The following is a 54,988-nucleotide window of genomic DNA, read 5'->3' as shown; positions in this document are numbered from 1 at the left end:
GAGCTTGTCGAGAGATCACCTGTAAATTGGCTATTATTAGCCGTCGAGCTGCAACCATAAGTTAAAAATATCACTAAAACGGTGAGTAAATTCTTCATGCTAATCCTTGTTAATTTTCTTCGTCCAACCTGAAATCAAATTGTTCTTGTTTGTCTTTCTTTACTGCTAACACTTTATCTACAAATTCAACCGGGTCTAAGCTACCTTTTATTCCTTTCAGAAGCTCCACATGCAAGCGCATTTCTTTTTGATAAATGTTATGTGACTCTATTGCAGCGATCGACGGTTCCATTCTTGAATCTTTATCTAATAGCTCTTGGATTCGAACATCAGCTATTTCTAAACAGCGATCTAGTACCAACTTTGTCAATTGTATTTCCTTCGATTCGAGCTGCTCAACCATATAATAATGAGCAATGGCAGCGACCTGCGCGAGAGTTGCTTCAACCGAACCAAAATCATCAGAATCGGGAATTTCAACTTCAAGTGATGCACTCTGCCTTTTGTAGTCCGTATTAACGCCTTTCAACCAATTGTAAACAGCCGTTCTCGCGTTTCTCAATTTACCTGGGTTTCCCCAAGTTTCTGCTCTACTAAAACGGTCATAATAGCTACCGACACGATGGCAACATATTAGAGAGAGTGCGATCGCTTGCTTTAGACTAAACTCTTTTAGCGCGCTACGAACGGCACCCTCATAAATATTAGTATCCAACCTTAAGGCCCGATTGTACTAATAACAGCCAAAATCAAGGCTTAAAAAGCGCACAAACTTTGTTTCCCGCCGGATCGCGTAAATAGGCTAGATACAGGTCGACTTTGCCATTATTACGCAAACCCGGAGCATCTTCACAGGCTGTCCCGCCGTTCTCTAAACCGGCTTGATACCAAGCGTCCACTTCATCGGTTGATTTTGCCGCAAATCCATATGTACTGCCATTTGCGTGAGTCGCAGGCTGGCCATCAATGGGTTTTGTTACTGAGAAAACACCGGTTTTTTCGTACCAAAAACAACGGCCTTTATCATCAATGACACCTGGCTTGCAGCCAAGCACAGCGAAGATTGCGTCGTAAAATTTCTTTGATTCTTGAATGTCGTTTGCACCCAACATGATATGACTAAACATGAGCTTCCTTTGCGTATTCGTTTAAAGAAATGTTAGTAAAGCATACATTTGTAACGATTGTGAAGCATGCATTTATAGCATCCAAATCAGTACTGTATATTTACACAGTTATTTAGTATGCTTTGCGGCATAGAAACATTTAGCTTTTTGGATAACGTGCGCGACTTACCAACCTACTATTATCACACCCACTTTCATGAATTCTTGAAATTTGTGACAGGCCCATGTGCCTCATTATTAGATGAAGAGGATCAAACGTTCATCCAGCGCTTTCAAGCGCTCAGCAAAGACCAACAATGTTTAATCATTCGGTTCGTTAATCGTAAGTCGATATTTATTAAACCGAGTACGTACGTGTATGATGAAATCGATAACATTGATGATAATTTTTATCAGCTTTTTCAGGACAAATGGTTCAGACCTATTCAACGCAAGCATGCAGCGGAGTTTGTCGAGCATTTAACAAAAGCAGACATTCTTAGCCTATTGGAAGAAATCAATGTGTTGCTGGAAGAAGCCATCGAATATAAGAAATCGGCGCCGAAGTCGACGCTTGTCGATGTCTTGTTATCGGAAGTTAGCGCCGAACAAATTTGTGACAGCAGTATTGCTAGCGATTATTGGGAGGGCAATTTTGAGAGGCCCATTCATTACTTTTTATACCTCTATTTTGGTAATTTTCACGCAAAACTAAACCAGTTTTCTATGCGAGATTTAGGCGTCATGCGTACGCGTAAAGAACAAGCTCAGGTTTTAGCGCGTTTCGACAGCATAGACAGCGCAAAGAGTGCATTTAACCTGCACTTTCAACTCAACGACGTGCGCATTGCTTTGGCGAATTTCAAACACTCACCACCAAACGATCAAGTTCAAGGTCAAAAACATCAAGACGAGCACAAGGCTTATATCTTGGAGCAGCTATCCACTATGTGCTCTCCGATGGGTGACAAGGCCACAGAATTACATCAACGACTACAATTGTTACTTGCCAATGATCTACTGTCTTTCGATGCAACACATGCACTCGATGTTTTAGAAAATATTGGTTCGAGTGCAGCCAGCGAGAAATGGATCCGCGAAGCGTATAAACAGGGTCACACAGAGGCCGTGGAAGCAAGGTTAGAAAGTATTATCCAAGCACCTTTGTGTGAAGATCTCTTAGCCTTTGCAGAAGATTTCCTTGCTCGAAAGTATCATAAAAAGCGCACCAGCGTGTTGACCGATATGTTGCGCGACAACTCCCAAACGATCGCGATTGACGAAATTCATAAAGGCGCGGTTGAGCGCGGCGTCGTGGCCTATTATGAGCAACGTGACATCCTGGCTCTTCGCACCGAAAACGAAATATGGCGGGCATTATTTGGCTTGTATTTTTGGTATGAAATATACGAACTCGATGGCTTGGGCTTAAGCAATGAGTTCGACCATGTGCCCACTTCATTAAAGTCTAATCAGTTCTATGATTTGGCCAAGGAACATATTGAAACCCGCATCAACAACACCCACACCAAAGCTAGCTTATTTCAGCAACTCAGCTTTGTGGCAACCAAGCACTATGGCGAAGGAAACATTGTTTTCCGCTGGCGTAAGAACATTTTAGAACGACTGAATTTACTGATAAAACACAGCGAACTATCACAGCTCTTGTCACTGCTGCGTTGTATGACACAGGACTGGCAAAATTTAAGCGATGGTTTTCCTGATTTAATGTTAATAGAAAACGATAAATTACGTTTTGAAGAAGTAAAATCCGAAGGCGATCAATTGCGTCGTAATCAGTTATTGAGCATTCAGAAGCTGCAAGCGCTTAACTTTGATGTGCGCATCACGAATGTCGTGTGGACCTTTGACCCTATGCAGACCTACGTAGTGGTCGATATAGAAACTACGGGCGGGCGAGCTCAACATCACAGAATTACCGAAGTTGGCATGGTGAAAGTGAGTGGTGGTGAAGTGATTGCTGAATGGCAATCGTTGATCAATCCACAGCGACGCATTCCCGCCAATATCACTTCTCTCACCGGTATTGATAACGAACTAGTTGCCAATGCACCGCTATTTGCAGAAGTCGCAGACGATATAGACGAGTTTACTAAAGACTGTGTATTCGTAGCGCACAACGTTAACTTTGACTACGGCTTCATAAAGGCCGAATTTGAAAGGTTAGAGCGTCGTTTTCGACGTCCAAAATTGTGCACTGTTAGAGAGATGCGGAAATACTATAAGGGTTTACCTTCATACTCATTGGCAAACTTAACTAAGCATTTTGAGATTGATATGCAACGCCATCACCGAGCAATGTCCGATGCCGTAGCAGCAAGCGAACTACTGAGCTTAATCAATGAGAAGCGAGTAGGCTACCAAATCGATTAAGGCTCAGCGTTTGCAGGCGCTTTACTTATTGGCCTGTATGTAAAGCAGCTAATGAATAGACCATCGGTGCATTCCAATTGATAGTCACTTCGTTAGTTGAGTAACTGCACCAATCATCCAAGTAGCTCAAAGCTGGTAAAGGCGATGGATAATTACAGTTGTCTTGCTGACCAGGCTGAGGCCCACCAGCAACAAACCCTGGTACCGGTTCAGAAACAGTGTCAGCAAATGACGGTCGATGATGAATATCCATTGGCGTTTTGCTACCAAAACCCGTCATGAAGGAATAGTCTGTTGGGTTTCTACCCAATACGTAATCCACTAGGCCAACCGCAGCATTTTTATATGCCATATTGTCGCTTAGCTCATAGGCAAACAGCAAGACCATGCTTTTGTTTAACGCAACAGCGTTACTGCCCCACACAAAGTCTTCCTCTTGCATGGCAACACCATAAGCTGAAGTTTCATATTGAGCAACAATGCTGTCTGCTAAAGCGATATAAGACGCTTGAAAGGTATTGAAATCGCTCTGCTCAATCAACATCTTACCGGCCGATAGCATTGATATATAGCCTAAGGTAGCTGTTTCAGGCCACGCTGGTGTGTTTGGTTGAGCACTTTGACGGCTGCTCATCGCTTTGAAGCTAGTCAGATATTGCTGGTCTTGCGTTAACAAAAACAGTTCCGCGGCAGCCCATAAACGCTCGTCGTCAAAGTTACCGTCACCATATTCTCCAGTCGAGACATCGCTGGGCTGATTATAGGCCACGTTCGGATTGCTTTGTGCCCAAGTCCATGCACTTTCTGCTGCACTTTGGTAGCTTTGTGCAACACTCTGATATTCTGGTATGTCCGCATATATACGACTGGCTGAAGCCATAACGGCAGCAAAATTTAAAGCAGCACTTGTTCCTTTTTGCACTACGTAACGCTGTGCAGTGGAAAGGTGTGGCATTTGCGTGCCAGAAAAGTTGAGTGTGGTGAGCTTGTGATAAACACCACCATCATTGGGGTCTTGCATGGCCATCATCCAATCCAAGTTCCACTTTATTTCTTCTAGTATGTCTGGGATCGAATTACCCGATTCAGGAATGTTTACATCGCGGTTCTGATAGAAACTCGTGAAATGCTCATAAGCAGCCATAAGTGTGTATGTTGAAATACCGCTGTTCACAATATATTTATTGTAATCCCCTGCGTCATACCATCCTTTTGGCGCACTGATCACGGTTCCTTCTGGCCGATTAGCATCAGCAGCCGAGCTGTGGACCAACACATTTGTATCAGGATGACCTGCAGGACGCGCCCAATCAGCAGCGTAAGCGCCGTCGAGGGCAAAACTGGCACGGTTGAAGTAATACGCTTTCAGCGCAGCATCGTGGGCACTAAGAAATACGTCGCTACCAATTACAACGGTAGCATCTGTCTCGACACCTGCTACGCGCAGTGCATATTCACCAGGAGTAGTCAGTGAAGAAAAGTCGGCGAGTTGCACTGTATCGTTTGCGACAGACCAAGTTTGCTCTGCTGCGAGGTCACCACTCATCACTACCGTGTTTGTGCTCATATCAACAAGCTCGAAGGTAGTGCTATTGGTAGCAGGGATCACTGCTTTTTTGACGCTATCAGGCAAGTAGCCCAACTGATTCACTTTGATCAATTCACTGGTTTCAGGGCTTGGAGCTGGTTGTGGAGGTGGTGTAGTTGGCATATCTGGTGAAGAATTTCCTGCACCGCCACCACTTCCACACGCGCCAATTAGAAGCGCACTCGCCACAACCATACTTGTCATCGTCTGTTTAAAAACTGTTTTCATTTTCCACTGCCCTATAAATCGCCAGGCGCCATTAAAACCAATAATGTAAACGATTACAATAACAAAATTTAACAAAGCCTTAACAAGAATTGTTTTTTCGTAAACTATGCAAAACAGCAAAAAGGGGGTCAGAGTTAATTTAAAAAGGGGTCAGAGTTAGTTTTTTGTGGTTTGTTCAGGTCCCGAACAATGTAAACCTTCAAACGGCATGGATGCCGTTTGGGAGCGGGCAGGATGCCGTACAGCGTGTTTACATTGTTGAGGAGCTGTTCGAACAGAAAGAAAAATTAACTCTGACCCCTTTTTAAATTAACTCTGACCCCCTTTTTGTGACCCCCTTTTTAGTTTTTTGCGTATAGGAAAGCATGAAAACAAGTGTCAGAAACAAAGTAAAATTACTCAGCGAAGATGAGACCTCGCGTATCATCGAAATGGCGTGGGAAGATCGCACGCCTTTTGAGGCGATAGAGCGCCTATTTGATGTGTCTGAGCCAGAAGTGATTGAAATCATGCGCAGCAATATAAAGCGTAAAACCTTTAATAATTGGCGGGCTAGAGTGAGCGGACGTAAAACCAAGCATATTAAGCTCCGCAGCCCCGATGTGAGCAGAGGGTATTGTTCTACTCAGTATAAGCCTGTGCGTAAACGATAGAGTGGGGTTCCCGCCTACGCGGGAATGACATCTGTGTGGGAATGACGCGTATCGGTTGGGGTTCCCGCCTGCGCGGGAATGACATATCTGTGGGAATGACATATGTGCGGGAATGACGGATACCGCCTTAGCGGGCTTCTAGATCGTCTAGGATCCCGCGCCTAAACTGCGCTGTGACATCAAAATACCATGTTGCTTCTTCACCCGTTTCAGGGTTTTCAACACTAATGGCATCCATCGGGCGTTCTTGATGGTAAACCAACGACTGGCCAGTCACGATAAAACCATGCATTTGCACAAAGGCGTATAAATCGTTACTGCTGGTGATATAAAACGCTGTGGCCGGCGAGCGCCCATCACCCGAGCGCCACACCGCATCGATGAACCCATCTAAGAGCTGATTGTGAAACTCGCCCTGCGCTTGTTGACCTTGTTCATAATGGCACACCATCGCGCCATAGTGGCCTGTTAAGCTCGTGAAGTTCTCATTCAAAATAATATCAGTGGCACGCAAACAGGCATCCCATTGTTTGCTTTCCATGTGCTCGAAAGCGACCAGCTTTTGGGTTTGTTCCGCACTTGCGTAGGGATTGTAATTTGAGGTGAGGGGATATACTCGGGTAATCGCATCATAATCTCCATTGCTCGCCTGGCCCGATCTGAATTTAGCCACGAGCGCACGATAGTCAGCATCTGCTTTTGCATAATTGAGAATTTGTTTTTTTGCAGCTTCTTGTTGCTGTTTAGCCAATGCCGCTTTCTCTGCATCTACCTTACTCTGTGCCTGATTGCCCGTTTGAGCAGTGCCTTTTGTGGAAGGCGTACTTCCGCATGCAGATACGAAAATAGAAAAACAAACGATGAAGCACAAGGAAAAAAGGTGACGGGGTGAAAATGTGCGTCTGTGCATCTTGCGGGTCCTGGATAGCCATGTCATGACTTAACTGTGCAATGAATTGACCCAAAGATCAACTGTCGCTAATAGCTCTCAGGACGATATTTCTTATGGAAAGTCTTCAAATATAAACGTTCTACTTTGTCTCTCGCCCACGGCGTACGGCGCAAGAATTTCAAACTACTTTTCACTGAGGGGTCAGACTTAAAGCAATTGATGTTGATACGATAAGCAAGCCCTTCCCAACCGTATTCAGCCTCTAGTTTTTCTACAATTGCTTGTAACTTAACGCCATGCAGTGGGTTGTTCGCTTGTTGATTTTGCTGTGCTGCTGGCTCACTCGCAGTGTCTGCTGATGAGTCATTAGGTGAGGAAGAGGGCGAAGCATTTGCTTCGCCCTTTAAGCTATCATCGTTCATAATTCTAAAATGGTAAGAAATTGAACGAGTATTCTAACTCAGTTTTGGTAACGTTTTGAACACCAAAGTTAATAAGACCAATACGTCCAATGAGTTTCTCCACCAGTTCAGGTGCATCCAGCTCACTGTTAACTAACTTCACTTCTGACAATGAACCATCCGGCTCAATTACCAAACGCACGGTTAGCTTACCCTCAATAGACGGGTCTTGACGCAAGGCACGACGATACAAGGAATACACTGCACCTTTGTTGGCGTCGAGTATCTGTCTGATACTATCGAGATCACGACTACCAATAATTTGCTGCTCTTCTTCAATACGCTTGGTCGCCAATGACGCCTCACCTATTTCAGCTGCCACAAATTCAGTATTACGACGTCCCTCAAGTTCACCCGCAGCGCCAACGTCGGAGCTCAAACTTCCCAGCGCAATACCGCCACTGGTTTTATTGGTTTCACGACCTAGAATCTTGCGTTGCGTGCTTTCTTGTTGACCACCGCCTTGAGTTTGCTGTGTATTCGCCAAATTATTTAAGTTGGCGGCATCACGCATACTGGCGAGTTGATCTTGCAAGGCGAGTACACCTTTGCTTTTCGCCGTTTCACGCGCTTCTTTCGTTTTCTCTTCTAAAGTCGGCTCTTTTGGCTTCGGCTTAGGTTTGGGCTTCGGCTCTGGCTTAGGCTCAGGTTTTGGTTCTGGCTTCGGCTCTGGCTTTGGCTCTTCCTTTGGTTTTTCAGGTTCAGGCTCTGGTTTAGGCTCTGGCTCAATCACCTTCGGTGGCGGAGGTGGTTCCTTCGCTTTAATTACCTTAGCTAATTGCGGTGGCAGTTTTTCACGCTCCGCTCGCGGTATCTCAGGTAACTCTGTTATTTGCACAAACACCGCAATTGCTAGCGTGAGCAATAGCAACACGATCGTTATTTTGGTGAATGCTGCATTTTCCCTTGAACTGCTTTCCCAAGGGAGCTCTGAATGAAAATAAACCTTACTGTAGTTCGCGCTGCTCATTATCCACCACCCTGACTTGCGTCATCAACTGGTGCAGCCACATCACTATTTGATTCAAGCTGGTTCTCTACCGCCAAGGCGATATTGGTATAACCGGCTTCAGCGCTGGTTTGCATAATTTTCTTTAAAATCTCGTAAGGGACCGATTTATCGCCCATGATAGTAATCGATAAGCCCGGATCTTCTGCATCAGGATCTTCACTATCTACTGGCGCAGCAACGGTACGCGAAGCTTGATACAACAACTCCGTTTTCAGCGCATCAATCGTATATTCGCGCTGCTCGTACAAATCATTGGTCTTCGCTAATGACTTACCTTGCAACAGAATGTCTTGCGCAGTGATCATCAACAACAGCGTTTCTTTTGCTGGTGTTTTTACTGTTGATTTTGGTAGTTCAACAGAGTTATCACGTTGCAATACTTGCACATCTGAAGCATTTAGCATTAGAAAGAAAACGAGTACCGTAAAAACATCCATCAGCGATACTAGACTCAACTTTGCTGTGCGACTTTTATTGGCGCGAGCCATGCGTTTAGCGCGTGCTGATTGCTTCATTGTGCACCTCCCGCATTTTTAAGTTCATAGCGAGCTGGTGCTTCTGCTAAAGAGACTTCTGGAAACAACTCTGCGTCGACTACCGATACTGCAACAACGGCCTTGTAGGAGCGTGTCGCGTCAATCAAGCTAATAATCGTTTGATAGTCAGTTTCGTCCGGTAGCATTAACACAATGTCTTTCTTGTCGATAGACTGTGCTAATAGCGTTTGTTTCACTAGTTTAAGTTGTGTTTGCAGCCCTTTATAATCGTGCTGCATAACAGGTTCTGTGCCAATTGGAGCAGGCGCTTCACCTTCTTCAGGCACGGCGGGTATTTTCGGCACACTTCGTACCAAATAGCCTTGCGGGAAGAAAATATTCAATGCGTCATCGGTCACAAGAATTTCTAAGCTTTGATTTTCAATTGGCTCATCGTCGGCAGCAAGTGCCTCAATGCCCGGTAATTGAAGTTCAACAACCGTAATTCTCGAAAACACCATCATCATTAATAAGACAGGCACCAGTACGATCATCAAATTCATGAACGAGGTGATGTCTAATTCAGCGTCTTCTTTCTTGGCGTTACGCCCGTGGCGTCGTCCAATCATGAGAATGCTTCCTACTGGTCAGTCGTACGTGTTTTTGGGCCAAGATTCTCTTTTGCGATAAGTGTGTTCAAGCACTTCACGCCAGCCATTTCCATACTTTCTACGATTTCAGTCGTTTTCGTTTGTAACAATGAATGAAGCAGTAATAGAGGAATTGCAGCAATCAAACCGTAAGCCGTTGTGTTCATCGCAACAGAGATACTTTGCGACAATAAGCTCGCTTTCTCTGATGGATCAGCGTTTGCGACTGCTGAGAAAGCAGCAATCAGACCGATGATAGTACCTAACAACCCCAACAAGGTTGAGATGTTGGCTAGCATGCCCAAATATTGTGTACGTTTTTCTAGGCGAGGAACGGTTTCCATCAAACCTTCTTCCATTGCGTATTCTATGTCTTCACGACGAGGGCTTACACCTAGACGTGTGATGCCGGCACCAATAACGCGTGCAATGGGTGCAGTGCTATTTTGAGTGATTTGAATAATCTTGTCGAAGTTTTGGCTAGCAAGTAAAGGCTCTAGCTCTTTAAACGCTTTTTTATTCGTGCGACGGGCAGAACCCAAGAACCAATAACGCTCTAAAGCGATTGCTAAACCAATAGCTAGAACGATAGAGATAGGGAACATAAACGAACCCCCTTCTTGGAAAAAGCGTACGATGGTATCCATGATATCCTCTCAAAATGTAGTGATCAGTTGTTTATCAAGCCTCAATCGTTCTTATGAACACTGCATTTTGAAGGCTTGGTGAAGTTATGCAATTTTGACTACTGACAGTGTATGTGAATACGCTTTGAACTTATGTATTCTGTACCATCAACAAGTTGCTGAATTTATACCCAAGAGCTACTTTTCAGCGCTAACCGAAGTGGTAGTTTGGCTGTTTTGAATCCCTTCAAGAAGATTAATCTCCTTTAAAAATTTTTTTCTTACCAGTGGCTTAAGTGATGTTTTAATAGGCGCCCACCGGTTTTCATTGCGATCGATACGCTGATGCAATGGCAACTGCCAAGGTACAATTGACAATACCTTTGGCTGTTCTTTGTTTCCACGAATCGTTTCTTCTAAGCGCAGCACATCACCGCTAGCTGAGACATTTCCGTCAGATGCGACGCGCACATCAATGGGAGACTGCTCTTCTAAAGCTTCTGTCTCTGGTTCTTGAGCGATTGCTGCTGAAAGACCAAAGTGCAATAACAAGAGTAATGAAGTGCTACGTTTGAAAACGAATTTACCCATTAGCTTGCTCCCGCGCGATGGCCTTTAATTGGCGTTTAATATCGGTGATCCACTGCCCTGCTAAGCGTTGTTCTTTCAACAGTGCTTTAGCTGGCGTATCAGTACTTTGTACTTGTATATCGAGTAAAGCTTTATACAGCCTATAATCGCTTAGGGCTGAGGCTTTATCACCAATGTATAAGTCATTTAAAATGCCACGATTACGATAAGTCGATGCATTACCAGGCCACGCTTTTAAGGCTTGGTTGTAATATTCTTTCGCCTGCTCAAAGTTGCCCATATCTCTGTGCAATTTGCCCAAGCGGTTCAGCGCTTGATAATTGTTTGCTGACAGCGCAATAGCAACTTCGTAATCTTTAATCGCCTGTTCAATGTTCGTCGCTCGCTGATGGATATCACCACGTAAGACCCAGACTGAGGTATGCGGAGCGGCAAAGAAATCGGGATCGTCTAGTACTCGCTGAACCTCGCTTAATGCGCCGTCAGTGTTTCCTGCAGCCAAGGCATTCATCGCATTTTGTATATCCTGTAATTGACTGGAATTCAGCTTTTTCTGACTTTGGTTTTCCACTTGATAAGCGTTTATGGATGCCATCAAGCCCTGAGCCTCTAACATCAAGGCTTGCTCAGCTAGTTCTTCTTCGCTCATTACTTGCGCTGCTGGTTCAGTACCATCGTTAAGTACTTCTTCCGTTTTTTGCTCTGCTTCTGTCGCGCTTTGCTCATCACTCCCAAAAGTTGGGAGAGAAGGTAAGCTAGAACAGGCACTCATCATGACGCCAAAGCTCAAGACAAGCAGCGATTGCAGGAGTCGTTTGTTATTCAAAGTCTTCAACACTCAAGTCCTCAATTTGTTCTGGCTTGCGATAGCGCACAGGAAGGAAACCTTCTAGTGTACGTAAGCTTTCTTTCACCCAATCGTCATACAAACCATCATGAGCGCGTTTGGCATTGTTTTCATGCAAGGTAATCGCCGTTTCTTCAAACGGGAAAGCCTGCTCTTCTAGCAATAATTCGTACTGACTCATTTCCAGCGCCGATAAACCGTTTGGTCTAGCAGAATCCATCAGATCAACGGCCAACACAGAATACAGATTTGCTAATGCATAGTTTGCTTCTGTGGTGTACTCAGCAATGCCGTAAGACATCACGCCGTCGTAGCGAGCAATGGCTGTTTTCAATGCTGTTTGCTTGCGCTGTAAGCTCTTATTGAGTGGCAATGTTAGCTTGATCTTTTGGTAAGCGTTGTCGGCATCCTTAGCAAAGACCATAGAGCCCATCGCAGCTAAGTACCGCGAGCGAGCGGAGCGTTGGTCACCAGCATTTCGGTCCGCCTCGATCAATTTATTTAACCAGAAACGGCGTTTCGATTCTTCGCCACTTTCTTGATAGAACTCGGTCATTTTAAAGCGCGCTTCATTCGCATCTGAAAGCGGATTTGGATAGCGATGCGCATAGGAACGGAAAGTGTCTAATGCTTTCTCACGGTCATTTGCCTTTAAGTAATATTCAGCCGCCACAAACATAGACTCTCTACCGAGCTGGCTGTCCGGATTTGCTGCATGCTGAGCCATCAATAGCTTAGCAGCGGGAGCCCATTGCTCTGACTTCTCATATGCGACCAAGAGTTTGCCTGGAATAGTGGATACTAGCTCGTTTTTCGGGAAGCGCGTTTGGAAATCTAATAATAGCGGCAAGGCCGCTGACCAGTCTTCTAAAGCAAGTAAGTAAGTTGCTGTATCGTATTGCGCAGCCGCTCTGAACGTTGAATTTGGTGTTTGACGCATAATGCGTTGCAGTAAGGCCACACTGTCAGCTAACGCTAACTTTTGTGTTTCGCTGAGTACCGCAATATCTTCACCCTCGGGAATGGGTGCAGCTAAGGCTTCTTTCACATTTGCACGGGCAAGTACTTGTTCAGACTGCTGGAAGAATGTAGCCGCGAGACGATTAGTGAGCTCTTTAATACGCTCATCATCCGCCGGTAATATGCTTAAGAGGGTTTCGTAACCAGCTTGCGCCACCACATAGTTTTCTAAGGCAAAGTTACCATGCGCTAGCACTAAGCGTGCTGAAATAAGGCTTTCTTTCTCTAGCTCGTGCACGCCAATGTGTTGTTCACTTAGGCTTGCCTCAGGCAAGTTTGCACGAGCATATGCCAAGCCGTTTAGCTTATCGCCCGACAGCAACCAATTCGCCCAGCGCATTGATTCAATATACTTCTCTTGCTCGAATAAACGCTGCATAAGAGACTGCGCAACATTGACTGTGCGAGGGTCACTGGCAAAGTTTTCAACGAATAACTGTTGGCTGACCATCTTGCGAGCTTCTAATTGATTTTTGAAGCTAACATCCCGGTCGACCGCACGTTCCGTCAAGGTTTCAAACAATATTAATGCAGCATAAGCAGCTTCACTAGCCAGCGGGTTCGGCGAGTCTTCGTATGCATAAATCTCAAAGCTTTCTATTGCGCGATTCAATTTATTTGCTGAGCTTAAGGCTTCAGCTAAGTAGAAACGCATTTGTGGCACTTCATCATCTGGCGAGAAAGTACGGATAAACTGGTCATAATAAACCGCAGCAAGTTCAAAGGCTTCTTGCTTTGTTTTCATTAAATCGTTGATTGATGCTGTGCTCCAAGAGGAACTTTGCGCCTCGCTCACTTGGCTACCCACAAACGAACTTGCTGCCGTTTCTGCGCCTGACTCTGCTGCTTTTGAAGATGATGCGTTTGCCATCATGGCTTCAACTGTTTGGGCTATGCTGTGCTCGTTTTGTGCTAATTCTTTCAGATATTGGCGCAGGTAATTACTGGTTTGGCGTCCAACAAGCGTTTGTAAACCGTCAAAGTGCGGTCCATCAACCCCATAAGCTTCAACAAAACCGCGTTTTGCTTCTAACACCAGTGCCGGGAAATCACCTAAGATATATGCATCAATGTGTTTCACGTAAAACTCAACTGCACGCTCATGAATAGGATAGGTATTCGCAAAAACAAGCAAGGTATCCGCGCTGTCTTTAAAGCGGTCATTGTTTAAATGTTGCTGAGCAAGCTCTTCATAAATAAGGTTCTCATATGCACGCTGACCATTGGTCGCAAAGAAATCTTTGATTGCTTCACCATTTCCCTGATAAGAGAATAGTAGTGCCATGATACGAAGCGTGTCTTTCACCAACTTTTGTTGCCCTAAAGGCAGCTCATCCACACTGATAAAGGTTTGCGTGTATGAGTTATCTTCTAAGGTGTCATCGAGCATTTTTGAGAAAGATACCAAAGCGTTGCCATGATCTTCTTGTTTGAAGAAGCTCCACCCCTGCATGTAAGCAGAGATACCGTAGAAATTATTTGCGGTCAGGCTAGAAGTTTGTTCAGATAGCGCCAATACTTGGCCATAGTTGTCTACGGCGGCTGGGTAATCGCCACGCGTAAAGTAGTATTCACCAATTCGGAAATACAACTCAATATGATAGTTAGTCACAGAGTGCGTTGCGGTAGGGAAAGTGCGTAAAAAGCGCTGCGCTATTTCGACGCTCTCGACTTTTTTGCCGTCTAGGTCAAGCGCACGCGACAGCTGATACATCGCATCCATATATTTGGTTTCAGTGCGTTTTGCCTCTACCAGTCTTGCTTGAATTTCTTTGTCGGTAATTGTCGAGTTGGCCGCTTCTTCGGCTAAGCGCTGTGCTTCAGCCACAATTGAAGCTTGCTGTTCAAGCACTTCGCGATAGCGTGAAATGGCCTGATTAAAGTAGCTCGCAGGTTGCAGCGTGCCTATACCTTGATCGATACCTGTATCAACATTGCGGCTGTCAGCTTGACTCTGTGCTTGCTGAGTTTCCAGAGGAATACCTTCTTCCTGTGCCAATTCTGCTAATTGCATTTCGATATCAGCTAAACGAAAAGCCACCTGCTGCTTCTGTTTTTCATCTTTCAACAGTGGAAGGAGCGCTGCATATTCATCTCGGGTCTCTTTCAATGAAAGTCGCGGTGCTATCGATGGTTCAACCTTTAAAGGTTGTAAATCTAGCTCAGCCAAGGTCGGACGATTGCTCACCCCTTCATTGATGACAGATTCTTCCTCGGAACTAAATATCCCGCAACTAGCAACGAATATACTGCATGACAAGATAAGGGCTGTTTGAATTAACTTTTGCATCTTAACGCCCCCTCTCAGGTTGCGCTAAATCTTGCAAACGGATAATGGCTAAACGTGTGGCAACTTGTTGATCAGCTAATTCCTGCATACGCATCGCCATGTTGGCCCGCAAGAATTGCGTTAGTCTAGCTGTGATTGAATCGACTAACGCTTTGGTTTTCACATAGTCAGCATTTGCGCTCACCGCCATAGCATCAACGCGACTACGCTGCTCATCTATAATTGCCGTGTTGTTCTGTAAAGAGCTGAGTTGTTGATATTGTTTGTCCGCTTGTTGGTACGCACCTTTCAAGTGATTCAGCTGCTTTTGATGCTGCCATCGGCTTTCAGGGTAAGCTTCAGAAAGTTGCCAAGCTAAAAACCCTTTCAATCTGGCGACGCGCTGTGCGTATTTCTTCGATAACTTACGTTCACGTTCGTTATTAATGCGCTCAATACGTTGCTCTGACTTTTCTAATCGAGCAATGGCTGACAGTTGTTCTTCATTAGCAAATAGCGTCATTGGGACATTGGCTGCGTTCAACGCTTCTTCATAAGTTTCTATGCGAGTTAGGGCCTCATCCAAAGTAAGCTGAGCGGTCGTAAGTGATAGATTCTCACTGCGTTCAATAAAGGCTTGCTCGCGCTCGTCTAGCAAACGATACATGCTATCAATCTGGCGCAAATTCCCGTCGAGTGTATTCAGCAGTTGCTTAGCTTGACGCCTTACATCTAGCAAATACGCAGAATCTATCTCACCATCACCACTGAGTAATAAGATCTGAAGGTCACGATGTTCAACCGGCCAATTGCCGTCCGTCACCGTGTCGAAAAAGTCTTCTTCTTGGACTGCCAAATCAAACGTTTCCAGCGTACTCATGGCAATATCAAGCTGCCTTGAAGAATCACGTAATGACTGAAAAGCTTCAGCCAAAGCACCTTGTTGTTCGTAACCAAACGCTAAACCGTGACTGGCTTGCAAGGCATAAATACCTTGGCTATTGTCACGCAAATATTGCCAAGCCGCCATCGCTAGCGGCCAGCGATTTTCTTGTGCTAAGGTCCAACCGTAGGTAAGTAACGACTGTTCCGCTTCTAAAGATTCACGACCAATTTGCTGAAGTGCGATCAAAGCATTAGTGTAGTCTTTGTTATCAAGTAGGCTGATGCCCAAACCGTAGTTCAGACGATCAAATAAAGCATTGCGCTCTTTATTGGCTTGTTCCTCTTGCGTCGCACTTAAGCCATTGCCAAACCAGTCGAACCATGACCACCAACTGTTATTGTCGGCCGGGTCCTGCACTGCATTCTCTATCGGTGTATTGTCTAATTGCTGTTTAGCTGCAATAAAATAGTTATTCGCGGTCTCATAGTCCGCTTGGCTATGCGATATCACTGCTTGGTTTGCAAGTAAGTAGGTTTGATAAATAGAATCACTCGGCAACTCATTGGCGATCGTTAGCCAGTCTTCACCCGCTTCCATTTTTTCGTGGCTTACCTGATACAACAACTCTTCAAAATGCTCTTCACTCAGCTCGTCATCCAAATCATTGTCCATAATCGCCGCATAGGCACGCTGACTAATGCGGTCACGTTTCTGGGCAAAACCAGACTTGGCTAACCAGAACCAAGTATTCGCGCGAATATAGTCATCTGTAGAGTCACTAAGCAAACGGTTGAATATGATTTCGGCCTGCTGTGTCATGCCCAACTGAAGACTCACTGCACCTTTCATCAATTCCAGACGGTCGTTGTTGTCAGTCTCGTAGGGAGTTTGTGCGATTTGTTCGTTTAAGCGAGTAAGCGCTTCTTGAAGCAAAGTTTGATCAGGCACGTCTTGAAAATAGCTATACAAGACTTGTCCAAACGCTACCTGCTGGCGCTTTTGCGCTAATATTTGCTCAGCAGAACGGGTATCTTCCGGTTCGGGATCAGGTTTTGGCGTTGAAAAGCAGGCCGACAAGGCAGCTGTTAGCACGGCAACAGAAAGCAGCTTACCGGTGTTTTTCAAACGAATGAGGATTGACGCACTAGGCTTCATAAACGATATAAACCCTATAGCAATGAAGCTTCAAAAACAGGTTGCTGCTTGCTGGTCGAATCAACAATCTTTAATTCAACAGTGGCAGCTTCATCATCTTTGTCAAACTCAAGTGTAACCGCTCGCTTGTACGGACGGTTTTCAGGGCCGGTACCAATGAATATCGCGGTAACTTCACGCGCCCCTTGATTCACATTACCCACATACAAGCGTTGCACACCGCCTTTGTATAGAGCATTCACTTGTCGGTCGGTATATAAGTAATTGGTCGCCAACTCACCATCAATTTTCAACTCGACAGAATCTAATTTGAAGTATTCACCAACATCCATCGCTAAATAAACGGCCACTTGCGTGCTAGAAGGGAAGAGTAAGTCTTCTTCTAGGATAAATAGGTCTCTATTCAAATTCACTAGCGCTTGTTTCAGGGTTTCCATCTCTGCCGCTAGTTCGCTATCAGGGATAGGTGTTGCTTGCGCGACAGGCGCTAATACTGGCGCATCATCATTGGCCGTATCTTCCGATGGTTCTTGTGCTGCCACTGGCATTGCGATATTCATAGAAAGAGCAAACAGCATCATTGCGCTAAGTTGAATAAGTTTATTCAAAGTTGTTGTCATAAATTAGTACCAAACTGAAGCAAAAATGCGTAACACGTTTGCAGAAAACCCGAACAATGGTTCTTCACCTACTGGCGCTTCGGCCGTAGCATCTCTGAAGTCATCGTACGCAAATTTCATGTAATCCCATTCAAAATGCACCGCGCTCTTTTTAAAGATAGCGGTTTGAGAGAATTGCCATTCGTAAGCAACGCTAATACCGGCAGTGATACCGTTATAGGTGCTCATTTCCTTGTCGCGGGCCATGAAGTTAAACTCATTTGGGCGACTGAATAAATCTTGATAAAAATCCGCTTTGTCCTGTTCGTAATAACGAACAAAAAATTCAAACAACCATTCGTCTTTATAGGGTTGGATGTAGCCAATACGGAAGTTTTTCGCTTGAATTCCCCAGGTATCGCTATAGGTTCGAGCATCGCCGTAAACCGCAGCACGATAGGGAAGATAGTAGTTAGCATTAACAGAATACGCGGTACTTGAACGAGTACGAGGATAAGACTCCGTTGCAAAGCTGAAACCTCTGTCGGTGCTGGAATCTAAGAAGCGAACTGCACGGTAAGGGTTATTTAAATAGCCCTCGTCGGATATATGCTCAACGTTAAAACCAACTATCAAACTTTTGGTTGCCACTTGGCTAAACCCGAAACCAAACTTCTGACGATCAGCCTCTTCTTCGAAGCTTTCGTCACCACGACGTCCTACAACATCCCACCCTTTAGAATAACTTAAAGTAATGGTACTTAGGTCGCCGAAGAAATCTTGGCTAATACCGACATACACTGAGTTTGCTTCGAAGTCATTTTCGCTACTGTTGGTGAAGCTAGTACTCAACAAGGTTTTGTTATGTAAGAAGTCCACTCCGACGGTTTTTTCTTTGCGAACTTCTTTATATGGGCTTGCGGTAGAACGCACATCAATAGATGCGCCAGATACAGTATCAACATAATAATTTGCAGATACTGACACTTTGCCGCCGATATTCTTACGCAACAGCACTGAAGGACCATCTATCGTGACACCATCACCTTCGTAAGCGTGATACAGAACATCAGCACGCTCTGTCGGTAACACGGCAGCATTAGTGACGCTCACCACAATGGAGCTCACTATCAGCGCGAGTGTTACTAAACAGGCTTTGATCAATTTCAAATTCTGACGAATGGCTTTTGCCGTGTCTGTGCTAGTTGCAACCACAACCACCACCTGCGCCACCATCTGCGCCACGTGCGCCTTCACGAGATTCAAACACGTGTTTTGCATAGGCTAATGCCACCGGATTACGATTCATACTCATAATCGGATCGGCTAAATTACTGCGCTCATAAGGCTTAACCCACGGTTCAAGATTCGCCAATGGGTTAGATATTTCGAAGGTGCTCGCACAACCACTGCCTAACATTGCTGTTAAGGCGACTACTGATAATTTGAGTGAAGATTTACTGAAAAATTTCATGGTCATTACTCTCTCATCAACATTTTAATCGCTTTTTCATATTTCTTTTCGTCACCTTTACGGTAACCAGGGTGCAATAAACGCACATTGCCGTCACGGTCAACCATCACCGTCGTTGGCATTGCGTTTACATCATATAATTGGCTGACATCACCAGACGTATCAAACAGTACTGGGAAACTCACTTCAATATCGTCAAGCAAGACATTTGCCTTCTCAGGGTCGTCGTCAACGTTGACGGCTAAAATCTCAACACCCAAATCTTGATATTCTTGATACAACTCTTCAAATGCCGGCAGTTCTTCACGACATGGGCCACACCAGCTTGCCCAGAAGTTTACCAACACGATATTGCCGCGCTGTTCAGACAAACGCATGTTACCGCCATCTTTACTCTTCAGGGTAAAATCAGGTGACTTCTCACCAGATACTGGTTTCGCAGATACGTTTGCAGCACCCAAACACAAGCTTAAAGTGGCTGCGCCTAATAGGATGAATTTGCCCAAAGTACTCTTTGAGCTGGCTTTGCGTGAGCCTGTCTTACTTAAATTCGTTTGCTTAAAAATCATTGTCTGGTCCCGTCAATTAAAAGAAGAATGTTGTGCTTAGCGTAAATGCTAAGTTGTGAACATCCTTTTCTACCCCGATGATGTCGCTATTAAAAACGTGATCACGCACGTCTATTCTTAGCGCCCAAAAATCGGTAAACAGCAGTCGGTATCCTGCTCCAACACTCACAGTAAAACGCTCATCACCACCAAATTCGGTGCTACCAGCGCCTACCGTAAAGTAAAAATCTGAGTTAAAGACTAATGTATCTGTGAAGAAACTTTCACCATTGATGTTATAACCTAGTGATAAGTTATAATACCTATAGTCACGTTCCTCATCGGTAAGAAACGGCGCGCCACCCGAGAGTTTCTCGAAGCTTGTCTGTCCTGCAGTGGTCTGCGCATAGGCAGCTTCCAAGAAGAAATTTTCGTTCACATGATACGCAATCGTAGCGCCAACTACGGCATCTGACTCAAAATCTTCAATACTAATAAAGCCACCAAACACACCGATTTCGAAATTTTCTGTATCGATATCTGACTCATCAATTTCACGACGCTCAACATTGGGATCGATTAAGGCTGGCGGACGTTCCTGGGCTTCTTGATCTTGAGCGCTAGGCGCTGAATTGGCGCTTACTTGCGTACTTAATAATAAGGCGCTTGCGATAAGCAGTTTGCCAATGCTCAGGCAGCTTAAGTTTTGAAAGCTGGTTTTCAGTTTTGTCATTCATTTCACCATGGTATTGGTCATCGTAATTTCGTGCTTGCGTCGGTGTTTTTAGACCGACTATTCTTTATCTTAAAAGAACACCGCAAACCCGAGTTTAATTTCTTCTAGTCTTTCTTGATCGTCTCTGTCGGTCAAAGCAACGATGTTTCGGTACTCTAGTTTCACCACTACGTTACGAGCAAAGTAGTAACGTAAACCGGCACCCACTTCATACATATCGCTTTTTCGCACTTCATCACCACTCTGCACTAAGTTAGAGCGCGGACGTGTTCTTATTTGGCCTGCGCCAATGGTTAAGTAAGGACTTAATTTCCATTCCGGAAAGGTATGGTGTTGCAAACGCGCTGACCATAAAATATTTTCAGAAAAGTTCCCCAGTGCCTGTGCAAATGTTGCCTCTGCAATAAGGTTATCGGTCCATTTCCAAGATGTGCCAACCGATAGAGAGGTCACACTCTCAAGTACACCACCAAAAACACTGAATTCGAAGTTCCGATTGCCGTAGTCTTCAAAGGTTCCGGTGGGCACATAAAGCACTTCACCACTCGGCTTAATGGTTTTACCCAATTGCTCAGCTGACACCCAGCCCTCTTCACCTTTCTCGGTGCGAGCCTTGTACCAGCCAGTTCGCTTTTTCAAAATGGTGATCGCTTCCCCTTGTTCAGCCACGTGAAAAATGGGGTATTCACTAGCAGGGCCAGTGCGAAAATCAATATAAGGTTCAACGATGGTCACTACCAGTTCATCGGCTTTTGCCGAGAAGCTGAAGCAGCTTGCCCACGTTAAAACAAGCAGTACAACAAAGTTAAAATGTAGTTTCATTAATTAGTTGGTGCATCAAATGGGTTATTATAATTTTGGCCACCGACATCTAGCCATTCGTTAATCATTTTCAATTCAGCTGGCGTTAGCCAAGCTTCATGACTGCCGCCTTCTTCGAACACAGCAAAAAACCGGCCACTTGCGCGCGCGCCGTTCACTCTCATAGATGAAGCAACAGGAACCTGTTGTGTGACTTGAATGAAGTTACCTTCGGGGTCGACAATAGGCTCGCCTTCTTCATCTAACTCAAAGACAGGATCGCCATTATTATCGAATACTGGAACCAAACGTGGCAATAACGCGCCGTCGACAAGCTCTTGTTCAACATCATTAAACAGTAGCTCGCGATAGCTAGTGAGTAAGTCTGCATCAGCTGGCGACGGATTACCAGTAAGTTCTAACTGACCAGCAGGTACTTGCAAGACATTATCAGCATCAAACCGGTTATGACAGGCTACACAAGTATTGTCGCTCACGACCATTCCATCAACATCGACAATGGATCTGTCTAGCTCGAATAAAGGCTGAATATGATCAGGGAAATTAATCACCGTGCGGCAAATAGAGGTCCACGTTTGTGCACAGCTTTGCGTAATGGGTAGCGCGGTTGATAAATCGGCATAAGCAAGTTCGTAAGACTCTGCTGGCGTTTGCACAGCGGGGTCAGTCCACACATCTTCAAAAATGATATCGGGTGTTAAGTTTGGCACACCGTTAATGCGTGTGACGGTTTCTGCCATCGTCTCGCCTAGGTCGGTAAACAATGCAGGATTAGTGTTCGGGAAAGGTACACCCGTGCTAGGTGCCCCTAAATTAATTGAAGGCGCTTCTGCATCTGCACGACCATGCGGCCGAAATGTAATGTCAGAGTTATTGCTGCCATTGTGGCAACCATTACATGTTTTCGTTTCACCCGGTGCCACTTGCAACCAGTTTTCATGGCGTGCTGAAATACGTTTACCCTCAGCATCAACAATGCTTAAGGCGAAGGGCAAATTAGCAGGCACTGCAACCTTCACTGAACCATCAGGTTGAATAGGTGTGTAACCCAATAGTTCGCGCATCAGTTGGTCGCGTGAACGGCCGAAGGCGCTATTATCTAAGTCGAGAGTATCGTCATCTGGGATCGACACACTTTTCACAATACGTAGGAAGCGTGCAGGACGGTCGTCCACGGCTACTTGTGTCGGATCGGCCATATTGACTAAGCCAGCAGGGCTTAAATCTTCACCGGCAAAGTCATACACACTGCGAATATGAATAATACCCATGCCAGCATCAATTAAGGCCGTTTCAGTGCTGTCTATTGTCGTCTCTGGGTCGGCTGGAAACGGGCGACTTTCAACCGCAACTACTTCTGAATAGGCAAAGTTTTCTTGTGGCACCACTAAAGGTAGTTGCGTGCCCTCTTCCGGGTCAAACATCCACAAACCATATAAAGGCGGCGCTTGTTCAAACTCAGGATCATTTAAATTTTGTTCATCACAAGGCACGATAGAGCGCACAGCATCTTCTTCAGCATCTGCAGGCAATGGTGCTAATAGGCGGCACTGAGACCATGAAAACAACTGACGACCACTACCATCAAACAGAGGATACAAAGCGGCTATATAGCCACCTGGGGAAATTTCAGCTTCAATATCGATGTTGTCAAACAAGGCTTTCTCTTGTGCCGGACCACTAAGTGAATCGGCCGAGGCAATAGGTGTGAAATTATCAATATAATTAGCAACGTCGATAGCAACAAAATCAGTACCTAACTCTTCCTTCTCAAAAGGGGTGAGAGCAACAAGAATACGATCGTCTGGTGTCACTCGTGTTTGCGTGAATTGAATGTCTGCATTATCGCCGTTTGAATCGACATGGCTGTGTCGGCCATATAATAATTCTAAATCGCTTCCATCTGGATTCATTTGGTAAAGATGAACACCTTTATTGCCAGAAAACTGATCCCAGCGGCTAAAAATAATTTTTCCATTAGGCGTTACTAGAGGGTCTAGGTCATGACTTTGGTTATATGAAATTTGCTGAATATTTTCGCCATTTGCATCCATGATATGCAGAACGGACGCATGCACGTCTCTACCTTCCTCAAGGCCTGCATACTGGGGTTTGCCTTCATCAAGCAACACCGCTTGATTACCACGTTGGCGTGTTGAACTGAACAATATGCGCCCATCTGCTAAATAGACAGGTCCGGTATCTTCCCCCGCTTCAGCAACAATGTTCGACCCAATGACTCTTCTGAGCTCTTTAGTCTCAACAATATATTCCCAAATATTCCAGGTAGGTTGCTCATCATCATCAGCATCTTCATCTTCTGGCGCACGCATACTAAAAATAAGACGTGAGCCATCGTAAGAGCTCTCTAGATCTTTCACATCAATAGGTAAGCGCTCACCGTCTTCGTCAACACGATCAGCAAAAACGTCAGCAGTAATATCAACTTCTGCTGCACTAGCATTGGCGCGCGCTTTGATAATGAGTGATGCGCCAGGTATGAATAAAGCAGGTTCAGTAATAGAACGCTGCATATCAGCATCTTCTACACTTAAGTCGCGTTTAATAACAGCAATTGGCACGTCAACAACAACGGGGTCGGGGTCCTGCTCCTCTGAGGTAATGTTTTCACCACCACACGCAGCAAGTCCTAACAGCAATGAGCAAAGAAAAACGTTTCGGCTATATTTATTGAACGGTTTGTTAGTTTTGTACGCTTGAATTTTCATTTTTCTTTGCTCACTTTACAGATTATTTCGCATCCTAACGATACTGCTCTAGTGCTATGATTTATAGTGTCACCAAAGTGCAACGCCTTATCTCACCTAGCCTTAAACGTATATTTATTTGCACCTAAAACAGCCTTGCTTAAAGGTACAATTTGCGTCAGGATGAACAGACTGACAGCATACTGTGCCTACAGCAATCTTGTTTTCTATATGTACGGATTAAATAATATACCGTCGGTTTTAGGTATATTTTTCTACCCTACATTTGCGACTATCTATAACCAAACTGATATAAAAATAAAACGATTTGCACAATAAGTTATATACAAAAATAGGCATATAACAGCGTTGTCGGCAGAATTAGGGTAACCGTGAATCTCTCCATACCACGTACTTTTCCTCCACACCCTAGAGCTGGCAAGGCACCCAGCACACAAGTTCAAATTTTATACTGAATTTGTGTAAAAAAATACCTTTGCACTGTCTGTCATTGGTAACACCTTTGACTCCGGTTTTTATAAAAAGAAGCTAGAAAGGCGAGGCCACCTCAAATATTTATATGTTAAAACAGATAGATAGGCCACGCGGCACGTTTCTTGTAACGCTCAACTTTTAAGCCCAATTGCGTTGTTCGTATTTTGATCAATGACCGAGAAAAGTATGAATCGGTATAGCACTCTACACTTATTGATTGCACAAAATAACTTACTGACAACGAAAGGCGGGTATAACGTAGGTCAAATTCATAAAAGGAGTTGGTTCGATGTATTTGTTTAATAATGAATCCAAACGCCCGCTATCACAAAAATCTGCTATCTATAAAGGAAAGCAAACCATCGCTTCTGCTAGCAGGATGCTAAAGAAGGCGTGTGTTGCTGTTCCGCTAATCATATTGTGCGCCACTGCTAATGCTGGTTCCCTAGAACAAGCCAAACGCATGCATGATCGCCTAGCAGGTGTTCCGGGTAGTGCAGAAGTCATTCAACAAATGGCCGACCTCATCGAATCTGGAGACGCTCAAGCCGCTGCCGAAATTGCAATGGCATCGCCAAGCTTCTACAACGTGACCATTAAAAATTGGGTTACCCCTTGGACCAACGAAGAGTTCGATGTATTCGCTCCGTTAAATGATTACACTGCAACTGTGATCGGCATGGTAAGAGACGATGTGGATTTTCGCCAAGTATTAATGGGCGATATCTTATACGTGGGCGATAACAGTACTGGCGCTCCAGCTTATAGCAGAACCAACAATGCTCATTACGAAAGCTTAGAAAATAATGGTGCAGACCTTTCAAGCGTATTGGTTGCCACAACTCAGTCTTCGCTCACGGGCATTCCCGCAGAAGCAACGGCCGGTGTGATGACAACGCGCGCAGCTGCAAAATCATTCTTCAAAGATGGTACTAATCGCGCAATGTTCCGCTTTACCTTAATGAACCATATGTGTGGTGATTTAGAAGCATTTAAAGATACAAGTTTACCACCAGATAGAATTAGACAAGATCTCAGTCGCAGTCCAGGCGGCGATAGTCGAATTTTCACTAACTCCTGCTCGGGTTGTCACTCTGGTATGGACCCGCTAGCTCAAGCCTTTGCTTATTATAATTATGAATATAATGTTGAAGCTGATCCTGAAGGTGAAAACGGCAGCATCGTATATAACAGTGAAGGACAAACTGATCCTGAAACGCAACTTCGAGTGCAAGCCAAGTACTGGATCAACTCAAACAACTTCCCGTTTGGTTATGTCACCATGGACGATACGTGGGACAACTACTGGCGAGAAGGCCAAAATCAAACCATCGGTTGGTCGTCTAGTCTACCTGGCACTGGTAGCGGTGCTAAATCTATGGGTGAAGAGTTAGCGAATAGCCAGACCTTTGCACAATGCCAAGTAACAAAAGTATTCCAGAATGTATGCTTACGTGACCCTCAAGATGCGGCCGACCGCAGCGCAATCAGCGATATCCAAGCTGATTTTGTAGGAAATAATTACAATATTAAAAACGTGTTTGCCGCCACAGCAGACTACTGCAAGGGGGAATAATCATGTTTACTTCTAACCCTACATCAAGTGAAAACAACTTTTTAAACGCGCTTCGTCATGTTGGCGTTGCTAGTGTAGCCATCCTGTTATTAGCGAGTTGCGGCGGCGGTAGTGATACCGAAGTTGAACAAACGCCATTGCCACCTCCTGTTGAGCAACCCGTAGTAAACTACTCTGGCCCTGCTCCAGCAACCACAGACGTACAAAACTTTAAATTAGCCGTGTGGGACAATATTGCCAAAGCAGATCGTTGCGGCGCGTGTCACGTGCAAGACCAGCAATCTCCTCCTTTTGCTCGCTTCGATGACATCAACCTTGCTTACTCAGAAGTAAATGCACTGGTTAATCAATCGCAAATTAGTGAATCTGCCATTGTGACCAAAGTCGCTGGCGGCCATAACTGCTGGCTAAGTGATGACAATGCTTGTGCTGATATTATGACGACATGGATCGGCAACTGGTTAGCGACAGAAGAAACAGCAACCAGCATTGAGCTACAAGCACCGGTAGTGAAAATTCCGGGGGCTAACAAAAACTTCCCTGAAAGCCCTGCGCTTTTTGAAGCTGAAGTATATCCGGTATTGCGTGCACACTGTGTTGATTGTCACCAGTCATCAGCTGCCATTCCAATTTCGCCGTACTTAGCGTCGTCGGATATTAGCGAAGCTTACGCTGCATCTATCTCGAAAATGAATCTTGATACACCTGAAGATTCTCGTGTCGTTGCTCGTTTGCGTGATGAATTCCATAACTGCTGGAGCGATAACTGTGCTGCAGATGGCCAAGCGCTAGCAGACACTATTCGTGCAATGTCAGATGCGATTGTGGTGACAGAATTAAATCCTGATTTAGTTAGCTCGCATGCCCTAACGCTGTTTGACGGTACTTTAGCAACCGGCGGTGGTCGATTCGAAAGCAATGTGATCGCAAAATGGGAGTTTAAAACAGGCTCAGGCAACATTGCATTTGATACTAGCGGTATTGAACCAGCACTAAACCTTACCTTAAGTGGCGGTTACGAATGGGTTGGTGGCAATGGTATACAGCTTACTGACGGTAAAGCACAAGGTGCGACCAGCGACAGTAAAAAAATTCACGACTTAATTGTAGCCACTGGCGAATTCGCGATTGAAGCGTGGGTTGCTCCAGCCAATGTCACTCAAGAAGGACCAGCAAGAATAGTGAGCTATTCAGGTGGCCGTGACAGAAGAAACTTCACGCTAGGTCAAACACTCTATAATTACGATATGTTACTTCGCCACGGCAACACTGATACAAATGGTATGCCTGCGCTTAGTACACGTGACGCAGATGAAGATTTACAGGCAGCCTTACAACACGTAGTTGTGAACTATGATGGTAACGGCGGTCGTCGAATCTATGTCAATGGCGAATTCACTGATGATGAAGATGAAATCGAAGCCACTGGCTTGAACGATTGGGACGATAGCTTCGCGTTTGTATTGGGTAATGAAGTCTCTGGTGATGTTCCATGGGCAGGTACTATTCGTATGGCTGCCATGCACAACCGTGTACTAACAGAAGAACAAATCGTGAAGAACTTCGATGCTGGTGTAGGTGAGAAATTCTTCCTACTGTTTGGTATTTCAGATGTGATCAACGTACCACAAAGCTATGTTGGCTTTGAAGTGAGTCAGTTCGATACATACAGCTACTTATTTACCGAACCATTTATGATCAGTTTAGATGAAAACGCTAACCTAGATGGCATCACATTGACCGGTATTCGCATTGGTGTGAATGGTCGTGAAGCGACAGGCGGTCAAGTATTTGCAACCTTGAATCTCACTGTTGATGGTGTGCAAGCATCTGAAGGTGAACTGGGTATGCCGCTTTCAACTCAAGGTACTATTATTCCTGTGCTGAAGGGACCCGTTCAAGACGAGTTCTTCCTGACGTTCGAAGTATTAGGTGACTCTGTGTCTTCGCGTCCAGCAGCAGAAATTCCAGTTGCCGCGCCACCTGTTGATTTACCGCCACAATCAGATATCGGTATTCGTAATTTCGCTGAAGTGAATGCCAGTATGTCTGCACTAACTGGCGTGTCGGCCTCACAAACTCAAGTAAATGAAACCTATAATCAACTTCGTCAACAGTTACCCAGTGTAACGGATATGGGGAGTTTCTTGGCCTCGAACCAGATGGCTATAACGCAAATGGCTATACGTTATTGTGACGTTTTAGTTGAAGATACCAGTCTGCGCTCGGGCATGTTCCCAGCATTTAATTTCTCGAAGAATGCGAATGAAGGTTTTAATAGCGATGATAGAGAAGCACTTATAAATCCACTGGTCGACAGAATGATTGGCCCAGGATTAGCCTCACAACCTGATACAGGTTTAGTTGGCACAGAGTTAAACTCACTCATCGACCGCTTAACAACTTGTTCGAATAACAATTCTTGTTCTGCGCAAACTACACCCACAGTAGCGAAAGCAACTTGTGCAGCCGTGCTCGGCAGTGCTGCTGTTGTCATGCAATAGCAGAGAGAAAAGGTGAATAATATGAAAAAGACAATACATACATTTTCAAAGAAATACTCTGTCGGTGCCAGCGCACGAACTGATCATGGTGGCTTAGGCGGCCGTGATGGTACCGATGTTGATGCGCCCCTGTTTCACCAAGACCATGGCCGTCCAGTCACACGTCGAGAGTTTATTTCTCAAGGCTTTTGTGCCGGAACCGCGGCTGTTGTAGGTGGTTCTGTACTGAGCATGTTAGCGCCGAATAAAGCGCATGCCTCGTTATCAGCTGATTTGGAAGCGCTAAAAGGTGATTGCGGTATCGCAACGCAAGGTGCAGGCAAAATTCCATTTATCGTGTTTGATTTGGCCGGCGGTGTGAACGTTGCTGGCTCAAATGTTTTAGTTGGTGGTCGTGGTGGTCAGTTAGACTTCTTAAGCACCCAAGGCTATAGCCGCCAAGGTTTACCTGGCGATATGATCCCAAGCATTGCCAATGCAGACGGCGAGCTTTCAGACTTTATAAACAACGAACTTGGCTTAGCGTTCCATGCCGATAGCGGCTTTTTACGCGGCATCCAAGATAAACTCGCAATAACTAACCGAGCAAACGTGAACGGTGCTGTTATTCCAGCGCGTTCAGAAAATGATACCGGTAATAACCCACACAACCCAATGTACGGCATTAACCGTGCAGGTGCTGATGGCTCACTGCTAACGCTCATCGGTTCAAGAAACTCTGATAGTGGTGGCAGCTCGATGTCACCCGCGGCCATGATTGATGCTGCAAAGCGTCCAACCAAGGTAGATCGTCCCTCTGATGTGACCGGTTTAGTTGATACTGGTGACCTTGTTGGCTTATTGAATCAAGGCGACGCTGTATCAGTAATGGAATCAATTCAACGTATTAGCGACATGAAACTGTCTAATGTGAACACACAAGTTGCAAGTGATAGCGACCTGAAAAAGTTAGTCCGTTGCGGTTATGTAAAAAGTGCTGATATTGCCGATAGATTCGGTGACCCATCGTCACTTAATCCTGAATTAGACACTGATATTGTCGGACCTGCTGGTATCTTCACTCAAGAGGAATTTGACGGTGACCGCGAATTCCAAAAAACAGCTTCAGTAATGAAGCTAGTCATGAATGGCTTTGCTGGTGCGGGGACAATTACCATGGGTGGTTACGACTATCATACCGGTAACCGTTCAACCGGTGAAGCACGAGATTTACGTGCCGGCAGATGCATGGGCGCGGTTCTTGAATATGCCGCTCGCTTGAACACCCCCGTCATGATGTATGTGGTCAGCGACGGCTCTGTATTTAGTAACGGCATGATTGACGATTCTGAAGGTGGTCGAGGCAAAGGAGTGTGGACGGGAGATAACTCGTCCACCGCTGCTTCATTCTTCTTGGTTTACAACCCGAATGGTACGCCAAACTTGATCGGCGCTACCCCTGAAGAACAAGCTGTTAGCCAACAGGTCGGCTATATGCGTCGAGACGGTGCAGTGGAAACATCAGCAACACCAGCCGCGAACAACGTTAACTTATTAGTAGAAACCGTTATCCTTAATTACCTCGCATTACACGGCGAACAAGGACGTATGCGAGAACTATTCCCTCAAACGGGCTTAGGAAATGCTGCGTTAATGGATTCACTCACCGCTTTTGAACCTATTGTAAACGGGACAATTGGCGCCTAGTGCGCAAACAAAATCGGTAACAGTCAAAGTGGGAAAAGCCCATGCAGGAAGCAGGGCCAGACAAGGATGTTTGCTTTTTTCACTACGCTCTAAACACTAAAATTCGCACTCAGTTACGCGCTGTTTGCGAATTTTTGCCTTCAAGATATACTCATTCAAGCGAATGCCTAAAACTAGGTGTTGATTAAGGATGATATTATGTTGAAAGCCGTTGCGTTAATTAGCTTGTTGTTCACTACACTACTTGCTCAAGCTAGCTATTTTGATACCTCTCCGTGGCCAGAAATTCGTAAAAAGAGAATCGCTGTTCTTTTACCAAATGCACTAAACGCTGCGCAAGTAGATGCGTGGTTGGTTATATGCCGAGAAAATAACAATGACCCGCTTGCCGACCACGTAGGATGTGAAAACGCCGGTCAAACAGCGGCCTTTTTGTTTTATAACCACGCTGGCCAATTCCACTCTATGGCCTTTTCACCCTCTGGTGAATCAACTGCACTGCGAGACAGTCAGTTGCTAGACGAAGTGATTTCGGTAGAAAGAAGCGGCTCGGCAATTGATATGGTTGCAGACTACATTAATGAAAAAAACTTCAACAAAGTAGCTATTAATATATCGTCGACTAACGCTCAAGCCGATGGTCTGAGTTACACGCAACATATCGCATTGAGTAAAGCCTTAGGCCCAGAGGCGAGCAAACGTTTGGTATCCGCCGATGAAGTAGTTTATCAATGGCTATCCATTAAGCTGCCTGAAGAAATAGACATTATGCGCAAAGCCGCTGCGTTGACCGCACAATGGCAAATTGAGGCTTACCAAGAAATTATTCCTGGCGTGACCACAGATGCCGATGTTGCACGCTTTTTGAAAGCTAAAATGAAGGCCGCTGGTGTCGGTGATGCTTGGGCACCCGCTCAAAACCCTAATGTTAATTCAGGTACAGACCGCGGGCACAGCCATGCCACAAACAAAGTGATACAAGCCGGAGATGTCATTCAGACTGATTTTGGTATTCGCGTGTATGATAGATGGGTTACCGATATTCAGCGCTTCGCCTATGTATTGAAAGAGGGTGAAACGGAAGCGCCAGAAGATATTGCGACCTATTGGCAGAATGCAAAGCAAGGTCGTCATGCGGCGTTTTCAGCCATGAAGCCTGGTATTAGAGGTATCGATGTGGATGCGGCGCAAAGAAAGGTAATGGCAGATACAGGTTCACTCCCTCTCATGTGGAGTACGGGACATCCGGTAGGCTATGTTGCTCATGATACCGGTCCAAACCTAGGTGGCTCCAAAGCTGTTTCGGTTAGACCCGCCGCACAGCGAAAGTTGGCTGTTGGCATGACCTTCGCGTTTGATGGCTTTTACAGTTGGCACTTACCTAGCGGCGAACCTAAAACCATCTCGGTTGAAGAGATGGTGCACATTACCGAAGACGGCGCGGAGTACTTGATCCCCCCGCAAGAAGACTTAGTCTTAGTAAAGGCTGAACAACAACAATAGTTACGAATACGGCCTGCTCTTTACTGTTGCAAGCCGGTTGAATAATGCATCTTACGTTGATTATCCATCACAACCGCATCGTAACCGTCGATGCGGTTGATCAAACCCAAACCTTCGCGCAAGCCCATCACGAATACCGCCGTTGATAAGGCGTCATTATAGGTACTGCTGGGCCCAATAACAGAAACAGACTGAACGTCGTAGGTTGATTTTCCGGTTTTTGGCGAAAGAATGTGGTGATAGCGTTGCCCATCTTCCTCAAAGTAACGCTCGTAGTCACCAGATGTCGACATCGCTGAGCTTTCCATCGGTAATAATACCGCTTGTTTGTCACGATTACGTGGATCACGAATACCCACAATCCATGGCTTGCCTTGTCTGTCTCCCAACAAGCGTGTATCACCACCTGCAGTAACAAGCGCATTGGTAATGCCCATCCTTTCAAGCAAAGATATTGCGTTATCTACTGCATGCCCCTTTGCAATGCCGCCCAAATCAATTTTTACTTTGTCGTTTAAAAACTTAACGCTACTTTTTTCTGCATTCAACTGAATATGTTTATAGTTAATTGCGCTCAACAGAGAATCAATAGTCTTGTCATCGGGTCGTTGGTTTTCCTTATAGTTATAAAGGTATCCAACGCTGGCGAACGTAATATCAAATGCGCCTTTAGTGAGTTCTGATATCTTGATCGACTTATCTAACAACTCAAACATCTCAGGGCTAATCACAAGCGCTTTCTTGCCCGCTACGTTATTGATTTTACTTAACTCAGAGCTTTCTATGTAAGGGCTCATCAGCTGATTGATCCGCTCCATTTCTGCCAACACCGTTTTCACGCCCAGTTGACCTTGAATAGGATCTTCCGACCACACTTCAACATAAATGTTAGTGCCCATAATCGCTGCGTTTTCAGAATACCACTTTGCATTTGCAGCGTATGACATACTAAAAAAACATAGCCAAATTACGCTGCGCTTTAGCGAAGAAAATATCGTTTTTGAAAGCATAAATAACCCTAATTTACATTATAACCATACACTGAAAAACAGCGGTAAGGACCTCTAATCAGCTAACCACTTGTACATCACAAGAGCATCTACGTAACCCAAGCGAGGATGATTGAAGGCCTTTGGTAGCGTGCCAACCACAGAGAAACCTAACTTCAACCACAGCTTTACTGCTAAGTCATTGCTTGCCGCTACAAAATTGTACTGCATAGCTTTGTATCCAAATTCGACCGCTTTTTGCTGACTATGTTCACACATTATGGTCGCAAAACCTTTTCCTCTTGCAAGGCTCGATACCATATAGCCACAATTGCACACATGCTGACCGGGACCAGCTTGATTGGTCTTCAAATAATAAGTCCCCATTACCTCGCCATTTTCAACAAGCACATAAGTATAGTTAGGTGCGCTCATCCAAATAGAGAATGCTTGTTCTTTATTTGTGTCTGGCGAATAAGCATAGGTTTCCCCCGCTTTTGCCACTTCATGAAAAATGGGCCAAATAGCTTCAAAATCGTGTTCTGTGGCTTCGCGTATTTCGATCATATTTGGCGACTCTCTGATCTTACTTTGGTAATTGTTCTAGCATGTCTAAGGCAAGCGCCTCAGCGACACGGATGCCATCAATACCTGCTGACCAAATACCACCAGCATAACCTGCGCCTTCACCTGCGGGATATAAACCCTTGGTATTGATACTTTGATAATCGGCATCGCGCTTTATACAAATTGGAGAAGATGTACGTGTTTCAACGCCTGTCAGCAATCCATCTTGTTTCGCGAAACCTTTTATTTGCTTATCAAATGCAGGAATAGCTTCACGAATCGCGTGGGTCACATAGTCTGGAACAACTTGGCTAAGATCGGTTAGCGTCACACCGGGTGTATAAGAGGGTTTCACTTCACCTAGATCGGCGCTAGATTTTCCTGCAAGAAAATCGCCAATCAGTTGTGCTGGTGCATGGTAGTTTTCACCGCCTACCGAGAATGCAAGTTCTTCTAACTTTCTTTGTAATTCGATACCCGCTAGCGGATCACCCGGATAATCTTCCTCAGGGGTAATACCGACCACAATTGCGCTATTGGCATTACGTTCGTGGCGAGAATATTGGCTCATTCCGTTAGTCACAACACGACCTGGCTCTGACGCTGCCGCGACCACAGTGCCGCCTGGGCACATACAAAAACTGTAAACCGTGCGGCCATTCTTACAATGATGCACAAGCTTATAATCTGCCGCGCCCAAAATCGGGTTGCCCGCATTATCACCAAAGCGACATTGATCAATCATGCTCTGTTCGTGTTCAATTCTAAAACCAACAGAAAATGGCTTAGCTTCCACATATACACCTTGCTCATGCAAGGCTTTAAAAGTATCTCTGGCACTATGCCCAACCGCAAGGATGACATGCTTACAGGCTAAGTAGTCACCTGTTGATAGATGCAAACCTTGCACTTCTTTATGTTCATTCAAGTCGAGTTTTTCAACGCGAGTACTAAAGCGAATTTCGCCGCCAAGCGAGATAATTTGCTCTCGCATTTTTTCAACCATGTTCACCAGTTTGAAGGTACCGATATGCGGCTTGCTCACATACATGATTTCTTCGGGAGCGCCGGCTGCCACAAACTCATGTAATACCTTACGCCCGTAATGTTTACGGTCTTTCACTTGGCTATAAAGTTTACCATCGGAAAAAGTACCTGCACCGCCTTCGCCAAATTGCACATTAGATTCCGGGTTTAGTGGCTTTTTCCGCCAAAAACCGAAAGTATCTTTGGTGCGTTCACGAACGGCTTTACCGCGCTCCAGTACAATCGGCTTAAAGCCCATTTGCGCCAAGATCAGCGCAGCAAATAAACCACAAGGACCAAGGCCAACAACCACTGGACGCTCTGTCATGTTTTCTGGCGCTTGGGCAACAAACTTATAGGTCATATCCGGTGTAATACGCACATGCGGGTCGCGAGAAAACTGTTCAAATAGGGCGTCTTGGTCAGCAACTTCTACGTCGAGAGTATAAATTAAATGAATGTTTTTGTTGTTGCGAGCGTCATAGCCACGCTTGAACAGATTGAAGCCGAGTAATTGGCTCTTTTGGATTTTGAGCTTGCTGAGTATCGCATCTTCAATAGCGTGCTCTGCATGATCAAGGGGTAGTTTTATATCGGTTAACCGCAACATATGAAATGACTCTCTAAAACGCCGGACAGCCTCTCTGTCAGAACGGAGCTCTCGCTCAAGGCCATTTTAAATCAGATCCGATTTGATAGATAGCGCTGAATCATTTATCGACTTGCCACATTACCTAGCTTGAAACACCCAAGATACTTGTGTTTCACGATTTGTGCATTACACTAGCAGCGGTATTTAGAAACGAGAATATTCGCACTCCATGACTTTTGTAGTAACCGACAACTGCATTAAATGTAAGTACACCGATTGTGTGGCAGTTTGCCCTGTGGACGCCTTTTTTGAAGGGCCAAACTTTTTGGCTATTGATCCAGTCATCTGCATAGACTGTGCGTTATGCGTGCCCGAGTGCCCAGCAGATGCAATTTATCAAGACACCGAACTGCCTGCTGACCAAATTGAATACCTTGAGTTAAACGAAGAGCTTTGCGCTCAATGGCCAAATATTACCGAACTGAAGCCCGCACCAGAAGATGCAGACAAGTGGAACGGCGTGCCAGATAAGAGAGCTTTACTAGAAAAGTAATTAGCCTTTAAAGCCTTTTGCAACGAGATACACTTCTCGAGAACGTGGGCGTGATGCTGCTGGTTTACGCACGAAGACTTGTTTAAACGACTGTCTCACATCCTTCACATATTCTTCGTAACCCACCCCTTGGAAAACTTTCGCGCAGAAGCTGCCATTTGGTTTAAGTACGTTACGCGCCATATCTAAAGCGAGTTCGACCAAGTACATAGATGCGTATTGGTCTGTCGTATTCACACCGCTCATGTTTGGCGCCATGTCCGATACGACAAGATCGGCTTTGGTATCATCACCTAACGCTTTTAACAGTTGGTCGTAAACCGCTTCTTCGGTGAAGTCACCCTGAATAAACGTAACACCAGCAATGCCATCCATCGGGAGAATATCTGAGGCGATAACTCTACCGGAATCGCCCACCACCGGCGCAACAATCTGAGACCATCCGCCTGGCGCAGAACCAAGATCCATCACCACGCTTCCCGTCGAGAACAACTTGTCTTTCTCATTAAGCTCAATCAATTTATAGCTGGCACGAGACCGGTAACCATCTGCTTGCGCCTTTTTTACATAAGGGTCATTCAGATGTTCATCCATCCACTTCTTACTGGTTTTTGATCGAGCCATAGATTGAGTCTGCTATTGGTAGCGCTAAAACGGCACATATTGTAAGCTTGCACGCTCAATTTGCAAACCTGTTCCAGCAATCACGGCAAAAAACGTGCTTTTCAAGGAATGCGGCAAGCAAGATTCAGTTTAAAGCGGGTTTAAGCAGGGCGACATGAAACTAGACGACGTAAAAAAGCTACATCAAAAAAAATACCGAACACAATTCGGTTATTACTTGGTGGAAGGTGAGCATCTCGTTCTAGAACTGTACAAAGCCACCAGCAAAGCAGCCCGTTCGGCAATTACTCTATACATTACTGACCGCAATGAAAAATGGGCAAATACAGCTGTGAGCGACCTGAATGTTCAGCTTGTTAGTGAACGCCAAATGGACCAACTCAGCGATACAAAAAGCCCGCAAGGCATTATTGCCTGTGTACCTTTGCCAAAGCCCCACTTGCCAACACAAGCGTCTGACTCGCTACAACAAAAGGTCATTTATCTACATGAAATTCAAGACCCTGGTAATTTAGGTACGATTCTGAGAACACTTGCATGGTTTGGCAATTTCACTCTATTACTCAGTCCCAATAGTGTCGATCCATACAACTCTAAAGTGGTGCGTTCTAGCATGGGCGCAATTTTTCATGTACCGATTGAATTGGATGTAGAGCTAAACGAATTAGACACACGCTATTCGCGTTTCGCCTATTTAGATATGCAGGGAAGTGCGGTTAACACTGCTGAATTCACAAACTTTGATTGTTATTTATTTGGCAACGAAGCCAGAGGCGTCCCGCGGGATGCATTGTCGAGTTTTAATGCAGAGGCATTTACTATCGCTGGAAGTGGCGCAATAGATTCACTAAACCTAGCGAGTGCCGTGAATATTTGTGTTTATGAGTTATCAAAATAGGCGTTTACCACTCAGCGCAATATAAACGCCGACTAAACCTACCAAAGCGTAAACCACTTCAAAGGCACCAATAGTGTCTGCTTGCTCATTCAAAAGAGCACTTACCAACATAAAGCCCAAAAACAACGACGGTAAAGAAGCAAGACCAATCAGTATTCGGATGTTGTTAGCAAGTTTTGATTTATTGTTAGTATTCATCATTCCATACTCTCAGAATTACAGTCATAAGTGAACAAGATTGTGCATTCTCACTCTTCACTTTCAGCCTGCGAAAGATACTCAATCGGGTTGAGGTAAAAGCCCCCAAAACTCAAGGTGAAAACCTATAGTGGCCAGTTATTTTGTAGGCAAATAACATATCCTCAAGTTGCGGCCCACTGCCAATATTATGCACAACTAAGGGCCTACCAGAGTCACTATCGTATTCGTCTACCACTATCCCAATATGAGGAAGGTTGCCTGGCAACATCCAAGACACGATATCACCGGGCAAATAATTCTCGGCTCTTTGTGTGATATCCAAAGACTCACCGTGACGCTTAAAGAAGGCCTGCAGGTTCGGAACTCGACGGTGATCAATGTTCGCATCGGGCCTACTTAAGCCCCAAATACGTTTTGAGGGGTAGGCATCAAAATCTCTCTTCATGTCCTCATGCACCAGCTTTTGCAAGTCGATGCCAGTCGTTCGATAAGATCTAATTACAACATCTGTACACACGCCTATATTCTCTGGCACATCTCCATTGGGATAAGGAATTGAGATGTATCGACCGTCGTATATCACTTCATGCGCTAAGCGCTCTTTAGCTGCGCTGGCTAGCGGATGCGTAAGGGTATTAGAGCTAGCTGGCTCTGTTGTGACCTGCTGAGTACTGACTTCTTGCGCCCAAATAGGCCCAAATGAAGAAAGTAGATACGCCGCTATCATTAAGCGTGAAAACATCATTGCGGTATGGCTTTTATTGGCATGGCTTTAGCCACGGCAACCATGAATAAGGCAGCTACATCTAAAGGGGACTCTAGAGTATATGCGGGATGCATTTGATACTCTTTACGAAACTTGCGACGTCGCGCCCAGCTAAAGGGGTTCAACCAGCCAACATCAATACCATTGTCTTGCAAGCGATTTGCGAGGATTAGAATAGTGACTAGCGCGCCCAATATCCCTAGTATGATATGCATGTTACTTCCTTGCTTAATGTGAACCGTTTTCGTTCGTAAACTCTTGCTTCATAGTAGAGACTCCAGATTTACAAATCCAGTCCTACATCACCGTTTTTGAAGATCTTTCCTACGCCTCTAATCATCATAGCCATGCCTTGATAGGGAAGATCAACTAAGAGCTCTAATATATCGTACCAACTACTTTCGCCGTCGCGTTTAGGTGGCCAAATGATATGCGCTAATAAAAAAGCGATGATGCTGAAAATGAGCAATGACCAATTGAAGCCATACATGAACATATCGATGATGAAATACACACCAGTGGCAAAGAGAAATATAGCTAAAACAGCCCTAAAATCATTCATGATTTTAAATCCCTAGTCCATAATCTCGCTCCACTTTCGCAATACGAATTTTGAAGGTGTCGTACCAAACGCTTCGACCGTTTTTTTGAGCCTCAATGTGCTCTGCATTCGCTTTCCAGGCCTTTATTGATGTTAAGTCTTTCCAATACGATACGGTGATACCCAACTCTTCACGCGCGGATTCGATCCCAAGATAACCATCATGTTGTTCTGCTAATTCGATCATGCGGGCTGACGTTTCTACATAGGCCCTGTCACCTTCGGTTCGAGTAGACGTGAATATGACCGCATAATAAGGAGGCGCTGGCGTATCTGCTATTACTGACATACTGTTTCCTTTACTGATAAGTCTTTAGTAAAGACCAATTTGCAAATTGCTTCTGGGTGCATAAGCCCTTTGCAGACGAGATTGAATAACTTCTTGTTTGTTCATATCAATTGCGAAAACCCAACGTTGCTTACCAGCCCTTTTTTGTCTATTTCAATGCTGCATTGATAAAACGAAAAGTTAATCTTACTGCTAAATATGATGCTTGAACCCTTGTCGTTATTAGAAACAACATAATTGGACAGGTTTGCTGTATCAAGTTGCCTGATGACGTCTGCTTTAGTGACGCCTGGCGCAAAATTCCCACATAGGAAGAAGACTTCTTTTCTGGCTTCATTCCAATAAAAGCCATATACAATTAGCAAGCAAGACACTACTGCCAAGGAACTTATCTTTAGTACTTTTTGAATCTGCAAAACTCTGCTCCTGTATTGTGCTGGCTTACTCAAGCATACTTATTTGAATATGATAATGGACACGATTGTTACCTGTATTCATCAATACCCAATAAAGTATTAAATACATCGATTAGACTGGGTGTTCCCCATTCCCAAGTACCTTCTACAATAAAATATCGTATGCCAATTAACCAAATCAGACTATTGATAACACCAACTATTGTATAGTGGATAAAGGTACTGTTTTCAGGAACAAACCTTTCTTCAGCTCGTCGCTTAATTTCGGTGATACTTGCAGCTGAGAATACTACTGAGAATATGAGCAATAATCCTGTTTGCTGGGAGATAATTTCAGGAGTCATGTAATCAAGGTAAGCAATCCAAAATACAATCAAAGCTGTACCGAAGGGAGCCACAATATTGTAATCCGTGGCTTTCCCTTTTTTATCATCTTGCCAGCCACTTAATGAATCAAACTCAAAGGTGTGCGCCTGAATTAGATACGCAAGGCTAAAGGTGCCGACAATGGCATAAGACAGTCCAATGTGAGTTTGATTGTTGATATCAACCAAAAAGACTGCACTAACCAATACTAGTATTTGAAAAGCAAAGTGAAAGTACTCTTTTCTATTTAACACTGTTTCATAATGCATGTTCGACTTGTCACTCCCTATACTTGGCTTGAACCTCGGTTCCAAAAACTGAGATACATATAGGCGCCATGTTATACAACCACTGCTTGTGGTTGAGCGTCACCTTACGCTAGGCTTGTTGCCCAAATAACTAGAATAACGGTAATTGAAGTTAAGATCCTACTCAGCATTTTATACTGAGTTTCATTGTTGCGCTTGTCATAGTGGTCAACAACATTCACTAACAAATTAACCACACCAAATACAAGCGCTGAGCCAAATACCCAAAGAGAGTAGCCAGTAAAGATAATGCCATCTGAAGCACCTCTTCCCGGCAAGTGAAATGAATCGCTCGTAAAACTAAGATAGGCGAAAGCAAGCAAAATGAGCGACCAAAAAATATTGAATACTCGTTCCACTCCAGGGACATGGTTTGGCGTGTACTTTTCTAATTTAGTCATCTTTATAATCATCCTGAAAAAAGTGAAGGTGAAGTATCAAGCGCTACAAGTTCTTCTGAACCATTTCCTTTATCTTCTGCGCCTTTTCAAAATGATCCAATTTATGCGTTTGTATCCACCAGCTAGCGGCTTCCATCAATAGCGCTGGATTATCGTTTTTATTGGCAAAAAAGGCATAGAAAGAAAGACCGACATTATCTCCTTTACTGGCAATTTTCTTATCACAAACTTCGATAATTTTATTTCTTAGTTCTTGTCTCATAGAACTATTCACCTTCGGTAATTGGCTTCTTCCAGCCAATGAATAAAACGTAAACACCTATCAAAGAATTCGCAATTGGCGTTAACAGTAAAATCACTCCAAAGATGCGCAACGATAGCGTAAACCATCTTGCAGTCAAACGATATTTAAAGGTCGCGATAGATATTAATATAAGGGCAATAAGGTAGTGAAAAGACGAGACCATTTGTAGCACAATCTCTTGACTAATTTGCCCAGCCATTGTTCTTGGATCAGCCTCACCATGAATCATAGCTTGCTGGAAAAGGCTTAACAAAGCTGAATAGAGCGAGAGAAAATCAAGGACTGAAACAGCTAATAAGCAACAGCCGACAAGACCTAGTGTTTTATCCATATTGAGCTTCTCCTTGTAAATGAATCATAAAAAGGGTTTGTTCCGCTCTAATGGGCGCATCGAGCTCTTCAATTAAGATAGACCGAATATCATCCTGCTTTTCTTGGGCGAACGTTCCACCACTGATGAAATATAGAATGATGCCAACCATGCATAAGGTCAGGAGATAATTGATAGACGTTTTTAGAATATTTTTTTGCTGTGGGGAGTAAAGTTCATGCACAATTGCGTCATTAGGAGCATTCTTTAGCGCTTCCACTGCAGCACCCTTTTTGTCTGTTTCAGGTGCCGTAATGCGAACCGTTACAATAGTACCCTCCTTGTGTAGTCGTTCATCATAGTCTTGGATAGCACTAAAAGGTAAATACCCATATCGTTCAGCCCCAAAATCTACAAAAGCGGCCGCTAGCATCGGCTCGATTCTTGTGATCCTAGCTTTGAATAAATTACCTGTGACAAACAACCCATCTGAAGTCATCTTATTTCCCTATTATTTAACAATTGGCTCCAATGCACTTTTGAATAAACGAAGTCTTCAATCCTTCAAAATACGCTGTCGATAAACCGCAATATACCAGAATAACAATGCAATTAAACATCTGGTTATCGCCGTTGCGTTGCCACCCCTATTGCCATCTGAATAGGGCCTTTATGATATTCGACATGACTAACAACAATCGCATATTCTTTGGCAACTTTGGTCGAAACTTCACAAAATGACTATTTAGTTAAAATAGTCGCTTGATAGTCAATTTTTAACTTTTTTGTTTTTTAGATACTCAGCAACAACCTGATACGCAGGCAATGATGTTGGATCAATCTTTGAGTTTTTGGCTGTCGGGAAAGAAGAAAACCTAACAATAACCATATCTGCAGCTGGATCTATATAGATAGTTTGACCATGGACGCCACGTGCCGCGTACGCGCCATGCTCGTTATGAAAAACCCACCACATGCTTTTATAGCTACCACCAGGGAGTGTATTGTATCCAGCTTTTGCAAAAGCAGTTTTATCTCCGCCTGCAATGATACTTTCAACGACCGTCTCAGGGAAAAGCGAACGACCGTTTAACTTGCCACGGTTTAACATTAAGGATCCAATGCGCCCGAGATCTCTCAAACTTGCACTAAGCCCACCACCAGCAAACGGCATTCCTTTGGCATCAACAGTCATGTAACCGTCTTGTTCCGCGCCTATTTTGCTCCAGATACGTTCTGAAAAAAGTTGCGCAACATCTTTTCCAGTAACACGAGCAATGATCCAACCCAGAGCATCGGTATTAATTGTTTTATATCCAAACGCTTCGCCATGAGAGCCCTCTTTTTTCACAGTTTGTAAATACTCAATATAACCATTCGGCCCTCTGTAATCCGCAGGTTTCGGTAGGGGACTTGCTGCCTTTGAGTATAGCCAGATATCAGCCTGTGGGTCTGAGTAGTCTTCGCTGTAATCCAATGCGCTTGTCATATCCATGATTTGTCGAACTGTCGCACTCCCAAACCCGCTGTCGCTTAACTCAGGAATGATCGAAGAAGCCGTCGCACCTTCATCAAGCTTACCTTCTGCAACGAGGATTTCTGCAATTAAACCGGTGAGCGATTTAGTCATCGACATAGCGGCGTGTTTGCCATTCTCCTCTAAACAACCAAAGTACTTTTCATATACTATTTGGCCCTTATGTAAAATAAGAATTCCATCAGTATAATTTGCTAGGAGTGATTCATTCCATGTCATTTCGTGCTCACTTCCAAGGGGTTTGAACGTCAATGAATCGATATTTTTATCTATATCGTAATTGAGAGAGGATGGCGCACCAATCCCTCGACTTACCTGCTTTGTAGGCATCAACTGTCGAATATGACAAACAGTCCATCGTAATTTGGGAAAGCTAAAAAAATCTGACTCTGGTTGCATAATGAGTTTATTTGACGACGGAGGAAAACCAACCATCCAATCCATTTTCTTTGGATCTGACTCGGTAGCACTTAAGCCCGAAAAGGCGCGATCACTAGCGCCACTAAAGTGACTAAACATTAATATAATTAATACAAGTGTGACTTTCATTGTTATGACTCCCAAACATTCACTAAATCGATCGACTAATGTCTCAGCGAAAAAACAGACCCATTTTTTATTTTAATTACGCGGCATATTGCTTAATGAGTATATCGACAAAAACACCAACGCTGTCGAAATACCATAACTCAAAGCTAATATATCCCAATACCCGCTGCCAAGCATAAACAGCCCGGGTGCAATAGCGAGAGCTAGGGCGAGACCTTGCTGAGTCTTTTTTTGTTTCTTAAGCACAAAAACAACCGGACTGATTACAATCATGCTATACGTCAGCCCGCCAAAAAATAAGAAGCTGCTGACACTTAATGCATTGTCCGCAATCGAACTCATCCCTTCAGCAGCGTCACTTTGTTTTTGCCAAAAAACCAAGAACGCAACAATAAAGGAAGTAATCGCGCCCGCGACATTGCTCAGCACAATGGCCTGCAAATACCCAAATACACCGCTAAATTTAGGTTTATTCATTTTCTTATCTGCCTTATTCCAATATAGCCGTTTGGCATTCCCCAATGCATGCTTGAACTATACGGTGATATTAGCTGTTTGGCATTGCTTATCTGACGGTTTTAATTGAACGATATGTCAATTTTGGTTTCTGACTGTGAAGCTAACTCCAACACTTCATCGTAAGTTAAACCATCTAACTTTTTGCTTAAAATATCATAGTTCATGCTTTGCAATTCAGGGTTCAATACAACTGCTAAGGCTGTGTCTACGTCTGATAACTGTATCTGCATAAGTGAACCGATAAACATAAGCGAGTTTAAGAGAGCCCGACTCAATCGTTAAATAGCTAACTTAGCAAATATATGATTGTCGAAAAACACTCCGTTCTTAAATATCGCTTTCTTTAATACTGCCTCTTGGCTAAACCCTGATTTTAACAATAACGCCATTGATGGCTTATTGTCAGAGAATACTGCGGCAAACAAACGCACGATATCTGTATTTGAAAAAACAAACTCTGTCATTTGCTGAATGGCCGAGCGTGTTATTCCTTTACGCCAATATTCTTGAGCCAACCAGTAACCAATTTCTCCTGACTTTTCATATTCAAAATCCCCGCGGCTTACACCTATACAACCAACTAAAATACCGTCGAATGAAATGGCTTTAACTAAATCACCTTTGCTGCCTTCATTTATCCACCAATCAGCATCTTCAGGCGTATAAGGGGAGGGTATTTTTGTTGACAGAAACTCGGTGACAGACTCGTTATTAAGAATACTTGTGAGCCTATCTTTATCGTCTTCGGTAAAGTTTCGAAGTGACACCATATATCTTCCTTGATTTAAAATAGCCTGCGCCATAAGAAATATGCGTCATATGCAAGCTAGGGCGATGCGAACAACTGTTAATAGCAGCGGTTTTTAGTGAATCTGAACTTATAGCTCTTTCTTCATGATGCCAGCGAACTCAAGGCCACCTTCCAACTCACGAAAATCTACATTGACCAGTTCCCAACCCTCATTTCCGAGAAGATTCAAGTACTCTTCGACATCACTACGTTGTCTGCCTTTGAATAGACCCGCAGATTCAACATCTCGTGTATCGACAACTTTGTATTGATACTTTTTCATAATTTTTCCTTTTGAGAATCACTTGGATAAAACAGTACCCGTTTATTGCGGGTACTGCAAATGATGGCTGGGAGCGGAGGGTAAATTCAGCTCGCGAACTCGAAAGTCACTCATCAGCATCATAAAAATTACATGTCTTTAGTTCGCATTAGCTCTGTTATTTTCTGTTTGATGATTTGTTGTTCAACCCTTTTTTGAATTAAACCTAAGACGACATAAACCAAGCCGTAAACAACACCAAGTACAATCGGAAAGTCGATGTTTGTAAACTCTTCTGAAAATGACGCAACAATAAAAGCAATAACTATCGCAACCAATGTGCAAGCGGAACCTACCAAGCGCATACTCAACTTCGCTTGTTCTTTTGCCTTATCTATTAACCCAAACGTTTTTGCGGTTGGTTCATTTATCAATTCCGGAAACTGTTCTAATATCCATTCTGTATATCGCATCTTTGCTACTCCGTTGGATCTAATGCTTATTGCGTTTGTAATACTCGATTGTGTTATCAATGGAGGGCGATTAATCGTTTGTTATTTGCCTTGAATTTATGGCGCTTTTGATAACACATTCCATGTTTCCTTGCGGTAACCATCTAGGTAAAACAATACCCGTTTGAAACTGAGACTACAATTGATGTTGAGCAGCTCGGAATAAGCAGCCGATGCTCGCGCATCCGTTCAGCTTTTATTAGACCCCGCGCCTAGCGCTCCTATTTTCTTTCGGTAAAGATTTATACGCGCTTCCAATGCATTGCAGTATATCTGTGATGCGTGCTCAATATCCCCTTGGGCTCTTTGGTAATAAGCTACTCGTAGCTTATTACTTGTATGCTCCAAAACACCTGGTACAGAGTAGTCTTCTCCTAAAAAATCAACACCCTCCTTACAAACAGTAAGCGCTTCAGGCCATCTTGAAATGGAAATAAAATTAACACCCTCCTCATATCTATCTTGGATAAGTTCTATATCAATAGACTGAGTCAAACGTTCGAATTCAGCCATTTCCTGAAACTCTTCTCCCGAATAGCTTTTAGTGGTTAATTCCGACTGAGTATTTAGCAAGGTAAGTAGAAGTGAAGCGAAAATTAAACACAATAAAATCGCACCGAACATAAGGTGGCTTTTTAAATACATCCTTAACGGCCCATATAAAGCGTAAAAACTAAAGTTGAAAAAAGTCTCATCAACACAAACCTAACACTTTAAGAAAGTGGTTTGATTGTACTTTTTCGGCAAACCTATCTTCATGTTATCGTTGTGGACCTTTGACTGTTTAGCGCTCAGAGTTTGACCTGCTATTCTCGCTTTGTTGATTTAATAATTGGGATATTTTTTCTTTTTCCCATTTTTCACCAAATGGCTGAAATACGATAAATGCGTAGCCAGCAATGATGGCAAAAAAGGATAGAAATACGACAATCAACGGTCCTAAATTCTCTCCTCCGTTGTAGTTGGGCAACATTAAAAGAAGAAATATCCCAACTAGAAATGCAGAAAGTGCATAAAAATATTTGATAGATTTCACTCTCTCTCGAGCTTCACGTTGTTGAGATTGGTCTATGGAAGTGACCTCGTTTTCTTTTATCGGTGTTTGCTTACCACGAGCTATTGCATCTATCAGCTCATCTGTTGAAATTTCAAAAACTGACGCTAAAGATTTCAGAGTTTCTATCCCAACGCTTTCCCCTTTTTCTACCCTTTGGATAGTTCTTACATTTAAATCACTTAACTGCGCCAACTCTTCTTGGGACCATCTTTTTTCTAGTCTCAGTAATTTCATAGATATCGCCTTGCCTTATAGATTGCTACTAACTATATACCACTGGCTTCCTGTCGGTAATGACAAACAGACGACAAAAAGCCGACAGGCATTAAGTTTGCACTTATAAATCACTCTCTTTAGTCTGAATCGAATTTGTGACCTTTAATCTAAAAGTCTCTTCTAATGATACTAATATAGCCAAAAAGCCAGACAGTAATAGACCCAAGATTGCGTAAGGCAGCATGAGCGCACCAGTAACAGGAATCAAACCAACATTAGCAAATACCACTATCACTAGCGATATGGCCAGTATAATGTAGCTTATCACTGTAACTACTTTGATCACGTTGACTAGAGAGCTCAAATTTTTGGATTTAAGATCCTTATAAGGCATTTCCATATCTTTTCTTTTTCCTTTTATTTTAAGACTTGCTGCTAAGACAATAGATAGCAGTCATTACATTTTTCATCCATATAAGCGACACGATACTTATAGACACCATCGCCATGATTGAGTCAGTGAGTGAGTAGTATATTGTGTAGCGAAGCGAAACCGAACAATCTTAGAAAAGCCCGATTTTAATCGCTTGTTATGTTTACACACTACCAATGGTAATTATTGCGCTCCTGCAGACATACCAACAATTTTGTGGCATTCAGGGCAACAAAATACCCTATTTACACTAAACCAACCACGATTAACCTCCACGAGTTTATCCAACTCTTTTTCACAGTGTGGACATATAGGTTTAATTTTTTCTTTAACTATCTCGACCATTAAAAACTCCACTTATTAGGGAAATAAACATTTACTAAATTGAGCGATAAATATTAGCTCTCGACACCATATCTGCTACCAATTTTCCATCCAAACCAGCCACCAATAATATAGTAAATTGGCAAACCCATGAAAGCGATGCCTAACCCAATATTTGTGCCTTCACCTCCACTGCCAATATGAGGTACAACATAAATACTGCCGTACACTATTGCTGTGACTAAAACACAAGCGACAGACGCACCTATCATATTGCTGTTAACTGCACCTGACTTTTTTATCAAACCATATAACCCAATCAATACAAAAGGCAATCCAGGCAGCAATCCCCAGTATAGAATCGAATTTTTACCACCATCAAGTGCATAAACTAACGCTGATAAACACAGTCCTAAAACGATGATAATACTGCGAGTAAAAAACCTACTCATACCTAAAACACCCCAAAGAAAGAGCAGCATTGCATGCAGCCGCACGTAATGATGTCCCAGCAACCGAAGGGAGTGAGTTGATGCGATTGTTATGTTGCTTGGATTTATTGAGGTTTTGATAAAACATTCCATGTTTCCTTGAGATAACCATTTAAGTAAAACAATACTCGTTTGGCGTTGATACAGCAACTGATGGTTAGTAGCGTGGACCAAACAACCAATGCTCGCGAACCTGAAAATACCTTATTAAAAACAGATGAGGGTGACTCTTGAAAGAACGAGCCAAATAAGAATGTTAATTTTTGGCTCTGTTTATCCAATAATTGGGTTCTTGATGATTGCAAGCTATTGCAATAACCAAAATCAAATCTACTCTAATTTGATAAATCACTGAATAGGGAAAACGATTGAGTAAGCAGCGATGCATTCGCTGTCCGAATTTCTGCCAAGCTTCAGGGTTATGTTGAATTCGACTCAAAGTGGATTTTATCTCGGCAATAAACCGACTGCCCAAACCCTTTTGAATGTCTTCATAATATTCGAAAGCATCATCTAGTTCAGCTTCTGCAAGGTCTAAAAAATCTATTTTTATTAGTACTTTGCAAAAACATCTACCGCCGATTTTGATCCGACCCGCTTATCATCATAAGCGCTTATTCTATCTTCAGACTCTGCGGACCAAATTGCGTTTATTCTTTCATTTGGTGCATCTAAACTTTCTAGTAACTTCTCAACTAGAGCGACTCTCTCGTTCGTTGATAATGAGAGTGCACCATCAACCAAATCTTCAACTGCATTAGACATAGCAAATCTCCTGTAATGTGTTAAGAATACCATTGAACCGCAAAAATTGTATACATCAATGCATAACGGGCAGCATTGAGTGCAGCCGCATGTAATGATGTCCCAGCGACCGCAGGGAGTGCGTTTATGAGTTTGTTATGTTGTTTCGATTTGATGTGGTTTTGATAAAACATTCCCTGTTTCCTTAAGATAACCATGTAGGTAAAACAATACTCGTTTGAAACTAATACAGCAACTGATGGTTGGCAGCGTGAACCAAACAACAAATGCTCGCGAACCCGAAAAGAACTTATTAACAACAGATAAGAGTGACTCTTGAAAGAAAGAGCTTTCAATAATGCAAAATATGATTGTATTTATATAACAAGATGTTAATGTGTATAAAATCAAAATATATACACACTGGTGACATATGAGAACAAACATAGTTATTGATGATGAACTTATGGCTGATGCTTTAAGAGCTTCCGGATTACAAACGAAAAGGGAGGCGGTGGAAGAGGGATTAAAAGCTCTCATTCGGTTAAAGAAGCAAACTAATATTAAAAACCTTCGTGGTAAACTTCATTGGGACGGGGACCTTGAAGAGATGAGAGCATCTAAATGATTCTAGTCGACACAAGCGTCTGGATTGACTATTTCAAAGGTATTGAAACTCAAGAAACAAACTTTTTGGACCTTGCGTTAAGTCATGAGGATGTAGCTATTGGTGACTTGATACTACTTGAAATTCTCCAAGGATTCCGAAGCGATAAAGATTATCAGATAGCAAAACAAAGCCTCGCTGCTCTATATCAATTCAATATGCTTACTACTGACCTTGCAATAAAAGCAGCCGAAAATTATCGAATTTTGCGTAAGCAGGGCATTACTATTCGAAAATCAGCAGATGTAATTATCGCTACTTTTTGCATTGAGAAAAACATCCCACTGCTTTTTACAGATCGCGACTTCCTTCCGTTCACTCAGCACATGAAGCTTCAGACTGCATGCATTCAGACATAACACCCCGCATAAGGGGCAGCATTGCGTGCAGCCGCACGTCATGTTGCCCCAGCGACCGAAGGGAGGGCGTTTATGCGATTGTTATGTTGTTTCGGTTTGGTGCGGTTTTGATAAAACATTCCATGTTTCCTTGCGTTAACCATTTAGGTAAAAAAATACTCGTTTGGCGCAGATACAGCAACTGATGGTTAGTAGCGTGAACCAAACATTATGCGCTCGCGAACCCGAAATTAACTCATTAAAAACAGATGAGAGGGACTCTTGAAAGAACCAGTTTACTTCTAACTCAATACTGCAAAAGCACTCTTATGCTGCGTTTAAATCTAATCGTTGCACTTTCGCCAAGTCTAGGCTTTGCTTAGCTTGCCATAATTCGTAATTATCTTGCATACTGAGCCAGCTTTCGGGTGTTCTGCCAAGAGTTTTTGACAACCTTAGCGCCATTTCTGGGCTTATAGCGCTTTTACCTTTTACTACTCGACTTAGCGTTGATGCGGCTACACCTAAGTGAGATGCTAAAGTTCTACAGCTTACACCGTAAGGCTCCAGATAGACTGACTCGATAAATTCACCTGGGTGCGGTGGGTTATGCATATTCATTAGTGATAATCCTCATAATTTAGAATGTAAGCATTACCATCCTTGAACTCGAATGTTACTCTCCAATTTCCATTTACGGATATAGACCAGATATTCGATCGCTCACCTTTTAGCTTGTGTAAGGAAAAGCCCGGAATATTAATATCCTCTATTTCATGCGCGGTATTTATAGCCGCGAGCTGCATGCGAAGTTTTTTTGCATGCTGAGTTTTAATGCCAGAAGTTTTACCTTTTTCGTAAAACACCTTAAGGCCTTTATGCTTGAACGATTTGATCATGAAATGAGTGTAGCGCGGTGCGCATCACAAAACAAGAGAAACATAACACCTACTATAAGCGGCAGGCCAGTGCTCTTCTGGCATGTCCGTCTTCATAGTTTTGTTATTTGCCCCTACATCTATCTTAATTCACTAAATACTTCAGGATGTTGCTCAGCAATTCTCAATAAAGCTATTGCTGGCCCTTGAGGATTTCTTCGCCCTTGCTCCCAATCCTGCAAGGTTCTTGTACTTACGCCTAGTAATCCAGCAAACATAACTTGAGACATTTTTAGTTTTGAACGAATTACTTGTGGCGCGGAAGGCTCACTAAGTTCTGTTGTTCTGAGGGAGGCCTTTCCCTTTTTGTATTCCTTAATCTCATTTATACCAGCTAATATTTCGGCACCAATATCTCGATTACTCATTGTCGATTGCCTCCGCTATTTGTTTCAGTATATGGCCTGCAATAGTTGAGCGTTCCGATTTACTATACAAAGTAAGCATCCAAATTTCATGTTCTGCTTTCTTCCAATAGTAAATAGCGCGTATGCCGCCACTTTTACCTTTTCCTGAAGAAGCCCACCTCACTTTTCTAACACCGCCCGAACCTCTGACAATATCGCCTGCATCTGGTTTCTGTAGCAGGTAGGATTGCAGTGCTCTGTACTCATCATCAGATAAGTATTCGGAGAGTATTTTAGTAAAGAGACTTGTTTCAATAAAAACCATATTACAATAATACGGCAATGCCGTACCTTGTCAACTGATATTCGAAGGCAAATAACGCCCCGCATAGAGGGCAAGTTTATGGGTGCAGCTTTTGAGCGAAGCGAAATGCGCCCGTAAGCTTGTCCCAGCGACCGAAGGGAGTGAACTGATGCGTTTGTTAGCACCGGTTGATTTAACTCGGTTTTGATTAAACATTTAATGCCTCCTTGCGTTAACCATTCAGTTTGAATCGTACTCGTTTTACGGTTAGACAACAACTGATGTTCGATGGCGAAGACCAAACAGCGAATGCTCGCGAACCCGTAATAGAATTTCTGACAAATAGATGAGAGTAACTCTTGAAAGAATGAGCTTATACCTAAATCAAAACTGTAGAAAAACGAAGCATATTAGAATACAATGTATGACAATGTAATACATGAGGTGATTTATGAAAACAGAAATGTTAAGCACTCGAATAGACCACGATACAAAGGTTGCGTTTACTTATATCTGCGACGAAGTTGGTTTAAGTCCATCACAAGCAATTAAGCTTTTTGCTAAAGCTGTTATCAATCATGGCGGTATACCTTTTGATTTAAAAGCAAAACGCCCTAATGAAGATACACTAGCGGCAATCCTTCAGCTAGAGAGTGGTTTAGGAAACAAAGCTGATGATGCAAATGAGCTCCTCTCTCACTTGAGCGAGGGTAAGCTAGACAATGTTTAGCCTTGAATACTCGAACCAATTCAAGAAAGATTTTAAGAAAATAACTAAATTATCAATACCCGATATTATTGAAGTTGGTAACGTAATTTCGACTTTGCAAAAAGGTGAGCACCTTGCTCCAAAATACTCAGACCATTCACTTTCAGGCAATTGGTCCGAATATCGAGACTGTCATATAATGCCTGATTTGGTTTTAATTTATAAAGTTGATTCCAACATATTAAAGCTAGCAAGAATTGGCTCTCATAGCGATCTATTTACCTAGCACGCTAACACCCCGTATAACGGGCAGCATTGCGTGCAGCCGCACGTAATGATGTCCCAGCGACCGAAGGGAGTGCGTTTATGCGATTGTTATGTTGCTTAGATTTATTGCGGTTTTGATAAAACATTCCATGTTTCCTTGCGTTAACCATTTAGGTAAAACAATACTCGTTTGACGTTGATACAGCAACTGAAGGTTAGTAGCGTGGACCAAACAACTGATGCTCGCGAACCCGAAAACAACTCATTAAAAACAGAAGAGAGTGACTCTTGAAAGAACGAGCTTGCGCCATAGTCGTTTGTTAGGCATTTTTTACTAATGGATTAACCAAGTCAAACGAGGTTTCAGGTAAAACCTCTCCTGATATAGCACCCAAAATAGCCAATTCGAACCGCTCTTTGTATTCGTAGAGTTTTTCAGTATTAATATTATTAATTTCGTAAACATCATTTTTTGTAAAGTGAGCGGAAATTAAATTAAGAACTTTTTGTTGAAGATATAAAAGCATATAAGCCAAATTTTGTTCGACGGGTAAACTGACTTTCTGGAGCTTGGCAATATTTAATAACTCTAAATGAAGTGCCCAAAATGATTTTGAATCCCACTCACCGTACTCAGCAAGTCGCTCATAAAATGATCCTTCCCAATTTGAATTGCTCGGAATGTTTCTTTCTAGTTCAGAGTGCATTAATTCTTCCTGAAATACCTAAAACATAACACCCCGCATAACGGGCAGCATTGCGTGCAGCCGCACGTAATGGTGTCCCAGCGACCGAAGGGAGTGAGTTGATGCGATTGTTATGTCGCTTGAAATTATTGTGGTTTTGATAAAACATTCCATGTTTCCTTGCGTTAACCATTTAGGTAAAACGATACTCGTTTGACGCTGATACAGCAACTGAAGGTTGGTAGCGTGAACCAAACATTATGCGCTCGCGAACCCGAAAATAGCGATTTAAAAACAGGTGAGAGTGACTCTTGAAAGGGAGAGCCACCACCAGACGCAAATAGACTTGGCACTTGTTTAATTTAGCTTAACGTAACGTTTATTTATTATCATTATTGCGATAACCGCTGGCAAAATACTTGCTGGCATCGCAAAAAACATGACTTTCAGTGGAAATATATCAAACAAGTAAGAGAAACAAATAGCAACACATAAGAAACCGGTAACTAACCTAGCTAAACCCATATGAAAAACGACTTTCTCAAAGTCTATATAGCCTTCAGGGTTTTTTAATCCCGCTAGCTCAATGCACTTTTTTGCAACAATTAAGTAGCCCTGGTAAAGAATCACTGTTGAGAACATTAGACCTAAAAGAATAAAAATATTGATACCCGACTCATCGATCATATTGACACTCCATAACACCCCGCATAACGGGCAGCATTGCGTGCAGCCGCACGTAATGGTGTCCCAGCGACCGAAGGGAGGGCGTTTATGCGATTGTTATGTTGTTTCGGTTTGGTGCGATTTTGATAAAACATTCCATGTCTCCTTGCGATAACCATTTAGGTAAAACATTACTCGTTTGACGCTGATACAGCAACTGAGAGTTAGTAGCGTAGACCAAACAGCTTATGCCCGCGCACCCGAAAAGAACTCATTAAAAACACATGAGAGTAACTCTTGAAAGAAAGAGCTTCCAACAATTGTTAGTTTCATTTTACTAACCAAACTATGCTAACATTCTCCGAATCCTTTTTTAATATATCTGTAATTTCTATCACTTTGCCACTATCAAAATCTGCGGGCGCAGAAATGGAAACACTCATAAGCTCACAACCCTCATGGTCTGCAGCCAGGTGAGACCCAAGCTCCTCTGCACTTATATACTGCGAGTTAAAATTGATTAGCCCACTTTTCTCTATGGAAACATGATGTATCCCGCAATCATCGAAGATACAAATAATAGAAGGGGTTTTCGATGGACGCAGAACATCAATACCTTTATCGTTGGGAGCAAATGACTGATAGGCAAAAAACATAATAAGACCTAAGAGTACAGATATAAACGCATAGGAAGTGTAATTATTCATGACACATAACACCCCGCATAACGGGCATCATTGCGTGCAACCGCACGTAATGATGTCCCAGCGACCGAAGGGAGTGCGTTTATGCGATTGTTATGTTGTTTTGGTTTGGTGCGGTTTTGATAAAACATTCCATGTTTCCTTACGATAACCATTTAGGTAAAACAATACTCGTTTGACGTTGATACAGCAACTAATGGTTAGTAGCGTGGACCAAACAGCGAATGCTCGCGAACCCGAAATTAACTTATTAAAAACAGCTGAAGGTGACTCTTGAAAGAACGAGCTTGCGCCATAGTCTTTTGTTATGTGGTATTAGTCACCACTACCTCCGTCCCCTGCGGAGTCATAACTCCCAGTTTTATGCGCTCCACCACCAAAGGCCTTTGCCTCTTTGTACTGCGCATCGTGACTTCTATTTATTTGCCAGAAAATGAGAGCCCCTATAATGGGAATAAGCCATGTAAAGAAGGTTTGAGCACATTTTTGAAAATTATCTAGGTCATCTCTTTTAAAGAGAAAAACGGAAACTGATATGTTCAAAAACAAATAAATTGAGAGAATCAGATACCAATAAAAATCTTCCATGTTTAAATCTCCTTTGACACATAACACCCCGCATAACGGGCAGCATTTCGTGCAGCCGCACGTAATGATGTCCCAGCGACCGAAGGGAGTGCGTTTATGCGATTGTTAGGACAGGTTGATTTAACTTGGCTTTGATAAAACATTTAATGCCTCCTTGCGTTAACCATTTAGGTAAAACAATACTCGTTTGGCGCTAATACAGCAAACATTGGTTGGTAGCGTGGACCAAACAACGAATGCTCGCGAACCCGAAATTAACTCACTAAAAACAGATGAGAGAGACTCTTGAAAGAACGAGCAATATATAAGTTTAAAATCATCGCTGATTTAATCTGAACATCCTTAATACAATATATCCCAGAAGAGAATGGGCAACAGACCAGAAGAGAATAATAAAACTCCAACCTAATAAATTAATCGGGGCCATGAAGGTGTCTTCAGTAATCACTCCAAATACTGCTAAACCTAGATCCGAAGCGATTTGTAATACAAAAAATATAGAATAATAAATAATAGTTGCCGTAGTCTTATTTTCAATTAGCAAACTCGGCAGTATGGCGACAAGCAAATGAATCGAAACTAAACTTATAACAATCTTCAAATAAGGCTTCATGAGTACAAAAC

70 protein-coding genes (1 of these 70 cut by a window edge) are annotated in these 54,988 nt (G+C 43.4%); 12 read left to right on the top strand and 58 right to left on the bottom strand.

From position 1 onward, the window contains the following. The 3 genes in view from RM556_RS16410 to RM556_RS16400 are tightly spaced (at most 34 nt apart) and all read right to left on the bottom strand, a layout consistent with a single transcriptional unit that may run on beyond the window. Positions 1-98, bottom strand: the start of a protein-coding gene (locus RM556_RS16410) for a hypothetical protein (RefSeq protein ID WP_311362583.1). The gene continues 307 nt to the left of window position 1, outside the view; 98 of the gene's 405 nt are visible here — the first part of the coding sequence; it begins with the start codon at positions 96-98; its stop codon lies beyond the left edge, outside the window. An 11-nt stretch (positions 99-109) separates the two neighbouring features. Next, the gene (locus tag RM556_RS16405) at positions 110-715 is read right to left on the bottom strand and encodes a DUF416 family protein (RefSeq protein WP_311375124.1); all 606 of its coding nucleotides are present in this window, start codon (positions 713-715) and stop codon (positions 110-112) included. 34 nt (positions 716-749) lie between these two features. After that, the gene (locus tag RM556_RS16400; protein ID WP_311362585.1) at positions 750-1,127 is read right to left on the bottom strand and encodes a VOC family protein; all 378 of its coding nucleotides are present in this window, start codon (positions 1,125-1,127) and stop codon (positions 750-752) included. A 156-nt stretch (positions 1,128-1,283) separates the two neighbouring features. Between RM556_RS16400 and RM556_RS16395 the strand changes: the two genes are divergently transcribed. Further along, on the top strand, positions 1,284-3,500 hold the full coding sequence (locus RM556_RS16395) for an exonuclease domain-containing protein (RefSeq protein WP_311362586.1): 2,217 nt from the start codon (positions 1,284-1,286) through the stop codon (positions 3,498-3,500). A gap of 25 nt (positions 3,501-3,525) precedes the next feature. Here the strand turns inward: RM556_RS16395 and RM556_RS16390 are convergent, their stop codons facing one another. Beyond that, complete coding sequence (locus RM556_RS16390) at positions 3,526-5,316, bottom strand: glycoside hydrolase family 9 protein (protein ID WP_311375123.1); 1,791 nt, start codon at positions 5,314-5,316, stop codon at positions 3,526-3,528. A gap of 365 nt (positions 5,317-5,681) precedes the next feature. Here RM556_RS16390 and RM556_RS16385 point away from each other — a divergent pair, with 365 nt between their 5' ends. Next, positions 5,682-5,969 (top strand): TIGR03643 family protein, encoded by a 288-nt coding sequence (locus RM556_RS16385; protein WP_311375122.1) that lies wholly within the window; start codon positions 5,682-5,684, stop codon positions 5,967-5,969. A 127-nt stretch (positions 5,970-6,096) separates the two neighbouring features. Here the strand turns inward: RM556_RS16385 and RM556_RS16380 are convergent, their stop codons facing one another. From RM556_RS16380 to RM556_RS16300, 17 genes are all read right to left on the bottom strand, one after another. After that, positions 6,097-6,879 carry a DUF4919 domain-containing protein gene (locus RM556_RS16380; protein ID WP_311375121.1) on the bottom strand — a complete coding sequence of 261 codons (783 nt, stop codon included), beginning with the start codon at positions 6,877-6,879 and terminating at the stop codon, positions 6,097-6,099. Positions 6,880-6,947: 68 nt separating this feature from the next. Further along, complete coding sequence (locus tag RM556_RS16375; RefSeq protein ID WP_311375138.1) at positions 6,948-7,163, bottom strand: VF530 family protein; 216 nt, start codon at positions 7,161-7,163, stop codon at positions 6,948-6,950. A gap of 124 nt (positions 7,164-7,287) precedes the next feature. Continuing rightward, on the bottom strand, positions 7,288-8,292 hold the full coding sequence (locus tag RM556_RS16370) for an AgmX/PglI C-terminal domain-containing protein (RefSeq protein ID WP_311362590.1): 1,005 nt from the start codon (positions 8,290-8,292) through the stop codon (positions 7,288-7,290). Then, entirely contained in the window at positions 8,292-8,849 is a 558-nt protein-coding gene (locus tag RM556_RS16365) for a biopolymer transporter ExbD (protein ID WP_311375120.1), read from the bottom strand. The genes RM556_RS16370 and RM556_RS16365 overlap by 1 nt, the downstream gene beginning before the upstream one ends. After that, positions 8,846-9,439: a biopolymer transporter ExbD gene (locus tag RM556_RS16360; RefSeq protein ID WP_311375119.1), complete on the bottom strand. Its 594-nt coding sequence runs from the start codon at positions 9,437-9,439 to the stop codon at positions 8,846-8,848. The genes RM556_RS16365 and RM556_RS16360 overlap by 4 nt, the downstream gene beginning before the upstream one ends. A gap of 11 nt (positions 9,440-9,450) precedes the next feature. Beyond that, the gene (locus RM556_RS16355; RefSeq protein WP_311375118.1) at positions 9,451-10,107 is read right to left on the bottom strand and encodes a MotA/TolQ/ExbB proton channel family protein; all 657 of its coding nucleotides are present in this window, start codon (positions 10,105-10,107) and stop codon (positions 9,451-9,453) included. A 177-nt stretch (positions 10,108-10,284) separates the two neighbouring features. Beyond that, positions 10,285-10,677, bottom strand: a complete 393-nt coding sequence (locus RM556_RS16350; protein WP_311375117.1) for a hypothetical protein — start codon at positions 10,675-10,677, stop codon at positions 10,285-10,287. Then, on the bottom strand, positions 10,670-11,515 hold the full coding sequence (locus RM556_RS16345) for a tetratricopeptide repeat protein (RefSeq protein ID WP_311375116.1): 846 nt from the start codon (positions 11,513-11,515) through the stop codon (positions 10,670-10,672). Before RM556_RS16345 ends, RM556_RS16350 begins: the two co-directional genes overlap by 8 nt. Beyond that, positions 11,496-14,834, bottom strand: a complete 3,339-nt coding sequence (locus RM556_RS16340) for a tetratricopeptide repeat protein (protein WP_311375115.1) — start codon at positions 14,832-14,834, stop codon at positions 11,496-11,498. Before RM556_RS16340 ends, RM556_RS16345 begins: the two co-directional genes overlap by 20 nt. 1 nt (position 14,835) lies before the next feature. Further along, positions 14,836-16,854, bottom strand: a complete 2,019-nt coding sequence (locus tag RM556_RS16335) for a hypothetical protein (protein WP_311362597.1) — start codon at positions 16,852-16,854, stop codon at positions 14,836-14,838. A gap of 14 nt (positions 16,855-16,868) precedes the next feature. After that, the gene (locus tag RM556_RS16330) at positions 16,869-17,474 is read right to left on the bottom strand and encodes a hypothetical protein (RefSeq protein WP_311375114.1); all 606 of its coding nucleotides are present in this window, start codon (positions 17,472-17,474) and stop codon (positions 16,869-16,871) included. A gap of 3 nt (positions 17,475-17,477) precedes the next feature. Then, positions 17,478-18,689: a DUF3570 domain-containing protein gene (locus RM556_RS16325; RefSeq protein WP_311375137.1), complete on the bottom strand. Its 1,212-nt coding sequence runs from the start codon at positions 18,687-18,689 to the stop codon at positions 17,478-17,480. Then, entirely contained in the window at positions 18,655-18,927 is a 273-nt protein-coding gene (locus RM556_RS16320; protein ID WP_311362655.1) for a DUF4266 domain-containing protein, read from the bottom strand. Before RM556_RS16320 ends, RM556_RS16325 begins: the two co-directional genes overlap by 35 nt. A 5-nt stretch (positions 18,928-18,932) precedes the next feature. Continuing rightward, complete coding sequence (locus RM556_RS16315; protein WP_311375113.1) at positions 18,933-19,496, bottom strand: TlpA disulfide reductase family protein; 564 nt, start codon at positions 19,494-19,496, stop codon at positions 18,933-18,935. Positions 19,497-19,512: 16 nt separating this feature from the next. After that, on the bottom strand, positions 19,513-20,208 hold the full coding sequence (locus tag RM556_RS16310; RefSeq protein WP_311375112.1) for an outer membrane beta-barrel domain-containing protein: 696 nt from the start codon (positions 20,206-20,208) through the stop codon (positions 19,513-19,515). Positions 20,209-20,280: 72 nt separating this feature from the next. Further along, complete coding sequence (locus tag RM556_RS16305) at positions 20,281-21,033, bottom strand: SH3 domain-containing protein (RefSeq protein ID WP_311362601.1); 753 nt, start codon at positions 21,031-21,033, stop codon at positions 20,281-20,283. Continuing rightward, on the bottom strand, positions 21,033-23,762 hold the full coding sequence (locus RM556_RS16300; RefSeq protein ID WP_311375111.1) for a hypothetical protein: 2,730 nt from the start codon (positions 23,760-23,762) through the stop codon (positions 21,033-21,035). The genes RM556_RS16305 and RM556_RS16300 overlap by 1 nt, the downstream gene beginning before the upstream one ends. Positions 23,763-24,525: 763 nt before the next feature. Between RM556_RS16300 and RM556_RS16295 the strand changes: the two genes are divergently transcribed. The 4 genes from RM556_RS16295 (at position 24,526) to RM556_RS16280 (ending at position 31,505) form a co-directional block, all read left to right on the top strand. Continuing rightward, positions 24,526-25,812 (top strand): hypothetical protein, encoded by a 1,287-nt coding sequence (locus RM556_RS16295; protein ID WP_409220101.1) that lies wholly within the window; start codon positions 24,526-24,528, stop codon positions 25,810-25,812. Between the two features lie 2 nt (positions 25,813-25,814). Continuing rightward, positions 25,815-28,316: a LamG domain-containing protein gene (locus RM556_RS16290; RefSeq protein ID WP_311375110.1), complete on the top strand. Its 2,502-nt coding sequence runs from the start codon at positions 25,815-25,817 to the stop codon at positions 28,314-28,316. A 21-nt stretch (positions 28,317-28,337) separates the two neighbouring features. Further along, positions 28,338-30,002, top strand: coding sequence for a hypothetical protein (locus RM556_RS16285; protein ID WP_311375109.1), 1,665 nt, complete (start codon positions 28,338-28,340; stop codon positions 30,000-30,002). A gap of 198 nt (positions 30,003-30,200) precedes the next feature. Then, positions 30,201-31,505: a M24 family metallopeptidase gene (locus RM556_RS16280; protein ID WP_311375108.1), complete on the top strand. Its 1,305-nt coding sequence runs from the start codon at positions 30,201-30,203 to the stop codon at positions 31,503-31,505. Between the two features lie 20 nt (positions 31,506-31,525). Here RM556_RS16280 and RM556_RS16275 read toward each other — a convergent pair whose 3' ends face one another. The 3 genes from RM556_RS16275 to RM556_RS16265 all read right to left on the bottom strand — a co-directional run bounded on the left by RM556_RS16275 (position 31,526) and on the right by RM556_RS16265 (position 34,697). Continuing rightward, entirely contained in the window at positions 31,526-32,452 is a 927-nt protein-coding gene (locus tag RM556_RS16275) for an FAD:protein FMN transferase (RefSeq protein WP_311375107.1), read from the bottom strand. 117 nt (positions 32,453-32,569) lie between these two features. Further along, on the bottom strand, positions 32,570-33,061 hold the full coding sequence (locus tag RM556_RS16270; RefSeq protein ID WP_311375106.1) for a GNAT family N-acetyltransferase: 492 nt from the start codon (positions 33,059-33,061) through the stop codon (positions 32,570-32,572). Positions 33,062-33,080: 19 nt separating this feature from the next. Continuing rightward, positions 33,081-34,697 carry an NAD(P)/FAD-dependent oxidoreductase gene (locus tag RM556_RS16265; protein WP_311375105.1) on the bottom strand — a complete coding sequence of 539 codons (1,617 nt, stop codon included), beginning with the start codon at positions 34,695-34,697 and terminating at the stop codon, positions 33,081-33,083. A 211-nt stretch (positions 34,698-34,908) separates the two neighbouring features. Here RM556_RS16265 and fdxA point away from each other — a divergent pair, with 211 nt between their 5' ends. Continuing rightward, positions 34,909-35,232 carry a ferredoxin FdxA gene (gene fdxA, locus RM556_RS16260; RefSeq protein WP_311375104.1) on the top strand — a complete coding sequence of 108 codons (324 nt, stop codon included), beginning with the start codon at positions 34,909-34,911 and terminating at the stop codon, positions 35,230-35,232. Here the strand turns inward: fdxA and rlmE are convergent, their stop codons facing one another. Next, positions 35,233-35,856, bottom strand: coding sequence for a 23S rRNA (uridine(2552)-2'-O)-methyltransferase RlmE (rlmE, locus tag RM556_RS16255; RefSeq protein WP_311362610.1), 624 nt, complete (start codon positions 35,854-35,856; stop codon positions 35,233-35,235). It abuts the gene before it with no gap. 154 nt (positions 35,857-36,010) lie between these two features. On the opposite strand from rlmE, the gene RM556_RS16250 reads away from it, so the two are divergent. Beyond that, positions 36,011-36,754, top strand: a complete 744-nt coding sequence (locus tag RM556_RS16250) for an RNA methyltransferase (RefSeq protein ID WP_311375103.1) — start codon at positions 36,011-36,013, stop codon at positions 36,752-36,754. On the opposite strand, the gene RM556_RS16245 is transcribed toward RM556_RS16250, so the two are convergent. The 23 genes from RM556_RS16245 to RM556_RS16140 all read right to left on the bottom strand — a co-directional run bounded on the left by RM556_RS16245 (position 36,746) and on the right by RM556_RS16140 (position 48,171). After that, the gene (locus RM556_RS16245; RefSeq protein ID WP_311362612.1) at positions 36,746-36,955 is read right to left on the bottom strand and encodes a hypothetical protein; all 210 of its coding nucleotides are present in this window, start codon (positions 36,953-36,955) and stop codon (positions 36,746-36,748) included. The genes RM556_RS16250 and RM556_RS16245 overlap by 9 nt on opposite strands. Positions 36,956-37,064: 109 nt before the next feature. Continuing rightward, complete coding sequence (locus RM556_RS16240; protein WP_311375102.1) at positions 37,065-37,700, bottom strand: DUF1287 domain-containing protein; 636 nt, start codon at positions 37,698-37,700, stop codon at positions 37,065-37,067. Beyond that, complete coding sequence (locus RM556_RS16235) at positions 37,697-37,936, bottom strand: hypothetical protein (protein WP_311362614.1); 240 nt, start codon at positions 37,934-37,936, stop codon at positions 37,697-37,699. Before RM556_RS16235 ends, RM556_RS16240 begins: the two co-directional genes overlap by 4 nt. A gap of 68 nt (positions 37,937-38,004) precedes the next feature. Beyond that, positions 38,005-38,283 (bottom strand): hypothetical protein, encoded by a 279-nt coding sequence (locus RM556_RS16230; RefSeq protein WP_311375101.1) that lies wholly within the window; start codon positions 38,281-38,283, stop codon positions 38,005-38,007. 4 nt (positions 38,284-38,287) lie between these two features. After that, positions 38,288-38,611: an antibiotic biosynthesis monooxygenase gene (locus RM556_RS16225; protein WP_311375100.1), complete on the bottom strand. Its 324-nt coding sequence runs from the start codon at positions 38,609-38,611 to the stop codon at positions 38,288-38,290. 101 nt (positions 38,612-38,712) lie between these two features. After that, positions 38,713-39,027: a hypothetical protein gene (locus RM556_RS16220; protein ID WP_311375099.1), complete on the bottom strand. Its 315-nt coding sequence runs from the start codon at positions 39,025-39,027 to the stop codon at positions 38,713-38,715. A gap of 68 nt (positions 39,028-39,095) precedes the next feature. Further along, positions 39,096-39,662: a hypothetical protein gene (locus tag RM556_RS16215; protein WP_311375098.1), complete on the bottom strand. Its 567-nt coding sequence runs from the start codon at positions 39,660-39,662 to the stop codon at positions 39,096-39,098. A gap of 104 nt (positions 39,663-39,766) precedes the next feature. Beyond that, positions 39,767-40,102 (bottom strand): hypothetical protein, encoded by a 336-nt coding sequence (locus tag RM556_RS16210; RefSeq protein WP_311375097.1) that lies wholly within the window; start codon positions 40,100-40,102, stop codon positions 39,767-39,769. 43 nt (positions 40,103-40,145) lie between these two features. Then, the gene (locus RM556_RS16205; protein ID WP_311375096.1) at positions 40,146-40,364 is read right to left on the bottom strand and encodes a DUF6500 family protein; all 219 of its coding nucleotides are present in this window, start codon (positions 40,362-40,364) and stop codon (positions 40,146-40,148) included. 4 nt (positions 40,365-40,368) lie between these two features. Further along, entirely contained in the window at positions 40,369-40,737 is a 369-nt protein-coding gene (locus RM556_RS16200) for a hypothetical protein (RefSeq protein WP_311375095.1), read from the bottom strand. Further along, positions 40,730-41,215 carry a hypothetical protein gene (locus RM556_RS16195; RefSeq protein ID WP_311375094.1) on the bottom strand — a complete coding sequence of 162 codons (486 nt, stop codon included), beginning with the start codon at positions 41,213-41,215 and terminating at the stop codon, positions 40,730-40,732. Before RM556_RS16195 ends, RM556_RS16200 begins: the two co-directional genes overlap by 8 nt. Positions 41,216-41,485: 270 nt before the next feature. Beyond that, positions 41,486-42,802 (bottom strand): serine hydrolase, encoded by a 1,317-nt coding sequence (locus RM556_RS16190; RefSeq protein ID WP_311362622.1) that lies wholly within the window; start codon positions 42,800-42,802, stop codon positions 41,486-41,488. A 72-nt stretch (positions 42,803-42,874) separates the two neighbouring features. After that, a complete protein-coding gene (locus RM556_RS16185) occupies positions 42,875-43,279 on the bottom strand; it encodes a hypothetical protein (RefSeq protein ID WP_311375093.1) in 405 nt (134 codons plus the stop codon). Between the two features lie 101 nt (positions 43,280-43,380). Next, positions 43,381-43,551: a hypothetical protein gene (locus tag RM556_RS16180; protein ID WP_311362624.1), complete on the bottom strand. Its 171-nt coding sequence runs from the start codon at positions 43,549-43,551 to the stop codon at positions 43,381-43,383. 48 nt (positions 43,552-43,599) lie between these two features. Beyond that, positions 43,600-44,091: a GNAT family N-acetyltransferase gene (locus RM556_RS16175; protein WP_311375092.1), complete on the bottom strand. Its 492-nt coding sequence runs from the start codon at positions 44,089-44,091 to the stop codon at positions 43,600-43,602. A gap of 108 nt (positions 44,092-44,199) precedes the next feature. Next, complete coding sequence (locus tag RM556_RS16170) at positions 44,200-44,394, bottom strand: DUF4177 domain-containing protein (protein ID WP_311362625.1); 195 nt, start codon at positions 44,392-44,394, stop codon at positions 44,200-44,202. Between the two features lie 128 nt (positions 44,395-44,522). Then, positions 44,523-44,846, bottom strand: a complete 324-nt coding sequence (locus RM556_RS16165) for a hypothetical protein (protein ID WP_311375091.1) — start codon at positions 44,844-44,846, stop codon at positions 44,523-44,525. A 228-nt stretch (positions 44,847-45,074) separates the two neighbouring features. Next, a complete protein-coding gene (locus RM556_RS16160) occupies positions 45,075-45,530 on the bottom strand; it encodes a hypothetical protein (protein ID WP_311375090.1) in 456 nt (151 codons plus the stop codon). A gap of 139 nt (positions 45,531-45,669) precedes the next feature. Next, complete coding sequence (locus tag RM556_RS16155) at positions 45,670-46,176, bottom strand: helix-turn-helix domain-containing protein (RefSeq protein WP_311362628.1); 507 nt, start codon at positions 46,174-46,176, stop codon at positions 45,670-45,672. 103 nt (positions 46,177-46,279) lie between these two features. Continuing rightward, entirely contained in the window at positions 46,280-46,558 is a 279-nt protein-coding gene (locus RM556_RS16150) for a hypothetical protein (protein ID WP_311362629.1), read from the bottom strand. A gap of 431 nt (positions 46,559-46,989) precedes the next feature. Beyond that, positions 46,990-47,499 (bottom strand): hypothetical protein, encoded by a 510-nt coding sequence (locus tag RM556_RS16145; protein WP_311362630.1) that lies wholly within the window; start codon positions 47,497-47,499, stop codon positions 46,990-46,992. A gap of 163 nt (positions 47,500-47,662) precedes the next feature. Next, on the bottom strand, positions 47,663-47,953 hold the full coding sequence (locus RM556_RS17360) for a type II toxin-antitoxin system RelE/ParE family toxin (RefSeq protein WP_409220102.1): 291 nt from the start codon (positions 47,951-47,953) through the stop codon (positions 47,663-47,665). Between the two features lie 5 nt (positions 47,954-47,958). Beyond that, positions 47,959-48,171, bottom strand: a complete 213-nt coding sequence (locus tag RM556_RS16140) for an addiction module protein (RefSeq protein WP_311362631.1) — start codon at positions 48,169-48,171, stop codon at positions 47,959-47,961. A 412-nt stretch (positions 48,172-48,583) separates the two neighbouring features. Here RM556_RS16140 and RM556_RS16135 point away from each other — a divergent pair, with 412 nt between their 5' ends. Together RM556_RS16135 and RM556_RS16130 are read left to right on the top strand one after the other, a co-directional pair. Then, entirely contained in the window at positions 48,584-48,778 is a 195-nt protein-coding gene (locus tag RM556_RS16135) for a type II toxin-antitoxin system VapB family antitoxin (RefSeq protein WP_311362632.1), read from the top strand. Next, positions 48,775-49,176, top strand: coding sequence for a PIN domain nuclease (locus RM556_RS16130; RefSeq protein WP_311362633.1), 402 nt, complete (start codon positions 48,775-48,777; stop codon positions 49,174-49,176). The genes RM556_RS16135 and RM556_RS16130 overlap by 4 nt, the downstream gene beginning before the upstream one ends. A 306-nt stretch (positions 49,177-49,482) precedes the next feature. Here the strand turns inward: RM556_RS16130 and RM556_RS16125 are convergent, their stop codons facing one another. The 4 genes from RM556_RS16125 to RM556_RS16110 all read right to left on the bottom strand — a co-directional run bounded on the left by RM556_RS16125 (position 49,483) and on the right by RM556_RS16110 (position 50,765). Then, the gene (locus tag RM556_RS16125; protein WP_311362634.1) at positions 49,483-49,776 is read right to left on the bottom strand and encodes a HigA family addiction module antitoxin; all 294 of its coding nucleotides are present in this window, start codon (positions 49,774-49,776) and stop codon (positions 49,483-49,485) included. Continuing rightward, the gene (locus RM556_RS16120; protein WP_311362635.1) at positions 49,776-50,054 is read right to left on the bottom strand and encodes a type II toxin-antitoxin system RelE/ParE family toxin; all 279 of its coding nucleotides are present in this window, start codon (positions 50,052-50,054) and stop codon (positions 49,776-49,778) included. The genes RM556_RS16125 and RM556_RS16120 overlap by 1 nt, the downstream gene beginning before the upstream one ends. Positions 50,055-50,173: 119 nt before the next feature. Continuing rightward, the gene (locus tag RM556_RS16115) at positions 50,174-50,461 is read right to left on the bottom strand and encodes a type II toxin-antitoxin system MqsA family antitoxin (RefSeq protein WP_311362636.1); all 288 of its coding nucleotides are present in this window, start codon (positions 50,459-50,461) and stop codon (positions 50,174-50,176) included. Then, on the bottom strand, positions 50,454-50,765 hold the full coding sequence (locus tag RM556_RS16110; protein WP_311375089.1) for a type II toxin-antitoxin system RelE/ParE family toxin: 312 nt from the start codon (positions 50,763-50,765) through the stop codon (positions 50,454-50,456). The genes RM556_RS16115 and RM556_RS16110 overlap by 8 nt, the downstream gene beginning before the upstream one ends. 430 nt (positions 50,766-51,195) lie before the next feature. Between RM556_RS16110 and RM556_RS16105 the strand changes: the two genes are divergently transcribed. Together RM556_RS16105 and RM556_RS16100 are read left to right on the top strand one after the other, a co-directional pair. Next, positions 51,196-51,474, top strand: coding sequence for a type II toxin-antitoxin system RelB/DinJ family antitoxin (locus RM556_RS16105; RefSeq protein ID WP_311362638.1), 279 nt, complete (start codon positions 51,196-51,198; stop codon positions 51,472-51,474). Continuing rightward, complete coding sequence (locus RM556_RS16100; RefSeq protein WP_311375088.1) at positions 51,467-51,739, top strand: type II toxin-antitoxin system YafQ family toxin; 273 nt, start codon at positions 51,467-51,469, stop codon at positions 51,737-51,739. Before RM556_RS16105 ends, RM556_RS16100 begins: the two co-directional genes overlap by 8 nt. A gap of 301 nt (positions 51,740-52,040) precedes the next feature. On the opposite strand, the gene RM556_RS16095 is transcribed toward RM556_RS16100, so the two are convergent. From RM556_RS16095 to RM556_RS16070, 6 genes are all read right to left on the bottom strand, one after another. After that, the gene (locus tag RM556_RS16095; protein ID WP_311375087.1) at positions 52,041-52,427 is read right to left on the bottom strand and encodes an Imm41 family immunity protein; all 387 of its coding nucleotides are present in this window, start codon (positions 52,425-52,427) and stop codon (positions 52,041-52,043) included. A 336-nt stretch (positions 52,428-52,763) separates the two neighbouring features. Beyond that, on the bottom strand, positions 52,764-53,093 hold the full coding sequence (locus tag RM556_RS16090) for a hypothetical protein (protein ID WP_311375086.1): 330 nt from the start codon (positions 53,091-53,093) through the stop codon (positions 52,764-52,766). 308 nt (positions 53,094-53,401) lie between these two features. Beyond that, positions 53,402-53,779, bottom strand: coding sequence for a hypothetical protein (locus RM556_RS16085; RefSeq protein WP_311375085.1), 378 nt, complete (start codon positions 53,777-53,779; stop codon positions 53,402-53,404). Further along, positions 53,776-53,907, bottom strand: coding sequence for a hypothetical protein (locus RM556_RS16080; protein ID WP_311375084.1), 132 nt, complete (start codon positions 53,905-53,907; stop codon positions 53,776-53,778). Before RM556_RS16080 ends, RM556_RS16085 begins: the two co-directional genes overlap by 4 nt. Before the next feature lie 184 nt (positions 53,908-54,091). After that, complete coding sequence (locus RM556_RS16075) at positions 54,092-54,364, bottom strand: hypothetical protein (protein WP_311375083.1); 273 nt, start codon at positions 54,362-54,364, stop codon at positions 54,092-54,094. A gap of 316 nt (positions 54,365-54,680) precedes the next feature. Then, the coding region (locus tag RM556_RS16070; protein WP_311375082.1) for a hypothetical protein at positions 54,681-54,988 on the bottom strand (308 nt) is incomplete at its 5' end.

This window comes from Alteromonas sp. W364 (assembly GCF_031846205.1).
Lineage (GTDB): Bacteria > Pseudomonadota > Gammaproteobacteria > Enterobacterales > Alteromonadaceae > Glaciecola > Glaciecola blandensis.
This window is presented reverse-complemented; position numbering and strand designations above follow the sequence as displayed.

Excerpts from the sequence above, each read along its gene's own strand:
- RM556_RS16400 (WP_311362585.1), bottom strand. The coding sequence starts at position 1,127 with ATGTTTAGTCATATCATGTTGGGTGCAAACGACATTCAAGAATCAAAG.
- RM556_RS16390 (WP_311375123.1), bottom strand. The coding sequence starts at position 5,316 with ATGAAAACAGTTTTTAAACAGACGATGACAAGTATGGTTGTGGCGAGT.
- RM556_RS16385 (WP_311375122.1), top strand. The coding sequence starts at position 5,682 with ATGAAAACAAGTGTCAGAAACAAAGTAAAATTACTCAGCGAAGATGAG.
- RM556_RS16380 (WP_311375121.1), bottom strand. The coding sequence starts at position 6,879 with ATGCACAGACGCACATTTTCACCCCGTCACCTTTTTTCCTTGTGCTTC.
- RM556_RS16370 (WP_311362590.1), bottom strand. The coding sequence starts at position 8,292 with ATGAGCAGCGCGAACTACAGTAAGGTTTATTTTCATTCAGAGCTCCCT.
- RM556_RS16365 (WP_311375120.1), bottom strand. The coding sequence starts at position 8,849 with ATGAAGCAATCAGCACGCGCTAAACGCATGGCTCGCGCCAATAAAAGT.
- RM556_RS16360 (WP_311375119.1), bottom strand. The coding sequence starts at position 9,439 with ATGATTGGACGACGCCACGGGCGTAACGCCAAGAAAGAAGACGCTGAA.
- RM556_RS16355 (WP_311375118.1), bottom strand. The coding sequence starts at position 10,107 with ATGGATACCATCGTACGCTTTTTCCAAGAAGGGGGTTCGTTTATGTTC.
- RM556_RS16350 (WP_311375117.1), bottom strand. The coding sequence starts at position 10,677 with ATGGGTAAATTCGTTTTCAAACGTAGCACTTCATTACTCTTGTTATTG.
- RM556_RS16340 (WP_311375115.1), bottom strand. The coding sequence starts at position 14,834 with ATGCAAAAGTTAATTCAAACAGCCCTTATCTTGTCATGCAGTATATTC.
- RM556_RS16335 (WP_311362597.1), bottom strand. The coding sequence starts at position 16,854 with ATGAAGCCTAGTGCGTCAATCCTCATTCGTTTGAAAAACACCGGTAAG.
- RM556_RS16330 (WP_311375114.1), bottom strand. The coding sequence starts at position 17,474 with ATGACAACAACTTTGAATAAACTTATTCAACTTAGCGCAATGATGCTG.
- RM556_RS16325 (WP_311375137.1), bottom strand. The coding sequence starts at position 18,689 with ATGGTGGCGCAGGTGGTGGTTGTGGTTGCAACTAGCACAGACACGGCA.
- RM556_RS16320 (WP_311362655.1), bottom strand. The coding sequence starts at position 18,927 with ATGAAATTTTTCAGTAAATCTTCACTCAAATTATCAGTAGTCGCCTTA.
- RM556_RS16315 (WP_311375113.1), bottom strand. The coding sequence starts at position 19,496 with ATGATTTTTAAGCAAACGAATTTAAGTAAGACAGGCTCACGCAAAGCC.
- RM556_RS16310 (WP_311375112.1), bottom strand. The coding sequence starts at position 20,208 with ATGACAAAACTGAAAACCAGCTTTCAAAACTTAAGCTGCCTGAGCATT.
- RM556_RS16305 (WP_311362601.1), bottom strand. The coding sequence starts at position 21,033 with ATGAAACTACATTTTAACTTTGTTGTACTGCTTGTTTTAACGTGGGCA.
- RM556_RS16300 (WP_311375111.1), bottom strand. The coding sequence starts at position 23,762 with ATGAAAATTCAAGCGTACAAAACTAACAAACCGTTCAATAAATATAGC.
- RM556_RS16295 (WP_409220101.1), top strand. The coding sequence starts at position 24,526 with ATGTATTTGTTTAATAATGAATCCAAACGCCCGCTATCACAAAAATCT.
- RM556_RS16290 (WP_311375110.1), top strand. The coding sequence starts at position 25,815 with ATGTTTACTTCTAACCCTACATCAAGTGAAAACAACTTTTTAAACGCG.
- RM556_RS16285 (WP_311375109.1), top strand. The coding sequence starts at position 28,338 with ATGAAAAAGACAATACATACATTTTCAAAGAAATACTCTGTCGGTGCC.
- RM556_RS16280 (WP_311375108.1), top strand. The coding sequence starts at position 30,201 with ATGTTGAAAGCCGTTGCGTTAATTAGCTTGTTGTTCACTACACTACTT.
- RM556_RS16275 (WP_311375107.1), bottom strand. The coding sequence starts at position 32,452 with ATGTCATACGCTGCAAATGCAAAGTGGTATTCTGAAAACGCAGCGATT.
- RM556_RS16270 (WP_311375106.1), bottom strand. The coding sequence starts at position 33,061 with ATGATCGAAATACGCGAAGCCACAGAACACGATTTTGAAGCTATTTGG.
- RM556_RS16265 (WP_311375105.1), bottom strand. The coding sequence starts at position 34,697 with ATGTTGCGGTTAACCGATATAAAACTACCCCTTGATCATGCAGAGCAC.
- fdxA (WP_311375104.1), top strand. The coding sequence starts at position 34,909 with ATGACTTTTGTAGTAACCGACAACTGCATTAAATGTAAGTACACCGAT.
- rlmE (WP_311362610.1), bottom strand. The coding sequence starts at position 35,856 with ATGGCTCGATCAAAAACCAGTAAGAAGTGGATGGATGAACATCTGAAT.
- RM556_RS16250 (WP_311375103.1), top strand. The coding sequence starts at position 36,011 with ATGAAACTAGACGACGTAAAAAAGCTACATCAAAAAAAATACCGAACA.
- RM556_RS16245 (WP_311362612.1), bottom strand. The coding sequence starts at position 36,955 with ATGATGAATACTAACAATAAATCAAAACTTGCTAACAACATCCGAATA.
- RM556_RS16240 (WP_311375102.1), bottom strand. The coding sequence starts at position 37,700 with ATGATGTTTTCACGCTTAATGATAGCGGCGTATCTACTTTCTTCATTT.
- RM556_RS16235 (WP_311362614.1), bottom strand. The coding sequence starts at position 37,936 with ATGCATATCATACTAGGGATATTGGGCGCGCTAGTCACTATTCTAATC.
- RM556_RS16230 (WP_311375101.1), bottom strand. The coding sequence starts at position 38,283 with ATGAATGATTTTAGGGCTGTTTTAGCTATATTTCTCTTTGCCACTGGT.
- RM556_RS16225 (WP_311375100.1), bottom strand. The coding sequence starts at position 38,611 with ATGTCAGTAATAGCAGATACGCCAGCGCCTCCTTATTATGCGGTCATA.
- RM556_RS16215 (WP_311375098.1), bottom strand. The coding sequence starts at position 39,662 with ATGCATTATGAAACAGTGTTAAATAGAAAAGAGTACTTTCACTTTGCT.
- RM556_RS16210 (WP_311375097.1), bottom strand. The coding sequence starts at position 40,102 with ATGACTAAATTAGAAAAGTACACGCCAAACCATGTCCCTGGAGTGGAA.
- RM556_RS16205 (WP_311375096.1), bottom strand. The coding sequence starts at position 40,364 with ATGAGACAAGAACTAAGAAATAAAATTATCGAAGTTTGTGATAAGAAA.
- RM556_RS16200 (WP_311375095.1), bottom strand. The coding sequence starts at position 40,737 with ATGGATAAAACACTAGGTCTTGTCGGCTGTTGCTTATTAGCTGTTTCA.
- RM556_RS16195 (WP_311375094.1), bottom strand. The coding sequence starts at position 41,215 with ATGACTTCAGATGGGTTGTTTGTCACAGGTAATTTATTCAAAGCTAGG.
- RM556_RS16190 (WP_311362622.1), bottom strand. The coding sequence starts at position 42,802 with ATGAAAGTCACACTTGTATTAATTATATTAATGTTTAGTCACTTTAGT.
- RM556_RS16185 (WP_311375093.1), bottom strand. The coding sequence starts at position 43,279 with ATGAATAAACCTAAATTTAGCGGTGTATTTGGGTATTTGCAGGCCATT.
- RM556_RS16180 (WP_311362624.1), bottom strand. The coding sequence starts at position 43,551 with ATGCAGATACAGTTATCAGACGTAGACACAGCCTTAGCAGTTGTATTG.
- RM556_RS16175 (WP_311375092.1), bottom strand. The coding sequence starts at position 44,091 with ATGGTGTCACTTCGAAACTTTACCGAAGACGATAAAGATAGGCTCACA.
- RM556_RS16170 (WP_311362625.1), bottom strand. The coding sequence starts at position 44,394 with ATGAAAAAGTATCAATACAAAGTTGTCGATACACGAGATGTTGAATCT.
- RM556_RS16165 (WP_311375091.1), bottom strand. The coding sequence starts at position 44,846 with ATGCGATATACAGAATGGATATTAGAACAGTTTCCGGAATTGATAAAT.
- RM556_RS16160 (WP_311375090.1), bottom strand. The coding sequence starts at position 45,530 with ATGTATTTAAAAAGCCACCTTATGTTCGGTGCGATTTTATTGTGTTTA.
- RM556_RS16155 (WP_311362628.1), bottom strand. The coding sequence starts at position 46,176 with ATGAAATTACTGAGACTAGAAAAAAGATGGTCCCAAGAAGAGTTGGCG.
- RM556_RS16150 (WP_311362629.1), bottom strand. The coding sequence starts at position 46,558 with ATGGAAATGCCTTATAAGGATCTTAAATCCAAAAATTTGAGCTCTCTA.
- RM556_RS16145 (WP_311362630.1), bottom strand. The coding sequence starts at position 47,499 with ATGGAATGTTTTATCAAAACCTCAATAAATCCAAGCAACATAACAATC.
- RM556_RS16140 (WP_311362631.1), bottom strand. The coding sequence starts at position 48,171 with ATGTCTAATGCAGTTGAAGATTTGGTTGATGGTGCACTCTCATTATCA.
- RM556_RS16135 (WP_311362632.1), top strand. The coding sequence starts at position 48,584 with ATGAGAACAAACATAGTTATTGATGATGAACTTATGGCTGATGCTTTA.
- RM556_RS16130 (WP_311362633.1), top strand. The coding sequence starts at position 48,775 with ATGATTCTAGTCGACACAAGCGTCTGGATTGACTATTTCAAAGGTATT.
- RM556_RS16125 (WP_311362634.1), bottom strand. The coding sequence starts at position 49,776 with ATGAATATGCATAACCCACCGCACCCAGGTGAATTTATCGAGTCAGTC.
- RM556_RS16120 (WP_311362635.1), bottom strand. The coding sequence starts at position 50,054 with ATGATCAAATCGTTCAAGCATAAAGGCCTTAAGGTGTTTTACGAAAAA.
- RM556_RS16115 (WP_311362636.1), bottom strand. The coding sequence starts at position 50,461 with ATGAGTAATCGAGATATTGGTGCCGAAATATTAGCTGGTATAAATGAG.
- RM556_RS16110 (WP_311375089.1), bottom strand. The coding sequence starts at position 50,765 with ATGGTTTTTATTGAAACAAGTCTCTTTACTAAAATACTCTCCGAATAC.
- RM556_RS16105 (WP_311362638.1), top strand. The coding sequence starts at position 51,196 with ATGAAAACAGAAATGTTAAGCACTCGAATAGACCACGATACAAAGGTT.
- RM556_RS16100 (WP_311375088.1), top strand. The coding sequence starts at position 51,467 with ATGTTTAGCCTTGAATACTCGAACCAATTCAAGAAAGATTTTAAGAAA.
- RM556_RS16095 (WP_311375087.1), bottom strand. The coding sequence starts at position 52,427 with ATGCACTCTGAACTAGAAAGAAACATTCCGAGCAATTCAAATTGGGAA.
- RM556_RS16090 (WP_311375086.1), bottom strand. The coding sequence starts at position 53,093 with ATGATCGATGAGTCGGGTATCAATATTTTTATTCTTTTAGGTCTAATG.
- RM556_RS16085 (WP_311375085.1), bottom strand. The coding sequence starts at position 53,779 with ATGAATAATTACACTTCCTATGCGTTTATATCTGTACTCTTAGGTCTT.
- RM556_RS16080 (WP_311375084.1), bottom strand. The coding sequence starts at position 53,907 with ATGTTTTATCAAAACCGCACCAAACCAAAACAACATAACAATCGCATA.
- RM556_RS16075 (WP_311375083.1), bottom strand. The coding sequence starts at position 54,364 with ATGGAAGATTTTTATTGGTATCTGATTCTCTCAATTTATTTGTTTTTG.